Below are 57,671 nucleotides of genomic sequence, written 5' to 3'. Positions count from 1 at the left end.
GCTCAAGGAAAGCGTTAAGGCCTTGGGTGGTTCCATGCACCAGGAATTCGATATCGGAAAGGTCGGTAACAATCGATTCGAGGCCGGCGATGACGCCGGCGCTCAGGTTGCCCGGCGTGGTGGATGCTTTCGTCGCCTCGTAGGTCCCTGCGCTCTGGTCATACGCCACGATGTCCGTGAACGTTCCGCCGATATCCATCGACACCCTGTAGTTCGGCATGTGTATCTCCTTATGGTTCTGGTGGAACTTGGTGTGTGGAAAATCACGTTAGACAGGGGGCCTTCCGGAACGCGGTGCATCATGCACAATCTGGGGCACGGAGATAGGGCTCCCTGCCTAAGGAGGCCCATGGAAAGCCCATTCAGCAGGGGATCTTGGCACCCGAGAAATTGGGGAGTGGCTTTCTTGTTTGGGTGCTTGACGCGTTCATAGCGGCGCTCTTAGCCTTGTCCTGCCGCTGCGGGGGCGGCAGGACTGACCCGCGCGTAACCCGCTGACGGACTCCGTTAGGGTTGATGCGTGCGAGCCATCCTTCAGCGGGTCACCCGAGCCGAGGTCACCGTCGACGGCGAAACGGTGGGGTCCATTGACCGCCCGGGACTCGTTGTCCTGGCCGGCGCTACCCACACGGACACCTTGGACGATGCGGCGGCCCTCGCCGCCAAGATATGGACCCTGCGGATCCTTGAGGGTGAGAGGTCGTGTGCCGACCAGAACGGGCCCCTGCTGGTGGTCAGCCAGTTCACGCTGTACGCGGACACACGGCGGGGAAGGCGCCCCTCCTGGTCGGACGCGGCGCCTGCGAACACCGGCGAGCCCTTGATTGAACACCTGGTTGCTTCCCTGCGCGGCCTTGGGGCGGAGGTGTCCACCGGGCGGTTCGGGGCCATGATGCAAGTGTCCCTGGTCAATGACGGACCGTTTACGATCAGCCTCGACACCGCCGATTTTTCAGCTCCCCGCCGCGGCTGACCATCCGGAAGTTCTGGGCACCGCGGCCTTGAGGTCGGTGAATACGCTGTCCGAGAACCCGCTCAACTTCTCCTCCACAGGCACGGATCATCCCCAGCAACCAGACGTAAACTGACGTTCGCACCACCTCTCATCTGACTCCGCCAGGACAGAAACCTTTGGAGCCGCCATGCTCTGGAAACTGCTTGTTGAATACCTGCGGCCGCACCGGCAGCTGCTGGTCGCCGTCGTGGTTTTCCAGCTGGCGCAGTCCATTGCGTCCCTGTACCTGCCCACCCTGAACGCGGACATCATCGACGAAGGCGTGGCCAAGGGGGATACCGGCGTCATCCTCAGCCTGGGCGCCCTGATGCTGGGGATCACGCTTCTGCAGATCATCTGCGCCGTGATTGCCGTTTATTTCGGCGCGAAGGCCGCCATGGGCACAGGCAGGGACCTGCGCGCCGCCATCTTCAAACGCGTGGGAGAGTTCTCCGAGCAGGAAGTCACCAAGTTCGGCGCGCCCAGCCTGATCACCCGGTCCACCAACGACGTCCAGCAGGTACAGCAGTTGGTGCTGATGGGTGCCACCATGATGGTGGCCGCGCCCATGCTCGCCATCGGCGGGGTGATTATGGCGGTGCGTCAGGACGTGCAGCTGTCCTGGCTGATCGCCGTCGCGGTGCCGGCCCTGATGATCGGCGTGGGGCTGATCATCATCCGGATGGTGCCGTTGTTCCGGAAGATGCAGAAGCGGATCGACACCGTGAACCGGGTGCTCCGCGAGCAGCTCACCGGCATCCGGGTGGTGCGCGCGTTCGTCCGCGAGGACATCGAAACCGCCCGCTTCGCGCAGGCGAACGACGACGTCACGGACACCGCGCTGCGTGCCGGCCGGCTGATGGCACTCGCGTTCCCCGTGGTCATGCTGGTGCTGAATGTCTCGTCCGTGGCGGTGATCTGGTTCGGTTCGTTCCGGATCGAGGACGGCTCCATGCAGGTGGGCACCCTGATCGCGTTCCTGAGCTACCTGATGCAGATCCTGATGTCCGTCATGATGGCCACGTTCATGGCGGTGATGATCCCGCGCGCCGCAGTGTCCGCGGATCGGATCGGCGAGGTCTTGGGCACCGAATCCAGTGTCCGGCCGCCGAAGAAGCCCGTCAGCAGCGCGGTGCGCCGCGGCGAGCTGGAAATGGTCGACGCCGGATTCGCTTACCCGGGTGCCGACCAGCCCGTTCTCTCCGGGATCAGCTTCACCGCCAAAGCAGGGCAGACGACGGCGATTATCGGCAGCACGGGCGCGGGCAAGACCACCCTGGTGAACCTCATGCCGCGGCTGTTCGACGCCACTACCGGCGCGGTGCGGATCGACGGCGTGGACGTCCGCGAGCTGCATCCGGATTTGCTCTGGGGGCATATCGGCCTGGTGCCGCAGCGGCCCTACCTGTTCACCGGCACCGTCCGCAGCAACTTGCAATATGGCAAGCCGGACGCCACCGAGGACGAGCTCTGGTCCGCGCTGGAGATCGCGCAGGCCCGCGACTTCGTGGAAGAGATGGAGGGCGGGCTGGACGCGCCCATCTCCCAGGGCGGCACCAACGTCTCCGGCGGGCAGCGGCAGCGGTTGGCCATCGCCCGGGCCCTGGTGAAGCGTCCCGAGCTGTACATCTTTGACGACTCGTTCTCGTCCTTGGACACCGGCACCGACGCCCGGCTGCGGCAGGCGCTCAAGCGCAGCACCGCCGGCGCCACGCTGGTGATTATCGCCCAGCGGGTCTCCAGCATCGTGGACGCGGACCAGATTTTAGTGCTCGACGGCGGCAGGATCGTGGGGCGCGGAACGCACAGTGAGCTGCTGGAGACCTCGGAGACGTACCGCGAGATCGTCTCCTCCCAGCTGGCAGCGGAGGAGACGGTATGAGCTCGCCGCACCGGCCGCCGTCGGGCGCTTCCCCCTCAGGCGCCACCGGCGGAACCGCAGCCGCCGCACCAACCGGGACTGCCGGCGTCGGACGCATCCCGCGTCCCGCCCGCGGACCGGGCCAGGGCGGTCCGTTCGCGGGCATGAACGTGCCCGCGGAGAAGGCGATGAACTTCGGGCCGTCGGCCAAGCGGCTGCTGGGCACGCTGCGGCCGGAGCGGGCGTGGCTGCTGCTGGTGCTGGTGACGGGGATCGCGAGTGTGGCGCTCTCGGTGATCGGGCCGCGGCTGCTGGGCGAGGGCACCAACCTGATCTTCGCCGGGGTGGTGTCGCGGGAGTTGCCGGCCGGGGTGAGCAAGGCGGAGCTGATCGCGCAGTTGCGGGCCGCGGGGGAAAACCAGAAGGCGGACATGCTCACGCCCATGGCGCTGACGCCGGGGGCGGGGATCGACTTCGAGGCGCTGTCGAGTGTGCTGCTGTGGGCGCTGGTGCTGTACGTGCTGGCGTCGGCGTTTATGTGGGTGCAGGCGTATGTGCTGAACGGCGTGGTGCAGCGGACGGTGTTCGGGCTGCGCGAGGAGATCGAGGCGAAGATCCATCGGCTGCCCCTGCGGTATTTCGATTCGATCCAGCGCGGCGAGCTGCTGAGCCGGGTGACGAACGACGTCGACAACATCTCCCAGAGCCTGCAGCAGTCCATCAGCCAGGCGGTCACATCGGTGCTGACGGTGGTGGGGGTGCTGGTGATGATGTTCATCCTCTCGCCCGCGCTGGCGCTGATCGCGCTGGTGACCGTGCCGCTGACGCTGGGGGTCACGGCGCTGATCGCCAAGCGCTCGCAGAAGCTGTTTGTGGCGCAGTGGAAGAACACGGGCGAGCTGAACGGGCAGATCGAGGAGACGTACACCGGGCATGCGCTGGTGAAGGTTTTCGGCCGGCAGCGCGAGGTGGAGGAGCGGTTCCGGCAGAAGAACGTGGAGCTGTACGAGGCGAGTTTCGGGGCGCAGTTCATTTCCGGGTTGATCATGCCGGCGATGACGTTCATCGGGAACCTGGTGTATGTGGGGATCGCGGTGGTTGGCGGCTTGCAGGTGGCGTCCGGGGCAATGCAGTTGGGCGATGTGCAGGCCTTCATCCAGTACTCGCGGCAGTTCACCATGCCGCTGGCGCAGCTGGGGTCCATGGCTAACCTGCTGCAGTCCGGGGTGGCGAGCGCCGAGCGGGTGTTCTCGTTATTGGACGAGGAGGAGGAGTCTGCTGATCCTTCTTCGGGTGTTTCTGTTGATGGCGCGGGGCGGGGGCGGCTGGTGTTCTCGGATGTGTCCTTCTCGTACTCGCCGGATAAGCCTTTGATTTCCTCGCTTTCTTTGGTGGCGGAGCCGGGGCAGACGGTGGCGATTGTGGGCCCGACCGGTGCGGGGAAGACTACGCTGGTGAACCTGATGATGCGGTTCTACGAGCTGGATGCGGGGCGGATAACGCTCGACGGCGTGGACATCACTTCTGTGCCGCGGCGTGAGCTGCGCTCGCGGCTGGGCATGGTGCTGCAGGATACGTGGCTGTTCGGCGGGACCATCCGGGACAACATCGCGTACGGGCGGCCTTCTGCTACCGAGGACGAGATTTTGGAGGCCGCGCGGGCGACGTATGTGGACCGGTTCGTGCGGTCGCTGCCTGATGGTTACGACACAGTGCTGGAGGACGAGGGCTCCAACGTGTCCGCGGGGGAGAAGCAGCTACTGACGATCGCCCGGGCGTTCCTGGCGCGGCCCTCTGTTTTGATCCTGGACGAGGCCACTTCTTCGGTGGATACCCGGACCGAGGTGCTAGTGCAGAAGGCTATGCGGGCTTTGAGGAGCGACCGGACTTCCTTTGTGATCGCGCACCGCCTGTCCACCATCCGCGACGCCGACCTCATCCTGGTGATGGAGGCCGGCCAGATCGTGGAGCAGGGCACGCACGCCTCGTTGCTGGCTGCGGGCGGGGCGTATGCGCGGCTGTACGAGGCGCAGTTCGCGGCTCCTGTGGCGGAGGTTTAGGGCATCTTCGCTGGGCAGCAGCAGTCGAGGATCATTGCGGTTCTAGTTCAGTGGTTGGGGATTATCCCGCCCCGCTCATCTCATAGGCGACTCCGCCTTGCCGGGCTGCGATCGCCACGGTGCGTGGCGAAATTCCTTGCGACATGTGCCATCGCCAGCGTGGCGCTGTCGGCTGCACGAGCAGGTGTGAATTTATTTCTGTCTTGGGGGTTCTGGCGGCAACTGTCTGACGACTTCCAAGATGACCTGGACATAGCGGGTTGCCTGTTTCAGGTTTATGGAAGATTTCCGATGGACCGCCTCATTCCGCGCCCTTACCGCATTCGTTAGTTCTCCATATTTGGCTTTGTCCACGAGTCCTGCGTCTATCGCGCCAGTCAACCAAGCCGTCGGGTTCGACCGTGGAATGCTTGCCATCTTCGCGCGGTCCTGTCTGCCGCTTAATTCGGTTTCCAGTAGTGCGACGGCAGATATGAGCGCGCCATCAGGATCGTTCTGTTCCAGAAGTCTCTCTGCCTCGCTCCGCCGTGACTCCATGGCTTCGTCCCGGAATTCGTAGATCCAGTTCCTGAATGACTGATGAAATGCTTCCCCGTTCTTTTCGTCGCGGACAAGAATCGTGAGATTGGTGAGGGCATCGGGGACACGCTCAGCCGCACCTCTAACGAGGAGCACATTGTGGTTGTTTCTTCTCAATGCAGCTAGTGCGTACTGCGTTCCAGCTTCGCTGCTGATGTCCACGACCAGGATTGTCGCGCGCATGGCTAGTGCATCTTCTTTGGTCAGGTCGGTCCCCGGTGGGGTCTGCACATCGCTGGCCACTACCGGTGCGAATCCGGCCTCCTCGACCACGGGAAACACGGTCTCTTTGTACCAAGCAACAGAGCTAAGCGGGACTTCGAAAAAGCAGGTGACGCTGCTCTCAGCAGGAACTAATAGGTCCGCTTTGACCCGTTCGTCGGTACTTTGGCTTCGTTCAAGTAGTTTTGGGCGCCAGTATTCCCCGAGTTCAGTGAAGAATCTGCGCAGTTGCTCGTCATATGAAAGGCCGTGTCGGCGAGGAAGATTGATGACCCGCACGCCGCGGCGTTCGAACCGGGCTACTTCTTGAGGCGACGCAGCAATTTGCACGCACCAAGGTTGGCGACTGAGCCCACCCAGTCGTTCCTTTATCAAGGCCATTAACTGACGCGTATCCGGGTCGTCGAAGCTATACCCTATGAGTACCGGCGTGTGACTGATAAAAAGCGAAGTGACTGCTGTCGCCAGCAAAGGCCAACGGCTGAGGAACAGGTCGTAGTCCGACTCTGTCATGACGAGATGCTCGGGATGATGTACGTCACCGTGAATCTTATACAACTTTGGCCCGGCCGATCGCCTCAAGCCGGCGAGTTGCGACTCGCCGATAAGGGGAATGCATGGTCGCCCCGCCGCCTCATATCCACGTTCTAAAAGAAAGTCGAAGTTGGTCGTAATGACCGTTTCAAAGCCCAGCTCAGCGAATGCTTTGTGGGATTTCCCGGGGCGAGCATCATAGATTCGGGTAATTCGGCCGATCTTTTCTACAAGGGTGTTCCGTCCATAAGCGTGTTCATAAGCTGATACCACCTCTAGCGGCCCCACAGTACCGTCAAAATCGGGCAACTGTTCTGCGAGGGCCTTTCCAAGGTTTTTCCAATCCGGCGGTAGATCGCCTGTCTCCACCGTCGCATTACGGGAGAATCCGGCGCCGATGAGAGGCAACCACTGCCCCTCAACCAGGTGCTCGAGTAGAGGTGGTGGTACTTGATCTATGTAAGAAATGGACAACGATTCAGCTCTCCGGGACTTAATGAACTGGCCTTCCGGTCAGCATCGGATGTTTCGCTTCAATGTATAGGATCAAGCCCCGCTATCGGGTGACCTTTCTAGGCATCAAAGCCTGGCCTCTGTCATGAGAGGGCGAAGAGTGGCTGAATACGAGCCTGTAATTGGACCAATTTCGACGGTTTCCGATCAGCTACTGTCCCTCAGGGACCAGGCTGGCTAACAAATAAGTGGGTCATTATCGGCTTTAGAGAGTGCGACTTAAGGCTGCGTGTTCTAGTGAACCTACTGCCGCACTGAGAACGATAGCCCGTTCGTGGGTCAGATTTGGATCTAGGACTGCGCCAAGGGCTGTGCAGGAAGGCGTTTCTGGACCCGATCCTTAAGCACTTCCATTTCTGCCTTAGCCTTTAGACCGTCGGTTGTTGCATTGGTCGAAGTTAGGGGCCATGGCACGAGCTCAAAAGTGGGCGGCGCTGTTAGCCCGCCCCTCACACCCTCAACCAACAGGGCCCAAGTGGGATCGAGGGGCTGAATGCATCAGCCCCTCGATCTGCTTCATACCGATTCACTTCTGGTTCGCTCAGGATGTTCCAAGTCGGACGGCTGGCCCGTTCTCCACAAAACTTGGGTGGAACCAACCGATCACGAACGGGGCCACCACGATCAACGTAAGGATGCTTCCGAGCGTCCACAAGACCACTGACCTCCACTTGGACGTGCGAATCCGCGTCGTCATGGAGGAAGCAGCAACCAGAAGCGGCAACCCCGGAAAGAGTGGGAACGCCACGAACTCAAGAACCACGAACAAGGCGAAGATCCAGTCGATTCTTTGATACAGGCGGCCATCATGGTCCCTGCCCGCTTGGACGCGTGCGCTCATGGTTTTACTCTTTCAGGTTATCCGCCGACTTGCCACGCAGTGACGCCGCCAAGCCTGTCAGTCTGGTAGTGGAGTCCCACCTGAAGAGTGATGGGGCTGCCCTGGTAGGCGATGCTGGCATCAAAACGGTAATACGCGTCGGCAACTACCCCGGCGGCAGGGGCGGTACAGCTCAATACCGTAACGGACCACCCGACGGCGACCCCGCCCTCGGAATGGCACACGTGATAGCCAGGATCCGTTGCTGAAGCAATCCACGCGTGTGAGCCGTTCCAGTAGGTCCGCCCGGTGTGTTTTTCGACAAGCGAGCCGCCCCAGTATGTGTGGGTCCACAAACGGGTCCAGATGGAGCCCGTCGCTGTCGCAGTAACGAGAGATGCGGTCTCAGCCTCGCTGAGACCTTGCCTGACGGCCTCGGCCTTGACTTCCGCGACAGTTGCCCTAACAGGCGCGGTTTCCGTGATCGTCACCGTTGCTGAACACAACTCCGCGGCATCCTTCGCGGACTGTGTTGCGCTGGTTCCCGATTTGGCGGCAACCGCTTTGACCTGCGAAACGCACGATTCAGAGACAAAGCCGGACTTTGCCGAAACAGATATCTGGTTTGTAGGTGGACCGGACAACTGGACGACCCGGCTTGGGTCAATGCTTACCGGCCGATCTTCCATCTGTTGGGCCGAGCCTATTTGAATCGCGTAAGCCGGAGCGGCCATAGAGAGACACCCCGATAACAAGGCGAGGGATGCCAGGGCTGAGGCAAAAATATGTGGTCGTCGCACGTTAAGCTCCTCATCATATTGATGCCCCCCTGAGCTACGACTGTGTCGTGCCTCAGACCTTACGACTTTTAAACACTTACGGAAGAGATTCAGGGAAAACCCGTCGGCGGGGCGGGTGTTCTCGTTGCTGGACGAGGAGGAGCAGTCTGCTGATCCTTCTTCGGGTGTTTCTGTTGATGGCGCGGGGCGGGGGCGGCTGGTGTTCTCGGATGTGTCCTTCTCGTACTCGCTGGATAAGCTGCTGATCTCTTCTTTGTCTCTTGTGGCGGAGCCGGGGCAGACGGTGGCGATTGTGGGGCCGACCGGGGGCGGTAAGACGACGCTGGTGAACCTGATGATGCGGTTCTATGAGCTGGATGTGGGGCGGATAACGCTCGACGGCGTGGATGTCACTTCGGTGCCGCGGCGGGAGCTGCGCTCGCGGCTGGGGATGGTGCTGCAGGATACGTGGCTGTTCGGCGGGACCATCCGGGACAACATCGCCTACGGGCGGCCTGGGGCTACTGAATCCGAAATTTTGGAGGCGGCGCGGGCGACGTATGTGGACCGCGGCAGAGCTATGCGACCTCTTCGATCCACCAAGTCCCTTCGAGCCCTTCAGGACGGATCTTCTCAAAGGACGTTTCGTAGATTTCCAGAATTCGAAATACAACTCCATACGCTGCCCAATCATGGACGCCACCGTATTTATCCGAGTAGGAATCCCAGATTTCATCGCCCTCGGCCTTCGGCAGCTGAAATTGTGCTCCGAACGGCCCCCTCGAATCATGGGGAAAGCCGTCATAGAGAACCACAATGTTGCCATCGACCACTGAGATATCACCCGGCCTCAAGGTCCGGGCGAGTTCCGAATCAGCAAAAATCCTCCGAACCTCACCAAGGATCGAAGAATGCAGGTCCAGCGAATCAGTCATCTGATGATTATCCCGATTGCCACTCCTGCCACCAGTGGCATTGGCTGTCGTCGCCTACCGATGCGCTCATAGCAGATCATCAGAGCTGCTTAGTCACCGGTGGAGTTCAAATCAGCAACTCTTACGCTCAGACTGGATTGCCACCACGTATGAATAAGGACTCGACCCGTCGGACGTGCAACATTTGGCACGCCAAATGACGCTTCCTTTGCGTGTGTTAGCTTGATCACCGTCCTTCCGGCCTGAAGGCTTCGGAAGGCCCAAATTCACCGCAGCTACCTTTTCGGAGGCACCATGGGACTTGGCTCCCACACACAACGAAGTGACCGGGCTATTGCGGCCTATCTGCTCGACACGGCAGTCGCAGACGCCTGCACCGGTCGAGTCGCTATTGGCACCGGGAACCCGGCCCGGCCCGCAACCATATCCAAGGGAGGTGCTGCATGACACCATCGAACGGAACTCTCGCAGAAACCAAGCCCGATGGAACAGAGGCGTCTTCCCTTGCGATAGGGGCAGTTCACGCTTCCGGCGAATCCACCAACGAACTCAAGCGGGGGCTAAACCACCGCCACCTGCAGATGATCGCCATCGGCGGTGCGATCGGTACCGGGCTGTTTGTGGCCTCGGGCAGCACCATTTCCCAGGCGGGTCCCGGCGGTGCGTTGGCCGGCTACGCGTTGGTCGGGCTGATGGTGTTTCTGTTGATGCAGTCACTGGGCGAGATGTCGGCCAAAATTCCGGTTGCCGGTTCGTTCCAGTCCTTTGCCACGCGTTTCGTCTCCCCGTCCTTTGGTTTCGCGATCGGCTGGAACTACTGGTTCAACTGGGCCATCACGGTGGCCGCGGAGCTGGTCGCGGCCGGAATCATCATGGACTTCTGGTTCCCGGGGGTCCCGGGATGGGTGTGGGCCGGGATCTTCCTGCTGGTGCTGACCGGGCTCAATGCCCTCTCGGCCAAGTCCTTTGGAGAATCGGAGTTCTGGCTCTCGCTGATCAAGGTCAGCGCAGTGGTGCTCTTCCTGATCGCCGGCGTGCTGATGATTTTCGGCATCCTCGGGGATAACTCTCCGGGACTAAGCAACTGGGAAAACCGCGAAGACGTGTTCCACGGGGGTTGGGTCTCGATCATCTCGGTCTTCATGGTTGCCGGGTTCTCCTTCCAGGGCACCGAGCTCGTAGGAGTCGCCGCCGGCGAAGCGAAGAACCCGCGCCGCGAGGTGCCGAAGGCTATCCGCACTGTCTTCTGGCGCATCATGCTTTTCTACATTGGCGCCATCTTCATCATCGGCTGCCTCATCCCGTTCACGGATCCGAGCCTGCTGGCCTCCGGTGAGTCCGATATCGCATCATCGCCCTTTACCCTGGTCTTCGATCGTGCCGGAATCGCCTTCGCGGCGGCCTTGATGAACGCCGTGATCCTGACTGCAATCCTGTCCGCGGGCAACTCCGGACTATATGCCTCCACCCGGATGCTTTACGCCATGGCCCACGACGGCATGGCCCCGAAGATCTTCGGCCGAACCAATGCGCGTGGTGTGCCGATCGCGGCGCTGCTCGCGACGGCGGCCGTCGGACTCTTCGGGTTCCTCTCCGCGATCGTCGGGCAGGGTGCAGCCTACTCCTGGCTGCTGAACATGTCGGGCCTATGCGGCTTCATTGTCTGGGCGGGAATCGCGGTCTCCCACTACCGTTTCAGGCGCGGCTTCCTGGCCCAGGGAAACAAAGTCAGCGACCTGCCGTACAAAGCATCCCTGTTCCCCATCGGCCCACTGCTGGCCTTCGCCCTGCTCATATTGGTCATCGGGGGACAGAATTACGAGGCCGTGCTTGCAGGCCGGTCCGTGGAGGTGCTTTCCTCCTACATCGGGTTGCCGGTCTTCATCGTTCTATGGCTGGGTCACCGCTACATCACCAAGTCCAAAGTAGTGCCGCTGCTCGAAATGGATCTCACGGCACCCAAGGACGTTGAGGACGAACCTAGGGTCGCAGCCCAGTAACTGGGCCGAAAGAGGGAAGCCGGGTGAGAACAGCACCCGGCTTCGCTCTCTTCCCCGAGGTCAGTGACGGTCGACCGTTAATGACCCACGACTGGCAACCCTCCGGCCACCGTCACCCACGGCATCCGGCTCCCGTCTTCGTTGAGGTGACACTCGAGACCATTGGCATCATGCTTCACAGGGAGGTCTAGGATCCTCCGCTATGGAGCATCCCAAGACGGGCAAATTCAGGCAATATACTCGTCCGTTTGCGCGGCCCAGTGTCAGATTGGGATCTAAGGAGTGTCCACTAGGGCGTGCGGAAAACAGCTTTTTGGACCCTATTCTGACGGTGTTTCACGGGCTTCTGGACGTCAGGTTGGGGTGTAGCTCAGTCTGACGTGAATGGATGCTGAAGGACAGCGCTCCGTTACGATGGTTCGTCCACCGCCTCCACTCCGGCGGCTCCCGAGCCTCCCAGTGCAAGCAGTAGCTTGGGCGATATCTACTTGACTCTTGTCGGCGGCAATATCCCTACCATCCAGCGAGGTGAACTGCTGCATGGTAGTACCTGCTTGATTCTTTTCGGTGGAACCGTCACACCAGTGACCCAAACGGATAATGAGGTGCTTCTCACCTACGATTTCCGGTTCTCTCCAGGGATTGGTAATTGCCCAATCGATGCTCAATTCCGGCTAGCGGCTGGTGATTATGAGCTCATGAGACAAGACACTAAGCAAATCGACGAGGTTTTCATCCGCCAAGTCGAAAACTTTGACGCCGTAGACGGCAAGGATGCAGAGCGTTTCTTCATCTGTGGTGCCGGCCGCGCGGAGCCGCTTGTATCGCAGCTTGTCCTGCTGGCTGTGAGGGGCTGCCACCGATCCTAGACTATGGAAGAGCCGGTGGTGGGGACGCTGCTGGCACCGAATTCTGTCCACTTCTGATGGCATCCCATGGGGAAACCGGTAACCATGGCTTCCTCAGTGATGCCGATGGACGGCTGGTCACCGGCGGCGGCTGTGAAGGGAATTTGTTGTACTCCCATTTCTGGTACCAATTTTCAGCCTCCGAGGGAACAGATGCACCGATACTTAGCCGCTGCTGGAGCAGGGAGTAAATCTCGCGGCAATTGCGCCGAAGTGGCTCGACGGCCGTTAGATCCGACAGCATCGACGTGCTGGTGTGTTTTGTCGCCTGCCCCACGGCAACGGCCCAATCAAAGCTGCGATGGGGATCGTCCCATCGCGCACCTGCCACAGCGTGCATGTGTCGACAGTTCTGGCCACGAAGCAGAGTGATCCTGTCAGAAAGGTCAAAGGCATGTTGCCTACTTTGGCTCGGCACACTGATGACATCCGCTGCTCTCATCCAGCCGTAGTCCATACCGATCCGGATTAAGGCTGGCTCTACAACGATAGGATCGTGCAAATTAACTGTTGCCTCGATTGAGGTGACCTCAATCCCGTTTCCCCAGCCGTTCGGAGGGTCGATGTCATTGTCCGCAATTTCGTCGAACACGATATCAAATAGGCTTCTGGGTAACACATCCATAGCCGTTCGAGCGGGGTTGGTGCGTTGAAATGCCACAGGCGCCGATACCCGGATGGCATAAATCTTGCTGCATCCTAGCTCTCGGACGGCAGTGACTACTGGGACGACGTGACGGATCCCCCCATCGACACACATGTGATCCCCGAGACGCACGGGAGGGAAAACGCCTGGCATGGAGGCTGACGCGATGGCTCCGTCTCGAACGTCCGTGTCTGGGCGTGGTGACTCGGACTGCACAGGTGCAGTATTCGACAGCACAAAACCCTTCTCGTTTACCATGATGATCTCGCCCGTTTCGAGGCTGACCGAGAGCAGCCTGAGGGCGATGCCGCTATCTGCGACCCGCTGAGGGGAGACGAGCTGATTGATCAGTGAGCGTAGGGGGTTCAAGTTGAATAAGCCTCCTGTCATCTTTGGCAGGGTTTGATCGCGGATCCAGCCAAGCTGTCCGGCTGCGTACGGGGAAGCAAAAACCCAATCCCGTCCGAGAGACTCCGCGATGTTTCCAGCGACTTTCCGGAGCTCAGTCATCCATGGTTCATCGCGCCACATATCCGACTCGGTACGCATTCTTGTTAGCCAAATACCTGCCAGACGCCGGGCGGCACTCACGGTAGTGGGGCTATGATCATCCCCCATGGCGAGATCCAGAGCATTGATAGACCCTACCGACGTCGCTGCTATTGCATCAGGACGAAAGCCAATCTCGTCATAGAGATAGAGGAGCGCTCCAACTTGGAAGTCTCCACGCGTCCCACCTCCTCCGAGCGCTATCCCGCTACGCACTAGCATCGTGACATCGACGCTTCTCTCCTCAGTTCCACAATGGTTGGTGGCTTGAAGAACATACTGCGCGGTCCAAGATCTAGTTCCGGGCACAGGCAGGGTAACTTCCCCTCCGGTCGGCGAAAGCGTGCCATTGACGTCCGGGAGCTCGTTAGAGGCGCTTCCCAGTGCTCGGACGGCGATGCGAACGACACCCGCTCCGGATACCCTCCACCTGATGGTGATTTGTTGCCCTGGGACGAGCTGCTTCGGTGAAACGTCAAGCAATTCGATCACGGGGAGCCCACCGCGAAAAATGTTTGCTCCATCAGGTTGCGCTGCCGGGGCTTTTGCGCCCGGCCAAAGGGACTTGATCCTCGATTGCATGCGAGCCACGACGGTTGGGCCGAAGCATGCCAGAGACGATTCCACGAATGCATCGGATGCCCCTCGGGGGGCACTTGGCACAGATAAAATACCCACAGCTCCAGTGCGGGCACCCGCAGGGATGGTCACCACTATTGACGAGTCCGACCAGGAAACTATGTCAGATCCCTTAGCGGTATGAACACGCTTGTGCTCGTCGGTGAAAGCAATTGTGTAACCCGTGCCGGTTCCGAATCCCTTGCCACGGATCGTGAGCTGTTGGCCGCTGCAACCGTCCGCGGGATCAAAGCCGGTAATTGCTGCACTCGTCAAGTAGGTTGGGGTGGCGTCGTTCATTGCCTTGCCCCATTCGGAGAGTCCATGGATAAAGCCCGCCGCACACGATCCCACTAAGTACTTCCGTGCAGCCACAAGGAGGTCAGGTGGAATCGGCGGCATAGGTGCGGGGCCTGGCTCTGGACGTCCCGGAACCATAGGCCGTAGATTTCTCCACGTCTTCGGCAATGGGAAATTTGCGCGGAGCGCCTGACCAGCCGGTGTCGCTGACGCTGCTGTGCGAACAAGATCCTCGGGACGAGAACTGATGTCCTCACCGGCCTCAATAAGCGTCACCACGCCGTGGATCGTTGTGTTGAGGAACGATGCTTGCCATTCTTCAAGGGAAGATGAAGGCTGCGTGTCAAAGAAGTTCACAAGGACGTCGTTGCCTTTTGTCTCGACATCCAGAAGTTGTCCGACAAACTGCGCGGTGGTGGTCGTATGCTCAATTGCACCGTCGTTGCTTGTCGCTGCTGGAAGTCGGAAGCTTCCTCCGCTTCTCGAAGCTTGCCAAGACCTCGGAAGCGCCTCGGCTGGAGTAGCTCGCAGCAGCCGTTCCTGCAGACCTCGATCGACAGCCAATCTGATCAACACCCTTGATCGCGAAATAATTAGATACCACGTCCGCGCATCTTGCGTGATCGGAGATCCGCGGACGGCTGCATGCCCGGGGGCAGTATGAAAATCCTCATTCGACAAACCCGAAGGACCAAGTAGCCCTGATGCTTTAGATTCTTTTCTCCGCGACGTGGTGTCAATAGAAGGCAGCAAGTTCCATCTTCGGACTTTTTGTCGCGGTGCCTTTGAAGTAGCTGCCTATTGCCCCCACCTTCCTAGATGTCCCCGCAGCGAACCGGGCGCTGATTGAGCAGTTCCGACTTACGGAGTGTAGGGAGCGAACACCATGAAGTCGGCGGGTCAAACTCCGATAATTGTGATTCCGTCAACCTGGCGAGGATCGGACAAACTGCGCTGGGTGGCTCCTGCCCGTCCACAGTTGGGGTCAATTCGGGTTATCCACGGCCGGATATTGGGAACCCTTGGATTAGCTCCCGGAAGCAGGAGTAGCGGTGGATAACCGGCCCTTCGCAGATGAGCAAGAAATGGACCGGGCGCGGATTAACTAGAACGAAGTTACACTCACCAAGTTCCTCAGTCTATGATCACCGATGCGCGCTTACCACCTTCCGGCGGGGATGTAGTTAATCCTCCTGCCGGTGAACTGACCGCGCCAGTATGCGTGGTCGCCGGGGTGCCAGAACAACAGGTCCGTACCCGGAGAGTCCGTAAACTTCCCGATCCAAAACAGGGAACTACTCTCGGCCCCGCCGAAGCCTGCGGTATTGCCAGCCGGTCCTAGACTATAGTCAATCTTTTCTCCGAGAAACTGTCCGAGCCAGTAATTCTGATCGCCAGGATACCAGAACAACACCTCAGATTTACCTCCTCCTGAGAAGTCTGCGCACCAAGTCTTCGATACCTTTTCACCACCTTGGAAGCCGTTGGTGTTTCCCGCAGGTGTGTAGTGGATTTTGGGCTCCGCACCTTCGTCAAACCGGCCCAGCCAATAGTTCCGATCGCCCGGGTACCAGAACAGAAGCTGCGTCTTCCCGGACCCGGTGAAGTCTCCAGTCCAGATCAGGGAGACGCCCTCAGCTCCGTTGAAGCCGTTGGTGTTTCCCGCAGGTGTGTAGTGGATTTTGGGCTCCGCACCTTCGTCAAACCGGCCCAGCCAATAGTTCCGATCGCCTGGATACCAGAACAGAAGCTGCGTCTTCCCGGACCCGGTGAAGTCTCCTGTCCAGATCAGGGAGACGCCCTCAGCTCCCCCGAATCTCTTGGTGTCTCCTGCGTCGGAATAACGGAACTTGGGTTCGGTCAATTCGTCGTACCGCCCAAGCCAGTAGTGTGAGCCACCCGGGTACCAGAGTAATGTCTGAGTGCGCTCCAGCCCGGTGAAATTGCCCGTCCAGAAACGAGAAACGCTCTCGCTGCCCCCGAACCCTTTAGTGTTGCCAACGAGGTTGTACTTTAGGTCGTTGCCGGCGAATGTCCCGAGCCAGTAGTTCTGATTCTCGGGATCCCACTCGAGGATGCTGTCTCTGGAGTCGGCGAACCTCCCGACACGGCAGAACTGGGGTTTTATTGGTCGCGGCTTGTGGGCTTTTTCCCATACATTAACGTACCCTTCTGCTGAGTTCATTAGGGGTTCGATCTCCTGGTCGGACAACCCCATCTTCTTGAAATCGGCAATCAAATCGGGCAACATCCCTACATGAGCTAGTCCGTCAGTATTGAAGTCGAACTCCTTTTTTCCCACTTTGCTCTTGTCCATCTTTGCTCCGGTAAGGGGATTCTCGAATGGATAAGCCAGTATGCTTTCGGGGCCAGGAGGGCGGGCCCCTGGTCGGATACGACCAGCTTCACGCCCCCAGCGTGGCTTTATGGAGCCAGCCAGCCCGTTGAAGTCAGTCCCGAAGGCGACAGGCATACCTGGCATTTTTGATACCGCATACCTGTATGCCTGCAGCAAGGTGTTGGATGTTCCCTCAGAAGTATGCTCGATTGTGTCCGCACCGCCCCTCCAAGTTTCGATTTCGTCGTCATCTCCCTGATGGATGATGACCGAAAGCATTCCCCCGAGTTTGCGAAGGCGTTCGATTTCCGCCGGTAAGAGGTTTCCTTCGTGCCTCTTGTCGCCCTTTGATATTTCGACGAATCCGGTATGCCCGGAGACTAATGGATAGTTGTAATTCTCACAGATCGCAAAGGTGTCTTCCTTGGAGCGAGCAGACATATGGTCTATCTCGACCATCATGCCGCGCGCGATGGCCTCTCTAATGAGATCTTTGCCCAGCGAAGTCAGACCCTGAACGTTGCGCCATCCCCCGCCGTACTGATAGCCCAGATGGCGTGCAGGTTCAACAGTGAGCGGATAAGGCGCGAAAGGAATTGACACGGCACGTTGGAATTGTGTCGACTGCACCACTTTGTCGTAGGAGGCGCCCCCGAAGCCGTTGTTGTTGAAGTGAATAGGGAAAATATGGCGCACGCCCAGTTCGTAATACTGATCCATTTTGGCCCGTAGCTGGGCCAACGAGAGGTCTGACTCCTTTCGACAGCCAAAAAGGTAGTCCACCTCAATTCCTAGGACAACCGCCAGCTTGCCCTCGCTCATAGTCGCTCGGGCCTCCTCGGGGGTGCTCACCACTCGGTACCATCCGCGACCAGCTCCTCCATGTTTGCTGTCCACGTAGTCCTGCATGGCTCTTGCCTCCTGCAGTTGGAGGTCAACGGCCTCCATATCGCCGTCGGTTCGACCTTTCGCCTTAGTCACCTTCGACGTCAGGAACTCGTTGTTGACCGCCAGCATCACCATGAGCCTCAGGCCCCCTTGGACAGCCCTATGAAGCCAGGGTTCAAAAACACTCTGGTGGGTCAGACTGTCCCACCTAGGCCAACCGTCAAACTCCGGATACCCCCCGACCAGATGGCCAAGTGCACTGAGCGGGTCTCTTCTGAGGGTTACCGTTCTAAAGACGTTCCCCAAAACGTCTCCTACTCCTCCAGGGCCGTGGACCGATGCGCAATGGGGAAGTACAGCCTCGGAGTCCCCGAAGGCGCGGCCGAAGAACATCTTTCCACCAAAGGCAAGGTTGGCGAACTGATGATTGTGAATGTCTGCGAAACCTCGTACCACGGGGACCCCTTCAGGGAGCAAATGTCTTCACTGCTGCTATGGGAACAACGTTCTCGCTACGGCGTTACTCGTGCGTTATCAGTCACTGATGGTGGAATTTCGTAACCAGCGGGCTGATCTTCGGCCGACTGGCTGTTGTTCAGGGTCCGAGGCGGGCATGTATTTCTTTGTATCCGTAGTTCTCCCGTCGCGGCAGTAACGCAGCAGTAACGCGGGACGTCTTATTTTCGTGCGGAGAAGCCTGACTGAATGGAGCAGGCGTCCGCCACGAGCAGGGAGCGCACGATATGACTGATACGGCACAGCCCACAGTCAATCCGCCCGGGGACGTGTTGATCTTCGTTCCAGGTCTCGGGAAGTCGGAATCTGTGCAGCTGGCGCATGTCGCTGAATTGCTGTGCTGGGAACTCAATCAACAAGCCCCCGATCGAGCCGCGACCTTCGCGTCGGTGCCCACTTCAGTAGATGCCCAGGTGGTTCATAGAATCGAGCGAGCAGACGGCAAAGGTGCAGTTTCGGCTGTTCTCGATGTTTATATCTATGACGCAGTCGCAGAACTCGACAGGAACACCACCGCGGGCCAACAGGTAACTCGCGTGTTTACCCTCGGGCTGACCGCCGCGGCCGCTGTCGTCGCGTTGGTGGGAGTCATCTTGAATGTGCGGCGCCGCGCGAAATCTCGGGCTCAGCTCTGGCAGGCACTCGCCGTGGTGCTGATGGTGCTCTGCATCGTCGTCTATTTTGGCATCGCGGTCGTTGCGTTGGTAGAGGCGGTGGTGACGATCGTCCAAGGCGAGTCGAGCGAACCAGCACTACGCTGGCCGCAGTGGGTGGTGCTCATCGGCGCGGTCATCGGTGGGCTCTTGCCGACGGCGCGGGAGAAAATCAACGGGCTTGGCGAGCGTTCGGTGCAGATGGCTCGCTTCTGTTTCACGGGCGTTCTACGGAACCGTTTGAGTGGTGATCTGCAGGATCTGGTCGAACGGGTTTCCCGGCGGCCAGAAGTTGAACACATACATCTCCTGGGTTACAGCTTTGGATCGCTGGTGGCGGTAGATACCGTCTATCCACATGGTGCTAGTCCCGGCCAGAACCTCAAACTAGTAGACACGCTGATCACCATCGGTAGCCCATTCGACCTCGTTCGTATGGTGCGTCCGAACTACCCGGAAGGCAGAACGTTCGAGCAGGACATCAAACCGAGATGGGTCAATATCTACCAGCCAATCGATGTGCTCGGCTCCAATTTCCGAGACAACGAGGAGTCAGCCGAGGCCACAATCGGATTGGTGTCATCGACTGATAGTGCAGACCGGCGGGTTCCGGAAGAAAACCGGCAATGGAATCCGGACCTGAAGCTAAACCTCGTCAACATGTTGATGCTGAGAAGCCTGTCTGTGCACGCCGGCTACTGGGATGATAGCCGGACGGCGCGCAGTGCGCTGGGGCTAGCAGTAAAGAGTTTGTCGGCGCGGCGTCCCATCTTGCAATGAGGCGTAAATACTCTCGCGGGGCATCCCGCTCATATACACGACGCGCTCGGGTGGCGAGAAGGCGCAATGGAAATCTAGCCACACGTCGGACGACGACTTCATGGACCTGTACAGGGTATCGGTCCCAGGTCCCGTCCCCAGCCTGCCGTCGGGGAGAAAGTGGCCGGTTGGAATCTTTGAGTTGGTGAGTTTGTTGCTGTCAGGCCCGAGATGTGACTGTCGTGTTCCTCGCCGAGTGCGGAAAAAGCACGAGATCGTTGACCACGGTTAGTCCTGATAGTCAGAATTCCATATCGGTCGTAGCCCACTATTAGTCCAGAGGTGATTCCATGGCAAATGTTCTCCGTCCGCTGATTCTGGTGCGGGGGTTCGGTGGAGCCGATGTGTCCGACGATCAGACCAGCCCCTATCAGGGCTTCAATGACGGCACCGTGTACCCGACTCGGCGGGGCGAGAATTACATCTATGAGGGCTACCTGCTCCGCGCACTCAAGTCAACGACCTACGCATACCACGATGCCACGAACGTCGTGGGCTTCTACTCCGAAAGCGTCAGCGCGCCTCCGATCACGACCGATATCGACTCTGACTCGTTGGAGGGCACAGTCGTCCTTGACCCCGGGGTCGAGAGCAAGGTCTTGTCGAGCGGAACCGCCGGCACTATCTGGGTCTACCGCTATTACGACCTCCGCCCACGTGCGCTGAAGAACTACGGTAAGGGCTTGGCACGGCTCATCGAGTTGATCGAGCGCTCAGCGATCCGGCATGGCGAAGAGTACCGGGGCGTCGACATCGTCGCCCACAGCATGGGCGGGCTTGTTACGCGCGAGGGCGTTCTGGCAATGGAAGCCGACGAGAATGGCTCCGCCAAGCGAAAGGTCAATCGGATTGTCACACTGGGCACTCCACACCGCGGCATCGCCTTCCAACGCGCCCCGGCTTGGCTGCTTCGCATGCTGCCAAAGCTCAAGGATGCAAGCGACGAGTTTGAATCGTTCGATCCTGAATCGATGCGCTTCCTTGAATGGGAGGAGGCGTTTGACATGCGGAGAATCCTCACCGTCGTTGGTACCGACTTTCGGTCGTACAACGTCGGCGCCGCATCCGCACTGAATCGCTTGACCAGCCTGTTCGACGAGGGCAATTTGGCATACAACCGGACCGATGGGCTTGTGAAGCAGGCTTCCGCGCAGTTGCCAGGGGCGCCGCGCACCTTCGTGCATAAATGTCATGGAGGGCCGGACTCGCTCGTTACCTCGCGAGAAGCATACGAGATCTCAATGAGGTTTTTTCATGGGACACACAAAGTTTCGCTGTCCCTCGACGAGGCCGATATCACCCGCGGCTGCGACTGGTTCGGGAAGAGCGAGTTCTATTTCGGTGTGTCGATCAAGCCGCGGTTTGTAGACTTTGAATTGTTCCACCAAAGCGCTGCGGCCCAGAACTGTTACGGCCCGTTCCATGAGACGGAACTTACAGATCAACTCCCTGCGCTCGAGGACGAACTTAGGGAGCCGCTGGCGGCGTACGGCGACGGATCCATGGGCTGGGCCGGGCCCGATCGCCTCATCTGGGAGGGATGGGTGGACGCCCGAGTCAAGCCGGACGACGCACAGGGCCTTGTATTCCGCGCCGACTTTTATGTAGGGGAACGAGATACGTATGGCCTCGGCTTCTCGGATAACGTGGTCTTTCGGAAGCAGTATTACATTCAGGTGTTCCCCGGGGAATCGCCCGAGATCTTTATACATACCGGCGAGCGTTACCTGATAGGAGAATATGCGCTGACCGTCGATCAGCTTCAGACTCGGGCGACCCTGGGTAATGGATCCGAGATTCAGGCGGCGGGGGTCGTTCCAGGCATCCCATCATGTTGGTCCTTCGACATCGGCGGAACCGGCTTCTCGGCCCGGTTGCTAGTCCGCATCGCCTCGGACATGTGAGTCGCCAGTCGGTTCGAGCGACTTGGAACGCGTAATTCTCCAATTCCGCGACGCCCCTTGAGGCTGTTGAAGGATCGCTCGATGATGTTCTGGCGTCGAAGGCGCGGGGGTTGGAGACCGCGCGTCTGATCTCGCGGAGCCGGGTCCGCAGGGCACTGCTCTAGTCTTAGGCCCACCCGTTCAGCCCATGCGGTTTTCCAGCATGCCGTCCAGCGTCAGGAACCTGGGCTCCTTATCTTCATTGTCTAGGGGATTGACCCGGCCGTCGACCTGATCCCAGCGGCGCAACTGGCCGATGACGTACCGCCACGACTCGGCTGGCAGGCCGAAAACCGGGTCCTCATCCTCCGGCGGCAAGCCCACCCAACCCTGGTCAACCTGCGGGTGGCGGCGGGCCGAGGCCCAGCCAGTCTCCGGGACAGCCAGACCCTGTTTGGCAGTGGGCTCATCCGCCCTGGACCTGTCCACCGGGCGGTTCGTCGCCCCCGACTACGAGATATGGCAGGGGAGCGGGCTTCCCGCCGCAGAAGGTCCCCATCTCTACCAGATCGGCGACTACTGGCACCTAAGCCTTGCTGAGGGCGGCACCAAGCGCGGGCATTGCATCACCTGGGCCCGAAGTACTTCTCCACGGGGACCCTTCGAAGCGCACCCGGCCAACCCGATTTTCAGCCGGCGCAGTACGATGCATCCGGTTCAGATTGTGGGCCATGCCGACCTGGTCCAGACCCCGGAGGATGATTGGGCGGCGGTATATCTTGGGGTTCGGCCCCGTGGATCCACCCCTGGCTACCACGTCCTGGGGCGGGAAACATTTTTGGCCGGCATCGAATGGAAGGACGGCTGGCCCGTTTTTGTCGATGACCGCTTCGACGTCCCCGTCGTGTGCAACGACGACATCGCTGACGATTTTGCTGCGCCGAACCTGGATATGCGGTGGGTTGTTCCCGGAGGTGAACCGGCTGCCGTTGTTCAGCGGAGCGAAGGCGGCGGCATAACAGTCCTCCCGCCATCACCGATCAGTGCAGGGATGCTGTGCACACGCGTCCGGAACCTGCAGTGGAAAGCCGAGGCCGTCATCGTTGACTCGGGCCGTTTCCTTCTTCGGGTGGATGATCGGCACTGGTACGGACTCTCCCTTGATGCGGGCCGGGTGCTTGCCCAGGCGACGATCGGGGGAGTGGAACAGGTCCTCGCCGAAGTACATGCTCAAGGTCCCGTCACCTTGCGCATCGAGGCGGTGCCTCCTTCGACTCTTGCCGTTCCGGTGGGCGACGCGGGCCCAGACGTCCTCATCTCGCACCCAGATGCGACCTAACGGTGTTGCACCGAAGCTCTGGCTCCACAGGGTAATCCATCGGGACCAGTTGCAGCTGCCCTGCCTTCCGTCCTTGCCGGTTAGCTTTCAACCGGAGCGGATCAAATCCAGATGAAGCGCCATGACCTAACCTATGTTCCGTCAAGCTGAAGAAGCGCCACTCACTATGAATCCGCTCTCGGAACCGGCAGCCGTGCTGAACCGAAGTCGCGCCCGTTTCCCAAAATGTACGAAGTTACCCGACGCACGCCGCGCTGAGATTACATTCAACTCCAGCTAGATTCAGTCCTTGCCTTGAACTGTCTCGTATCTCACCTCGCCAACCGAATCAGTCCAGGAGACCCAAATTTCTTCCCCGACGTCCTCACCTAGCCCGTTGCGGAGGAAGTGAGCCAAAGTGACGCTATAACCAGGTTCCAATTTGTCTACCTCTATGGGATGGTCTGCTCCGTGTGCTCGGTACCTCACACGAACACTGTGCGCTGGTAACGTACCGCGGTACAGGAGTCGACCCATGCCATTGTGCCAACCCACATGCCATATTTGTGTCTCCGGCGATACAGCAAGATTCGAAGAAAACGTGCCGCTCTGCTTGGTGTCAAGCAAATCAAGTCGATCATTGACACTTACTCCTGCATTCGACAGCGCATCGACCAAGCTTCTGCGGCTTTCGTAGTCATTGCCAAGACTTATCCAATTGATGCCATCAATGTCGGAAACGCGACGAGGATGGCCTACTCGAACCAGTACCGTGCGCTCTGGCGCCATTGCCAAAGCCATGCCCGCCTCAAGAAGCACGTTCTGTCGCGGCTGACCGGTGAGCTCCCGCTCGTCCGGGCCGTCGTGAGGGGCCAAAAATTTGTCTTTCAGCTTCGCGTCGTCATCAGGGCTAAATAGAACCACCACCGCTTGAGCCATCATTAGACCACAGGTGACAATCTCCAATGTGGTGGGACTCGGGCGTCCCGTCTTGAACCTGGCTTCGGTCCAACTGATAGGCGATGTATCTACATATTTGAGAAACCTGACCAATTCGTCGCGCAGCGAAAGGTCGCGCCCATGCACCACAAAAATCTTCCTCTTGTCTCTTACCGCCTCCATAGGCATTGCAAACCTCCCATTGCGTGTGCGGTAATTCTTGCCCAGAAATGAGCTGACGAAAAGCAACCTGCTAGGGATGTTGAAGTCGGACCTTCACAGCTCACTCCGCCGCTGCCGGTAGCAAGACTCCCTAGGCGCTCAGCGTACTGAAGAAAGCTTTCAGTACCTGGCACTGCAGGAAGACGAGTTGGAACCAGCGCCTAGATAAATACACGCTAGGATGAGCCTTCTCTAAGTCTGGTAGGTCAGGACCGAACCCGATAGAGGATCTTCCATAAAGCGCGGCTCATCCCGGCGGGTGCCGCCCCGGCGGGGGAGGACCTCAGGAGCTGAATCTGGCGGAGAGCGGCGACTCCCACGCCGATGCAAGCATAGGAGAGAAGTTGAACCGGCGAGTAAAGGCTAAGTAGTTTCGCCGCTGAACATCATTGTGTCGCTCAAAAGCTCAAAGCGAGCCGGCGACCGCATCACCAATCCTTGGGGTGAAACCTCGACACGGCCTTGGACGATGACGGATCGGTGCTCCTTGAACCAGTCGTGGGCGCTAATCATCATTTGACGATTGATAAATACTTCGACCTGGCTGATTCTGCCATTCCGCGGCACTTCCATCGTAGCGATACCAAAGTTATCGCTTGCGCGGTCGGCCATCTTGTATATAGGTCCAGTGAGCGTCTCAGTCGTCGAGCGCCGGGAGTTTTTGAACAAAGGCAAAGCTTTTTCCAGTCGGTAGCCTGCCTCGGAAGGAATGACGAGGGACTCGGGTGCCTGGGAGGGTCCGGGCAAACGACCCGCCCAATCGACTTTCAGATCCAAGTTGGCCACTGAGGAGTGCTTGATAATGTCATTGATCGCAGTTATCAGCTCCCGGCTTACCCCCACCTGAACGAGGTCGGCCACGACTGATGGAGCTGGTTCCTTTTCAGGCTGGATAAGAGCAGCATTGACGGCGGTTAGGGCTTGCACCATCGTTCGCGTCGCGCGCCGAGCATCGGACTCGTGATAGACGGAGTTTCCCTGCGTGGTTAGCTTGAAGGTGCTGGCTTCCTCATCAAGAGGGCGGGGGAGAGGGACTAACAGCGGGAGGATGTACGAACCACGCTTAGTATGCGCAAATCGAGCATCATTAATCGCCTCATCCCCAACCTTGGACCAGTTGCCGGATATGTGCGCCTTGGGTGTCCTAGATGTTGTTGCGGCCGATCTTAGAAGCTTCCATACGTTCTTGAAGAGATCCGCCCCAGCTCTAGCCGGGATCGTGTCTTGAATATAGATATCTGACGAGGCGCGAAAAGAAAAAGCATCAACCCACAGACCGCGGATGATGTCGCTAAGTTCTTGAGACGACTGGCGAGTGTCGGCTGCCACTCGTTCCAACACAGAGTGCCAGTCAAGGGTTTCAGGGCTGATCTTATAGGGGATGCCGACTTGTCGGCCGGAGGGAGATTGCCAAAGGTCCCCTAGAGTTCCATGCGTTACCGCGGCCCATCCCGCGGACCCAAGATACGACAAGAGATCAGTACGCGCATCGACTTCCCGCCCCACAGGTAGATCCATGCTATCCACCGAAGCCACCTCCAAAAGACTGCGCGTGCCAATGGCGCAGCGTAGCCGCGGTCAATCTGTCCTCACGCCGGAGGGCTACACTCCATGGGCCAGTCTTTTTCTCGCGGTCAACCTCCGCCCAGTATGCGGCACTCCGGGCAAGGGTCTGGTCGTCAGTATCGAAATCTAGCCATGTGTCGTGATCTGCGGGCACAACCACGACAACCAAGTAGACGGGGTACGCGTTTCTACGCCACTTGGCGAACACGTTCTCGCCAATGTCATAGGACATAGTTCCAGTTGTGGGGGATAAGGTTCGGGAAGTGCACTTAATCTGGATCCGAATCGGGCACTGCGGGAATTCCAAAGTGCAATCCACGCCGAGGACGTCAGAGTCCTGAGCTGTCGGGGTCACCGGAACCCCGGCCTGAAAGCTAACTGTCTCCAGATAGGCCATGCCGTATCGAGCTTTGCGGCCCTTGGAATCCAACGCCTGATGGGGGAGGAGAGTTTCAGGCAAGATGCCACCTTGTTTAGTCATAGGGTCTGGATATTGAGTCTCTCACTTTCTCCGTGGTGGCTACGAAACGACCCGTCAAGTTAGCCACGTTGTTGAGGCCCAGGCGGACCGAAATTGAACGAAAGGATTACCTTTCACGTCAGGAACAGAGCCTGACTAAGGCCAAGGCACTGGAATCACGGCGACGTCGCGGCGAATCAGCTGCACCAGACGAAGACTAGGGCTCTCGAGCAGCCCCTTCGTTTTGGACCCCAGGGGATCAACCCCACACCTGCATCCCTTCACTCGCACGATATGGGCAGATCATTTATCGGCGTCCGTGACGTGAGGAACCGCGCCTATTGGGAAGGTATCTGATCCCGGTGCCAGCATTTCGTCCAGGCCGCGACTGACGTCTAAAGCGGTAGACGCGTATTCTCGAACACTTTCGACGGGGATGGAGAAGTCCTCCGCGTGGGCAGCCTCGTTGCGAAGTCGACTAAGCCCTGCCGCTGCCGTTACTAAGTAGTGAGGCACCGCATCGACACCGTGGAGCATGGAGTGAATCGGGCCTCGCCGTACTTGTGGGGCATACTCGGCTACAACCTTTGCGGCCGCTGTCTCGACTCTCAGGTACGCTTCCAGAACTGCTGCCCGTGGAGAAATTTTAGCCAGGGCGTCGATCCTTCTCAGAAAGGAGATGGCTGACCCCGGGCTGTCGCCGCCCGTATCCATATCTTGATTCTTAGTGGCTGTCTCATGAACCTCGGGGGGAAGGCCACCTTTCACTTCCTTGAGCTCTTGCTCAAACTTCAGAGCAATGTTTCCCGGGCCGGTGATCTCTGAGACCGTTGGGATCCTTCCAGCGATGTTTCCCAGCAACCTGCTCAGTTGGATGCGGAACAAGAGCATCATGGCGACGATCACGATGACCCTATCCAACGCTTCGCAACCCACAGGTCTCTGAGTACCGGACCATGCCGGCGTGTCTGACCAGGAGTCAGCGCGCCGCGGTCCGGGCATGCGACGTCCGCCCAGGTGTCACCGGTGTGAGGCGCAGGGTGGTCCCAGGGGCGGAGGAGAGATACGCTAAATAAAAGGCGAGCTTTGGTCCTGTCAAACTGACAACCTTACATAACATAGGTTAGAGGTCTTCCTGACGCGTGAGCTCGCAGGCGCCGCCCGCCAGTCCTGGGAAGGTGCCCGTCGTAACCACCCCCCCGCCGTAGCACACAGAAATACGAAGCAATGTTTCGGCGTGTCGCACGTAACCTGTTTAGATGCCCCGTTTTGCTCTTGATATTGAGTCCGTCCCCCGCCCTGTCCGCGCCCAGGAGCTGCTGGACGCCGTGAACCAGCGGGTCGTCATTGCCGACGGCGCCATGGGCACCATGCTGCAGGGCCGGGAACTCTCGCTCGAAGACGACTTCCTGGGCCTCGAAGGCTGCAACGAGATCCTCAACGACACGCGTCCCGATGTCCTCGCAGACATCCATGACGCGTACTTCGCCACGGGCATCGACGCCGTCGAAACCAACACCTTCGGCGCCAACTGGTCCAACCTCTCGGACTATGGCATCGATGACCGCATTGAAGAGCTCGCCCGCAAGGGCGCGGAAATCGCCCGCGACCGAGCCGAAGCGGCAGAAAAAACAGACGGACGCATGCGCTGGGTCCTAGGCTCCATGGGGCCCGGCACCAAGCTCCCCAGCCTCGGCCACACCACCTACGACTACCTCAAGCAGACCTTCGCGCTGCAGGCCGAGGGCCTCATCGACGGGGGAGCGGACGCCTTCCTCATCGAAACCAGCCAGGACCTCCTGCAGACCAAGGCCGCAGTTAACGGCTGCAAGCAGGCCATCGTGTCCCGCGGCATCCGGCTCCCCATCTTCGTCGAGGTCACGGTCGAAACCACCGGCACCATGCTCATGGGCTCCGAAATCGGCGCTGCCCTCACCGCCCTCGAACCGCTCGGCGTCGACGCCATCGGCCTGAACTGCGCCACCGGCCCGGACGAGATGAGCGAGCACCTGCGCCACCTCTCCAAGCAGTCCTCCGTGGCCATCGCCTGCATGCCCAACGCCGGCCTGCCCGTCCTCGGCCCCAACGGCGCGCACTACCCGCTCTCACCCACTGAACTCGCCACCGCGCACGAGCAGTTCGTGCGCGAATTCGGCCTCGGCCTGGTGGGCGGCTGCTGCGGTACGACGCCGGAACACATGGCCGCCGTCGTCGAACGTCTTGCGCCCTTCCGCACCACTGCCGCGGTCACTAGCGGCGGGCGGGGTGCCGACGGCTCCCGCGTTCCCACCGAGCGTGAAGCAGGCATCGCCTCCCTCTACCACCACGTGAATTTCGACCAGGAGTCCGCCTACCTCGCCATTGGCGAGCGCACCAACGCGAACGGTTCGAAGGCCTTCCGCCAGGCGATGCTCGAAGAGCGCTGGGACGACTGCGTGGACATCGCCCGCGAGCAGGTCCGCGTCGGCGCGCACCTGCTGGACGTCTGCATCGACTATGTAGGGCGCGACGGCGTGGCGGACATCAAGGAGGTCGTCTCACGTTTCGCGTCGGCCTCCACCCTCCCGCTCGTCATCGACTCCACCGAACCTCCCGTGCTGCAGGCGGGGCTCGAACACATCGGCGGACGCCCGGTGGTCAACTCCGTCAACTACGAGGACGGCGACGGCCCGGACAGCCGCTTCGCGCGCATCATGCCGCTCGTGAAGGAACACGGCACGGCCGTGATCGCCCTGACCATCGACGAACAGGGCCAGGCTCGCACCACCGAGGGCAAGGTGGCCATCGCCTCCCGCCTCGTCGACGCCCTGGTGGGCGACTGGGGGATGCGCGTCGAGGACATCATCGTGGACGCGCTGACTTTCCCCGTCGCCACCGGCCAGGAGGAAACCCGCCGCGACGGCATCGAAACCATCGAGGCCATCCGCCAGATCACCACGAAATACCCCGGAATCAACACCACGCTCGGCGTCTCCAACGTCTCCTTCGGGCTGAACCCGGCAGCGCGCATGGTGCTGAACTCCGTGTTCCTGCACGAAGCCGTCCAGGCCGGCCTGACCAGCGGCATCATCGACGCTGCCAAGATCGTGCCGCTCGCCTCCCTCCCGGAAGACCAGCGCAAGGTCGCCTTGGACCTCGTCTATGACCGCCGCGAATACGACGCCGACGGCAACCTCACGTACGATCCCCTGGCCAGCATGCTGGACCTGTTCGCCGGCGTCGACACCGCAGCGCTGAAGGACCAGCGCGCCGCGGAACTCGCGGCGCTGCCCACCGGCGAGCGCCTGGAGCGGCGCATCATCGACGGCGAAGGCAAGGGCCTCGAAGAGGACCTCGACCTGGCCCGCAGCGAGGGCATGACCCCGCTCGGCATCATCAACGACAACCTGCTCGAGGGCATGAAGGTGGTGGGCGAGCGCTTCGGCGCCGGCGAGATGCAGCTGCCGTTCGTGCTGCAGTCCGCCGAGGTGATGAAGAACGCCGTGGCCCTGCTCGAGCCGCACATGGAGAAGTCCGACTCCTCGGGCAAGGGCACCATGGTGATCGCCACCGTGCGCGGCGACGTCCACGACATCGGCAAGAACCTGGTGGACATCATCCTCACCAACAACGGCTACAAAGTCATCAACATCGGCATCAAGCAGGGCATCGCCGAGATCATGGCCGCGGCCGAGGAGCACAACGCGGACGTCATCGGCATGTCCGGGCTGCTCGTGAAATCCACCGTGGTGATGAAGGAGAACCTCGCCGAACTCCAGTCCCGGGGCCTCGCGAAGAAGTGGCCCATCATCCTCGGCGGCGCCGCCCTCACCCGCGCCTACGTGGAGCAGGACCTGGCGGAGCAGTTTGACGGCGTGGTCAGGTACGCCAAGGACGCCTTCGAGGGCCTTGCCCTCATGGAACCGCTGGTCCGCGTGGCCCGCGGCGAGTCACCGGACGACGTCGGCCTTCCGCCGCTGAAGAAGCGGATCCACAAGGGAGGCGCGAAGTTCACGGTAACCGAGCCTGAGGCCATGCCCGGCCGTTCCGACGTCGCCGCCGACAACGCCGTGCCCGCGCCGCCTTTCTGGGGCACCCGCATCGTGCGCGGCGTCGCCCTCCACGACTACTCGGCATTCCTCGACGAGCGCGCCACGTTCATGGGTCAGTGGGGGCTCAAGCCCGGCCGCGGCGAGGACGGCGCCTCCTACGAGGAACTGGTGGAACGCGAGGGCCGGCCTCGCCTGCGCTACTGGCTGGACCGCATTCTCGGCGAGGGAATGCTGGACGCGTCCGTCGCCTACGGCTACTTCCCGGTGGTCTCCGAGGGGGAGCAGGTGGTGGTGCTGCACCACGGGGAGGATCGCGACGGCGTCCTCGGCACCGCGGGTCTGCTCGCCCCCGACGGCGGTTCAGGCGGTCCGATCGGCACCGACCGGCTGCGCTTCAACTTCCCGCGCCAGCGCCGCGACCGGCACCTGTGCCTGGCCGACTTCGTGCGTTCGCGCGAATCGGGGCAGGTGGACGTCCTGCCGGTGCAGCTGGTCACCGCCGGTTCGAAGATCGAAGAGTTCACGTCCAAGATGTTCGCCGCCAACCAGTACCGCGACTACTACGAACTCAACGGCCTGGTCATGCAGCTCACCGAGGCGCTGGCGGAGTTCTGGCACGCACGCATCCGCAAGGAACTGGGCTTCGCTGCCGAGGAGCCGAAGGACACGGCAGGATATTTCAAGCTCGACTACCGCGGTGCCCGGTTCTCGCTCGGCTACCCCGCGTGCCCGGACATGGAGGACCGCCGCAAGGTGACGGAACTGCTGAAGCCCGAGCGGATGGGCGTGATCCTCAGCGATGAGCTGATGCTGCACCCCGAACAGTCCACCGACGCGTTCGTGTTCCACCACCCGGAGGCGAAGTACTTCAAGGTGTGAGTTGGTGCTGGTCCCTGGCCTGGGCGTCGTGAGCCTGCCCGGCTTGCCTGTCAAGGCTGGAGACCGGCTTCACCCGCCGGAGCGCGGCGAGGATGGCCCGCCCCACCACTGCGATTCCCACCACCGTGGTGATGCCGCGCAGGGTGTCCCAACCCGCCGTCGACGTCACCAGCGAGTACAGCAGGAAGCTGCTGAGGTTGGTGCCCAGCGGCGCACCGGGCGCGTACGAGATGCCGGTGCCGGCGCCCACCGCGAACGGCCAGAACCACAGGTTGGTCAACAGGCCGAAAACATACGACGCCACGATGCCGTAGCCGCCCAGCATCCACAGTTCGGCTTTGCCCCGCACCCGCCGGGGGAGCAGGCCGGCACCCGCGCCCACCCACGCGCAGGCGAAGATCTGGAACGGTGTCCATGGCCCGATGCCGCCCCACAAAGCACTTGAGAGGGCGATCGTGGCGGCGCCGAGGAGCATGCCGAAACGGGCACCGTACGCCCGGCCGGCCAGGATCAGCAGGATAAAGACTGCCTCCACGCCCCCGACGCCGGTGCTCGCCACGCGCACCGCGGAACCGACGGCGGCCAGGACGCCGAGCAACGCCACCGTGTGTGCGGAGCGCACCGAACCGTCCAGGGACACCACGACGGCGACGGCGGCCAGCGGCGCAATAGCCAGCGCCGCGTAGGGGAGGGCAGCGGCAGCGTCCTCCGGGAAGGCCGCGGCGAGCAGCGGCCAGCAGAACGCTGCGAGAGCCAGAACGTTTGCGGCTGCGAGGACGGCGAGCTCGACGCCGCGGGGCATCCGGATGCGGCACTGCCTTGCCGCGCCCTGGGTACCTGTTGGCTCGCTGACCCGTGGCCTCGGTCCGGCACCCGCCTGCCGGGAGAGCGGGAGGAGCGGTTCGGGCTCGTTGGCCGGTACGGATGAGGGCACGACGCCGTCACTCATCGGCAGGATCCGGGCACCGAGGCCATGGGCAAAGTCGAGGTCGTGCGTGGCGATCAGGACCGCGGCACCTGACTCCGCTGCCGCCCGCAGCGCTGCCGCCACTGCCGTGCGCGCCGCAGGATCGAGTCCGCGCGTGGGCTCATCGATCAGGAGTACCTGGGGATCGTCCATGGTCTGCAGCGCAATCGCAAGGATCCTCCGCTCTCCTGCTGAGAGGTCCCGGGGATGCTCATCCCCAATGGGAATCCGGACGTCACCGCGCAAGCGGGCCAGGCGTGACGCCGCTGGCAGTGGGGAAAGCTGGTCACTGCTCCGGCTTGGGTTGCTTCGGCCCGGGTGACGCCGAGCCTGCCGCGCAGCGCGCACTTGGCGCCGCTCGGCCGCGCGGAGCTCTCCTGCCACCGTATCCCTGGTGAAGAGGTCGTCCGAGGCATCCGGGACGAGGGCGACCCGGCCGCCGTCGACCGTCCCGCCGTCGACCGTTGTTCCACCAACTGTCCCTTCACCGAGGGCGAGAGCCACCAGAAGGGATGACTTGCCGGCACCGTTCGGCCCCACGAGGGCCACCACTTCACCGCGGTGCAGGGTCAGGGACGCGTCGAGGACCAGCGGCTTGCCCTTGCGGTGCACCGCGAGGTTTGCCGCCGTCAGCACCGGCGCGTGCTCCGCTGGCTGTACCGGCGTTGGACGGGCGGCAGTGGCCGACGGCGGCGCTGGCGCAACGCCCGGCACCAGGGCGCCGTCGTCGATGGTCCACCAGGAGTCGGCAACCGGTACGAGCTGCTGCGCCCGGTGCTCTGCCACGATGACACAGACACCGTCGTCGCGGGCGAGGGCGTTGAGTACTGTGATGACGCGCCGGCGTGCTGTGGTGTCGAGGTCGGCCAGGGGCTCATCAACCAGGAGCAGGGCCGGATGCTGCACCACCGCGGCGGCGATGGCTACGAGCGTTGCCTCACCCGCCGAGAGGGTGCTGACATTCCGTTCCAGCAGTGCCGACACCCCGATTCGCTCCGCGACTTCCAGCACCCGTGCCTTGGCGGTAGCGGAGGCCATGCCGCGCAGCTCAAGGGCGAGGGAGATTTCGTCCCGGACCCTGGTGGAGGCGAAGGCGGCGCGGGGATTCTGCAGGACGACGCCGATGAGCCGTGCGGTATCGCGCGGCGGCGTGCTGGCGCGGTCCGTACCCGCGACGCGCACGGTGCCGGAAATTTCCCCGCCGTCAACGTGTGAGACAAGGCCTGCGATACCCCGCAGGATGGTGGATTTGCCTGAGCCTGTCGGCCCGGTAATGACCGAAATTGACCCGCTCGACGGCGCAAACCCCGCCACGCGCACCCGCGCGTCACCAATGCGGAACTGGGCGTCGCGCACCAGAAGCGGGCCGCCGTCGTCGTGCCCGGGTTGGTGTGCTGCCCTACTCCCGAAGCCGCGCAGCTCCAGGGCCGCGGCCACCCGGCCTGCGTGCTCAAGGGTGCGCTCGAGCACGGGGACCAGGGCCCGGGCTCCGAAGCGTTCACCCCGCAATCGGAAGGCCAGGCGTACGGAAGTGACGGCGTCGGCCAGCGCCGGGAGCGCCGCCCAGGCCACCACCAGGGTCCGGGCCAAGCCCTGCAGGGGGCCGCCGCGGGCCAGTCGGACGAAGCCGCGGGCTATGTCCACCCAGGCGTTGAGGATGCCGAAACCGAGGATGATCCCGGCGATCGGCAGGGCGGACAGGACCGCCGCCCAAAGCCCATGTCCCGTTAGCGGGCCGAGGAGGACCACATGGGCGTACGGGGCTGGCAGACGCACCGGCGGCAGGTCGAGCAGAACCGGCTCACCGATGCCCGCCCCGTTGAAGAGAATGCGGTAGATGACCCGCGCCGCGATGAAGACGACGGCGAGAGCCGCCGCTGCACGTAGCGGCGCGGGTCGAAAGGTCATGCCTTCGGGGCGGCCGGTTCGCCGTCGACGGTGTAGAGCAGTTCGAGGCTCTCTCCGGGGCTGACCTGCAGGGTGGCGAGGCCTTCCTGGGCGTAGGCCCAGTCACCGGTGGCGGGCTTCACCCAGAGGGACCAGTAGGCAAAGGCGGCGGGCATGCCGCTGCATTCTTCCTTGTACGTGCCGCCCTTGTGGACAATTTCGAGGTCTGCGGCGGGCACACCATTCACGCGGCACACCAGTTCGTTGGGGTACTGCGTGGTGCCTACAGTCTTCACGTCTGCCTCTTCGAGCACCTTGGAGGCGGGGGTCTTCGCGTCCACGGGCACGCACACGGACTTGTCAGCGGCTGCCTGCTTCAGGGATCCCGAGTCGACGATGACCTTCACGCCGGTGCAGGGCCCGTCGGCGGCGGAGGAGGCCGCTGCCGTGGAGGCCGGGGCAGAGGTGGTTGGCTGGGTGGCGGCCGGGGTGGAGCAGGCGGCGAGGGTAAGCAGGAGACCTGCGGCGGCGAGGGAGGTCGCGGCGGCGGTACGAATCTTAGTCAAAGTCACGTGTCAAGGGTAGGACGTTGCTGGTCAGGAGCGGGATGCCGTCGCGTTGTGTGACGTTAGTTCTCACTAAATCCAGGAATGACGCCAGCATCAGCAGGCGTCGTTCCCTTTGGACGGGCGGCCACACCGCAACCACGCACCGGACAACATCGCCCAGCCGGAGGTTTTCCAATGAGCCAGTTCGCAACCTTGTCTCCGCCGACGACGAGGCTTACCGTAATCCCATGGCTCGGCGAATTCGCGGAGATGCGACGGCGGCGGCCGTCATGGTGGCGGGATCGGCAACGTTCCTGGCCGGGGCCTTTATGCCAGTCTCGCGCGTGTATGTCGAAAAAGACCCGCAGCGCAAACTGGCCATTCTGCTGGCGGACCCTGGGCAGTGGAGTACCCAGCAAATGCTCTTGGCCGCAGGCACTGCTGCGTTGCCCGTTGGCGTGGTGATGCTCGCCCGCCAGTGGGATACGGGAAGCGATCGGGGCAAACAGGAACCCTTGGCGGGGCAGCGGCTTGCCCAAGGCGCCGCACTTGCGTGGGTCGCGGGAGCTGGCCTGTTCCTGGGTCACCTGAAGGCGCGATACAGGGATCCGGAGGCCTTCGCATTGGGGAATATGCCCTTCTGGCCCTTTCAGGGGTACATGGGGCTGAGCCTTGCCGGCATGGCTGCCCTGGGTGGCGGGCTGTTAGCACGGGCGCGTGCTCACGCCAATTCCGGCGCCCTGCCACAGGACCCGCGCTGGCCGGGCTGGCTCAATGTGGGCGGGGCCGGAGTCTTCGCCGCCGTCCTGGTGGCTACCGGTGACCTGCCGCCCCTGCTGGTCTACGTCGTGGAGCTGTCGACTGGGGCTGCGCTGCTACGGCAGCTCCGCCGGAGCGCCGACGCGGGGAAGCCAGCCTAACTCGCGGACCCCTCAGCGATTGTGAACTTGTACACACCCCTATTCACAGGGGCCGTCGCCGTGCAGGAGTAAAATAGTCCTCGGCTAGAACTGGGTAGTGCCGCGCAACTTCCGAGGGCGGCCGTCCGGGTCTACCACCAGGCGGTACGCAGGGTCCGCCCAGAGACGCTGGAGGGGCGTCACCGGTTCTGTGGTGTGGTGCCGCACATGTCCCCTGGGGCGGGGTGGGCGGGCGCCGGTCTTGTGCCAATGGTCCAGGGCATCGGCGGCGGCGTTCCACAGGCCTAGGCCGTCCGCCGGATCGAGCAGCCGGGGATCACTCTGGTCCAGGCCCAGGTGTTCGGCCCACAGTTGGAGCCGGAGCCCTTGGGCCAAGGGACGGGAAGCCCCGGAACCATTGCGTGCCTCGGGTGCTTCCTCCTGGCTATCAGAGGTGTCGATGACCGCGCAGGTCAGCTCGCTGTCCGTGGTCCAGGACCGCCGGTTGAAATTGTCCGAACCGCACGTAAACCAGGTGTCGTCGATAATGCAGATCTTGGCATGGACATAGATCGGAGTCCCGGCCCTGTTCTCCAGGTTGAACACGCCGAATCTGTCGGGAGCAGCGCGGCGCATTCTATCGATGGCGCGCAGTTGCCCGAGCCGCTTGGGTGGCCCTCCCAGCGCACCGTCGGAATCCGGGTAGCGGGGTACCACGGCGATCACGTTCAAACCGGGGTTCTGTTCGAGGGCCGCCGCGATTCCCTCTGCCACCTCAGCCGACCACAGGTACTGGTCCTCGATGTAGATCAACGAACGGGCCAGACCGAAAGCCTTGGTGTAGGCCCGGGCAACGCTCCGCTCACCATGGGGTGCGAACGGGAACGGCGGATGCTTCACGCCGTAGGTGCGCAGCAGTTGCACGGCGTGGGGGCCAGCCGGCGGCGGGGGCGGCGCGGTCTCCGGCAGGGGTTCGGGGTGCCGGGGCATATCAGCCAGGCGTTGCAGCAGCATCCGGTATGGAGTGCGACGGTCCAGGGGATGGGGGTCATCCCACCTTTCCGCGAACAGCTTCAGAACATCCGCCACCACCGGGCCGCGCAGTTCCAGGGCGGCATCGTGCCATGGCGGCTGTTTCCCGTACCGGGGATCCATGTCCACAGCCTGCGGGTCTCCCATGTGGTCGGCGTCGTCCCGGCGGCTGTGGGAAAGGTCGATCCCGCCAACGAATGCGACGTCCCGCGAAGGGTCCTGACGATTGCGGATGACGAACAGTTTCTGGTGATGGCAGCCGAAGAGGCGCACCCGTTGATCCAGCAGCACCTCGCCGCCGGCGTCGTTGATCTGGCGGCTGAGGTGCTCGTTGGACAAGTTGCTCATGGGGGCAGACACGCGCTCTCCGTGGGACCTCCAGACAAGTCCGCGCACCTCCACTCCGGCCCGGGCCAGCCGCGCCAGCACCTCGCCGACCGCCGGCCCGTCGGGCGTCAGCCGTTCGTCGCCGTCGCCACGCCAGTCGGTGAACCACACCCGGTCTCCCGCCTCAAGCGCGGACAGTTCCTCGTGCAGCCGGGCGAAATAGGTGGCACCGTGAATCAGGGGCCGCACGAGGTTCCCCTCCGACCACGACTGCGATTCCCCGCTGCCTGTGTGCACGTCGGTGGCGGCATTGCCCCACTCGGCGGCACTCAAGAACCAGTAACCAGCACTTCTGTCCACTCGTCGTTCCCTTCGGGACCCGGGGCCCGTCATTGGGCGTCCGGCCTACTCAGTAGCCTACGACTGCGCCGGTCAATGTCATCCGGTGGCGCCGTCGTCCCGTCAATTCCGGAGGTCTGGACACACGGAGCCGCCGGACTTATCGTGCAGATGTGGCGGCTGCCTGACTGGCAGGATTGCCAGTGCTGCCGGTCTGTTGTTGCGGCCGTCCGTCATGACAGGAGGAAGCAGATGGAACACGTAGAAGAGACCGTTGACGTCGCAGTACCGGTGCGGACCGCGTACAACCAGTGGACCCAGTTCGAATCCTTTCCACAGTTCATGTCCGGTGTGGAGTCCGTAACCCAACTGACCGCCACCACCAATCACTGGGTTACCAAGGTGGGGGGTGTCCAGCGCGAATTCGACACCGAAATAGTTGACCAGGAGCCTGACGGCCGGATCGCCTGGCGCAGCACCGACGGCAAATCCCATGCCGGCATCATCAGGTTCACGCCGCTGGACGCCAATCACACGAAGGTCAAAGTCCATTTCGAATGGGCGCCGGAAACCGTCACTGAAAAGGCAGGCGCGGCACTGAAGATCGACGAGATGCAGGTCAAGGCGGACATGCGTAAGTTCAAGGACTTCATTGAATCGCGCGGCACCGAAACCGGCGCCTGGCGCGGTGAAGTCAAGGACAGCGGCCCGGCCGGGCAGTTCTAAAACCGGAGGGTTCGCCCAGTTCGCGGGAAGGGCGCGGGATCGCTGGATCGCTCCAGCGATCCCGTGCCCTTTCCCGCGAGCTCGGCGGCGGGGGCTGCGTTGTGCCCTCGCCGCAGCTGGAAAAACGTCCGCAGCCAGTCCCTGCGCCCAGTCCAAGGGACTCAAATGTACTTGTATAGATGTATACAAGTATGCTTAATGCGGAGGTCACCACATGGCAGATTCACCGTCCCGGAACACCGGGGCACACGTTGTCTACGCGGAGCTGAAGCGGCAGATCCTGAGCCTTGAGCTGAAGCCCGGGGCGCGCATCTACGAACCGGCAATGGCCGAGGCGCTGCAAGTGAGCCGTACGCCGCTCCGGGAGGCCATCCGCCGGCTCATTTCGGAGAACCTGCTGGAACAGCAACCAACCGGTGGTGTTCTGGTGCCGGCCCTGGATGAGGCGGCAATTTCCGAGCTGTACGAGGTGCGCGCGGCCATGGAATCGCTCATGGCGCGGCAGGCGTGCGTGAAGGCCACCACGGCGGACATCGAAGCCCTCCACAGCATTCTTGAGCGCAATGCGGCCATGGTGCAGTTTGCCGATGAAGCCATGAAGCTGGGCATGTCGCTGCACGCAAAGATCGCCGATATAGCGGGGAACTCGTGGGCCCGGCGGTTTCATGACCAGATCTCCAGCCAGATGGAGCGATACCGCCATTTCACCAACAGTACGCAGGAACGGCGGGACCAGGCGCTGGCACAGCATCGAATCCTGGTGGATGCGGTGGCCGCCGGCAAACCCGACAAAGCCGCCAAGCTAGCCTTCGACCACGTCATGGGAGCCAGGGATGCGGCGGTGCGTGCCCTCACAGGCAGCAGCCTCGCCGTCTCATGATCGGCGAACTCGGACGCCGCTCGGCCACAGCCCTCCTCACGCATTCCGCCCTGATCCAGGCTGTCACCTTTTTGGTCCGTCCGGCCGCCACCTACCGGGCGCTCGAGCTGGAGGTTCCTGGTTTCGCGCTGGGTCTCCTCGCCGCCAGCTATGCCGTCTTTCCCCTGTTGCTCGCCGTCCCCACGGGCGGACTGGTGGACCGCCTGGGTGAGCGCCGGCTGATGGCGATCGGATCCGCCGTCGTTCTTGCCTGCTCTGCCTTCCTGCTGCTGTGGGGATCGTCCATCGTGACGCTGGTCATCGGAACCGCGTTCCTCGGTGCCGGCCAACTTGCCTGCGTAGTGGGGCAGCAGGCCGTGGTGGCCAACAACGCCGCCTCGTCCAGGATGGACTCCGCCTTCGGCTATCTGACGTTCGCGGCATCGCTGGGACAAGCCTTGGGGCCGTTGGCGATTTCCCTGGTGGGAGGCGCCTCGGTGCGGCCCGATACGCAGGCGATCTTTTTCCTCTCCGCCTGCATGAGCCTGGTGCTTTTCGTGACCACCTTCGGCGTTTCGGCCAAAGTCAGCGGAGGCAAAAGGAAGGCAGTGGTGGGCGATGGTGGCGGCGGCAAAGGCAGTGTTGTTGCGCTGCTGAGGACACCCGGCGTCGCACGCGCTCTGGCCACCAGCGCCACCGTCCTGGCCGTGGTGGACCTGACCATGGTCTACCTCCCGGCGCTCGGATCCGAACGCGGGCTCTCAGCGGCAACGGTGGGCCTGATGCTGACCACCCGGGCCGTGTTCTCCATGGTTTCCCGGCTCCTGCTGGGCCAGATGGCACGGAAGCTGGGGCGCATGCGGTTGTTGGTGTTCAGCCTGGCGTTGTCCACTCTCGCGCTTTCCGCGGCCGCAATTCCCATGCCGGTATGGCTGCTGTTTGTGATCATGGCTGTGCTGGGGTTGGGCCTCGGCATCGGCCAGCCCCTCACCATGTCCTGGCTTTCAGCCCAGGCTCCGGCGGGGCAGCGCGGCCGGGCGCTGGCCCTTCGGCTTGCCGGCAACAGGGTAGGCCAGGTGGTGCTGCCCAGCGCCATCGGCGTAGTGGCGGCCGGACTTGGCGCAGGAGGCGTCTTCCTGGCGTCAGCAGTGGTGGGGGGCGGGACGCTCCTGCTGCTGCGCGGCGTGCGCCTGGACGATTAGACTCGTCCGCTCAGGATGGCGAACGGGTGTCGAACGCCCCAGCCGATTCCCGTAGAAGGCGTGCGACGGTGTCCACCGGCGTACTCGGTGACCGTCGCCGGTCGAACCGGCGCAGGACGATCCGTCGCGTTCCGAGCCCGGGGACGTCCAGGACGTCGACCCCGTCGTGGGCGACGCCACTCAACGCCAAGGTGGGCACGATCGCAATACCTTCGCCCGCAGCGACGAGCGCGAGTGCGGTGAGCGTTTCCTGGTATTGATGCACGGTTTCCATCTGGGCGCCCGTTGACTGGCGGAGTCGACCGAGCACTGCAGAGTTGGCGGTTGTGGGTTCCACGCCGAGCCACGGAAGTGGCAGCCGGGCAAGGTCGATGTTCTCGGTGCTGAGCAGGGCGCCGGCTGGAACCACCAGCTTCCATGGCTCATCCAGCAGGGGCTCCTCGGTCATTCCGGCGGAAAGCGAACGCTGTTCGGCCGTCGTCGAATCGAGCTCCACCACGACGGCGTCGAGCTGGCGCTGGCGGAGCAGCCGCATCAGGGCAGGGAAGTCGTCCTCGATGATCCGGATCTGTAATTGCGGGTACTGGGAGCGCCACTCGGGCAGGCGTGGGATCACCACCGTCCGAACGAAGCTGGTGAATCCGCCCACGCGCACGACCCCTGCGATCTGGGCCCCGCCTTCGATGCGGGCGCGGGCGACGCTGAGTGCGCGTTCAATCTCCTCGCCGGCTTCCGCGACTGCCAGGCCGGCGGGTGTCAAAACTGAACCTTTGGGCGTGCGCACCACCATCGCGTGCCCCGTCTCGTCCTCCAACTTGTTGAGCTGCTGTGAGACGGCCGAGGCCGTGATTCCCAGCTCGTCAGCCGCGGCGAGCACCCCACCCGTACGGGCAACCGCAAGAAGAACGCGCAGCCTGCGCGGATCGATATCCATGTTAAGTAGTTCTAAACCACACCTTCAGTGAAATGCAATTGCCCTAAAGGCATTTCAAACTCATAATTGCTGTTAAAACCGGATGGGCCCGCGGAAAAATCCAGGCAACACTCTCTTCCCGGGCATCACCTCTGAAAGGACATCATGGAACTGCTGTGGGAAATCGCAGGTTGGTCGGGGGCAGTTCTGATCCTGTCGGCATACCTGTCTGTTTCCATGGGTTGGTTGAAGGCCGGCAAACGCTTCCAGATGGCCAACCTCATCGGTGCATGTGCCTTCATCGTCAATGGTGCGGTCCACGAAGCGTGGCCCTCAGTAGTCACGAACGTTGCCTGGTGCCTCATTTCCGCCGTCGCGATTCTTCGTATGCGTGCCACACGCGAGTCGACGGTTGCTGCAGTTGAGGCCCCGCAGGTGCAGTTTCCCGGCGTCCCTGACACCACCGGCCAGATTGCTGTTGTCGAGGCAATTACGTCTGCCGTTCACGGCGACGCCGCGGGACGGGTGGCTGAGTGCCAGGCCAGCCGGCGTGACGCGCGGGCAGCAATGCCCACTGCGTGGACGTCCTGAGTTCACCGAGTTCGCGGAGTTCGCGGAGTTCGCGGGAAGCGTGCGGGATCGTGGGATCGTTCCCGCGATCTCGCACCTTTCCCGCGCGTTCGACGGCGGGGCAGGTGTGTCACGGGTGCTCATGCCGGGGGTTCTCCCTTAGAGGCGGAGTTCCATAAAGACGCTGTTCGGATCCAGGACGTAATCGGCGAAAGGAGGGCACTCGGTGAAACCGTTACGCGTATACAGGCGCCGCGCCGGAGCAAAGTAGTCCTCGGTTCCGGTCTCAAGGTAGAGGCGCTCAAGATTTCGGGCACGGGCGTCGTCGAGGATGTGCCGGAGCATGAGCGTGGCCACGCCCCGCCCCCGCGCGTTCGCAGTGGTGCGCATGGACTTGATCTCGCCGTGTCCCGCGGACCCGGGCGGGGAATCCAGCAGCTTGAGTGCGCCGCACCCCAGTAGGCCGCCGGCCTCGCGGGCTGTCCAAAACGTGATGGACGGCGCGGTCAGCGCCGAGTGGTCCAATGCGTGGACGCTTTCAGCCGGCGAGGTGGCGAACATGTCCGCCAAGTGTTCGCTCAGGAGCTGATGGACATCGTGGCGTGCGGGGTCATCCCGGTCAATGGAAATCACAGCTTCAAAGTTACCGGTTCCGCCGTCGTCCGCTCGCCGGGTTCTCGTTTAGGAGCTGAGATCCCAGTGCACCCGGATGGCCTCGGCAATGGGGTCGGCGGTGACATCGACGCGGAACGCGACAGGCGCTGTCCCCGTCTCCTCGATCACCGAGTCACGGTACACGCGGCCGCAGGAGGGGCACAGGGTGTAGAGGTCCTCATCGGCAGGCCATTCCGCCAACCCGGCAGGGACCGGCGTGTCGTCGACGTTGTGGACGGGGACGCCTTCTGAGTTGGCCTGGATCAGCCCGTCCTTGCTGACGGTGTTGCCGCACACGCAGGTGATGGTGGTGACATCATGACCGGTCACGTCGGCGGTTTCCGCGTCCATGGTGACCTCCCCGGTGATGGAAGAGATGTTGTGTAAACAGCTTATGCCTGCTGATCCGTGGCGTCGCCGTGCTTGTAAATTCCCGTTGTGGTGGGCGCCCAACAGGGCCACCATGATGCTATGAACGCTGAAACATCGAAGGCGTCGGAGCTGAACCTCCCCCAGGCCTTCCTCCTTCTGGCAACGAACGACACCACCGGCAAACCAGACATTCCGGTGTTCGCACTCAGGACCACGTTGGCCGGGGCAATATTGGCCGAACTGGACCTGATCGACGCGATCGAACTGCAGGGCAAGCACGTCAAAGCTACGGGCACCTCCCCGAAAACGGATCTCCAGCACGAACTGGAACTCATCCGTGGCAAATCCCGGCCCCACACCCCCAAGAGGTGGGTCTCCATGCTCGAGGGCCGCGCCGAAGTCCAGCGTATCTATGAAGGGATGGCTTCACGGGGCATCGTGGAACACGTGGGCGAACGGCATCTGGGCCTGTTCCGGGCCGTGCGCTACCCGGAGAAGGACCATGCCCCGGAGGCGGCGCTTCTGGAAAGGATCCGCGCCGCACTCAACGGCCCGCCGTCGAATCTTGAGGTGCCGGACACTTCCACCGACGCCGGCACGGCCGCTGCGGGCACGGCCGACGCCGGAACATCCGACGCCGGGCCCGCTGACGCAAGAATGGCCGACGCCGGCACGGCTGAGGCTGCGGCGACCGAGTCCACGAAGCCCGGGGACGGTACCCCTGGTGCCAAACCTGGCTCCGAAGCGCCCGATGCCAGGACCACGGCACTGATCGCCCTGCTTCAGGCTTCCGGGCTGCTCGTCAAGCTCTTTCCGGAAGCGGACCTGACGCGGGCGAATGAGCTGTCGTGGGACTACTGGCCGACCCGCGCGGTGGAGGACGAGCTCCGGATGATCCGCATTGCGGAACAGGAAGCCGCCAACTTGTGATGCCGCTGCGCCGGGCCTGATCAGATGAGGCCGAGCTCGGCGAAAGCGGCAACGAGCCCTTCCTCCCGGGGAGGCGCGGCGGTGCGATCGGCGAGTGCCACAAGCTCCGGGAGTGATCCTTCGATGGCGACGCCGACCCCTGCGTAGGCGATCATCTCCAGGTCGTTGGCGCCGTCGCCGATCGCTACCGTGTCTTCCCGGGCAATGCCCAGATGGGCGATAACGGCTGCGACGCCGTCGGCCTTGCTGATCCCGCGCTGGTACAGTTCCCCCGCGTGCCGGCCGTCGTCGGCCACCGAATTGGCGACTACCGCGATGGCCCCGCCGATTTCACCAACCAGGTGCTCCATGGCAACGGGGGAGTCAAACACGGAGACCTTGGCGAAAGGTACGGCGGCCAGGTCCGAGGTGGGCCGCACGGCCCGCAGGATGTCGGACGAACCCACGGGGCCCTCGGGTGACTGCTCGAAGTGGGCGTCCAGGATCACCTGCAAGCGTTGCATTGCCGCCGGTGGTGCGTGCAGCGCCTCCTGCGCTTCCAGGACATACACGGCGTCGTGCGCGTCGAGCGCACGGACGGTGCGGGCCGCAAGATCAGCCGGAAACAGCCTGTCCAGGAGTACAGTCCCGCCTACCTCGGCGTAGGCACCGGCGCTGGCTACCACGCCGTCGAAACCGGCGGCGAGAATGCTCTTGGGCAACATTGACACTGGACGCCCTGTGCATAAAAAGACCCGATGACCGGCCTTCCGTGCCGCCCGGACTGCACGCACGTGCCCCTCGGGAACCACGCCATAGTCCGCATAAGTGCCGTCAACATCAAGGAAGACAGCCCGGACAGTTCCAGTGGTGCTCGGCGTTACGCTCATGATTCCGGATCATACACACCGGCAACATTCCCCTCGTAACAGTCGCCCTCGGCCGGGTTAGACTCGCCTCCATGGGGGAACACAGCACATCAGGGGAACGCAAGGAAAAGTCAGCCCGGGTCTCGGCGGCCGTCCTGCCCGTGGCGGGCCTCGTCGCGTTGGTGGTGGGTTGCCTCGTCGCCTGGAGCAACGCGAGTGTCAGCTTCGGCTGGTTCGCTTACGCGCCGCTGAGTGACCAGCTCTTCGTGGGGAGCGGTGTGGCCATCGTTAGCCAAGGGACACAGATCGGCCTCGCGGTAGCAGCCACCGGCCTGCTCATCCTGGCGTTCTGGGCCGGGTACAGAATCGGCAGAAGAGCTAGCCCAAAAAGCCGCTAACTTGATCGAACGGGAGCGCCGGCGTCTGCTTCCGTCCGCAATCGATGCCGCCTGTTCACCGTCCGGAAACCGTTGAGGCCATGCCCGTTCGCCGGTTGCAGGAAGTCTTTTCACAGACCACCGCCCCGCAACAGAGATGGGAAGACCTCCATGCCTTCAAAGACCCTGAAAACGACGACGGCGGCAGCCGCCCTGGCGCTCGGCCTCCTTGCGCCGCTGCCCGCCAACGCGTCCAACCACACCTCCGACAACGAAGCGTTCACCTTTGGCGTCATCGGCGATATCCCTTACGGCGACGCCGAAATCGCCAAGTTCCCGTCCCGCATCCAGGACATCAACGCCGACAGCGGGCTGAAGTTCGTCACCCACGTGGGCGATATCAAGAACGGCTCCTCGGTATGCTCCGACGAGTACTTCGCCAGCATCCGCTCCCAGTTCGATACCTTTGAGCACCCGTTGGTCTTCACCCCGGGCGACAACGAGTGGGTGGACTGTCACCGCACCAACAACGGCGCCTACAACCCGCTGGAACGGCTGAGCAAGCTTCGTGAGGTCTTCTTCGACGAGCCCGGCAAGACCCTCGGCGCAACGATGCCGGTCCAGACCCAGGAGAACCTGGGTCTGCCGGAAAACGTCCGCTTCGTCCAGAACCGAGTGGCCTTCTCCGTGCTGAACATCCAGGGCAGCAACAACTCGCTGCTGCCGTGGAGCGGCCTGGGCGAAACCGCGCCGACTCCGGAGCAGCTGGCCGAAGTTGAGCACCGGACGGATGCCGTCCTGGACCAGATACACAGCACCTTCGCCGACGCCGATCGCCGCAACGACCGAGCCGTTGTCCTCATGACCCAGGCCGACATGTTCGATCCCGCCCAGCTCGCCGCGGCCTCTGCCAACCCCGAAACGGTGTCCGGGTTCCGCGAAATTGTGGCGGCTGTCATCGACGAAACCAATCGCTTCGACCGCCCGGTCTACCTCATCAACGGCGACAGCCACGTCTTCGCCGAGAACCAGCCGCTGGCGGATGGCTCGCCGTGGCTCGACATCTACGGCCAGCCCGCCGCGGATGACCTCCAGCGCATCACCGTGGACGGATCGGCCAACGCCACCAACTACGTCAGGTTCACGGTGGGCGGCAACAGCGGCGAGGACGGCAGCGTCCTGAACTGGGAGAAGGTCCCCTTCCGCCAGTAGGCACCCAACCGAAGCGAACGACGGCGGGAACCTCCCGCCGTCGTTCCCTTGCGTGAGTGCTCTGAAAGGTTCAGCATGAGAGCATCCTGCGCCGCCCGCCATGCGGCCGGCTACGCGCAGAGCCAGCGCCACACCGGAAGCCGCGGCGAAGGAGACACGGATGAGCAACTCACGAATAGCCGAAGCGATCTCGTCAGCCAAGGCGTACCTGGCTGCACACCCTGACGAGGCGCGTTATCGCGACTCTGTAGCCTCCGCCGTCGTGGAGGACGGCCTTCGGGTTCGCGTCACCGGCGCCGATGGTGCATCCCTTGTCACAGACATGGTGGCCGGGGTCGGCGGAACTGCATCAGCGCCCTCACCCGGCTGGCTCTTCCGTGCCGCGTACGCTTCCTGCGCAGCCACACTGATCGCGATGCGCGCTGCCGAGCAAGGGGTGGTCTTGTCTTCCTTGGAGGTGGAGGTGGACGGCGAATCCGATGACCGGGGCATTCTAGGCATCGCGGAGGACGTGCCGGCCGGCCCGGTCAGCATGAAGGTCGCCATCCGAGCGGTATCGCCCCAAGACGAAGGAACGGTGCGGGAAGTCATCGCGTGGGGGCTGGACCATTGCCCCGTAGATGATGCAGTCCGGCGGCCCGTCCCGGTAGAGCTCGACGTCCACGTAGCCAGACCATGACCGGGCGATGGCATTCTTTTGGGAAACCGGTATCAATGCATCTGGAATTGGCCGCCTAGACCACGATTTTTGTTGTAAATTTTAGCAATGGAATTGAAACGTAATGGCACCGCTACCCTGATGGACGTGGCCCGGGTGGCAGGGGTCTCGCGTTCCACTGCGGCACGTGCCTTGGGGGGATATGGGGCAGTGAGCCCGGAACTCCAAGCGATGGTGTCCGCGGCGGCCGAAGCCCTTGGTTACCGGAGCAATGCGCTGGCCAGGAGTGTCAGTTCCGGCCGTTCGCACACCATTGGGGTTGTGGTGAGCGATATCGAAAATCCACATTTTGCCCGGGCCGTGAGGGGCATGACCGATGCTGCGAAGGCGGCAGGCTTCGATGTCATCCTCGCCAACACGGATGAGAATATCGACGCAGAACGCGCGGCAGTCCAGGTGTTCCTGGACAAGCGCGTGGACGGCCTGATCGTGGCGTCGACCAGCCGGAGCGATTCCGGGCACCTGCTGGATGTTGTGGGCATGGGGCGGCCTTTGGTGCTCTTCGACCGGCGTCCCGACAACGTGGACTCCGATTGGGTGGGGACTGACTGCTACGGGGACGCCAAGACCGTCATGGAATACCTGATCAGCAAGGGGCACCGGAACATTGCCTTCCTTTCTGCCACCACGAAGACTCCAGAGGAGCTGGAAGCGGGACATCCCCTCCCTATCTCAACCATTGCGGACAGGGTCCGCGCAGTGCGGGAGTCTGCCAGGGCCGCGGGCGTGCGCTATGAGTTCATTTCCGATGCCATGTCACCGCAAAAAACCCACGTGATTGTTGCCTCCTTGCTCAACCGCCGGGACAGGCCCAGTGCCATCATCGCTTCCTACAGCAAGCTGGCACTCCCGGCCTTCCAGGCAATTCGCGCGGCGGGGTTGACCGTTCCGGAGGACATTTCGCTCGTATGCCTTGACGATGCGGACTGGATGACGGTCAGTTGCCCGGAAGTCCACGCCATTTCCAATCCTGCCTATGAGATGGGAATGAAGGCCGCGGAGGTACTGCTGGGCCGTATCGACGGTTCGGGCCCGGAGTTCAAGGACCACCTGCTCCCGGCAACGTTCACTCAGCGCGCTTCCGTTGCCGACCTCGCAGGAGTGGCGGTCACGCCCATCACGTAGCCCGTCCAGCGTGCCTCTTCAGGGCCCGAGACCTTTGGTTTCGGGCCCTTTCTTGCGTTGAGTCCCTGGCATCGGGCGGGCGCCGGCGGCGCAAGGCGATCCGGCCTTAAAGAAAAACAATTGCTGGAGATACCGGTGTCTCATAGCATAGACGAATTACGGGAGACCGGTGTCCCACCTTGGACTGCGCTATACGTAATCTGAGCGAAACAACATTGAAACCATTGACAATTACTGTTTACTTCAGAAATACTTTCGTTGCATGAAGTGATACGGATCACTCATCGGCGCAGACTTTTTCCAGGCAGGAGCTGTACGAATGAATGAACAGACAAAGTTGTGGGGCGGTCGTTTCGAGGGCACGTCCAGCCCGGAACTCGCCCGCTTTTCGCGGGCTGATCCCCGGTACTTCCGCATGGCACCGTACGATCTGCACGGTTCACGGGCCCATGTCCGGGAGCTCAACCGCTCCGGCCTCATCGGTGATGCTGAGCTGGGGAAGTTCCTGGACACGATTGATGACCTGGCAAGGGACATCGAGCGTGACCGCGTTCGCCCCCAGGAAGCGGACGAAGACGTCCACACCTTCCTTGAACGCCTCCTCATCGAGCGCATGGGACCGGTGGGCGGCAAGATCCGCGCCGGACGCTCACGCAACGACCAGGCTGCCAACGACCTCAGGCTCTACATGCGGGACAAAGCTCGGCGGGTCAGTGAACTGCTGATCGAACTGGCGGAGTCCCTGGCCGGGCAGGCCGACCAGCACCTGAACACGCCCGTCCCCGGCTTTACGCATCTTCAGTCCGCACAGCCGGTGGTCTTTGGCCACCAGATCCTGGCTCACGCACAGCCCCTGATCCGGGACCTTGAGCGCTTCCAGGACTGGGACCGCAGGGCAGCTGTTTCGCCCCTTGGAGCCGCGGCCCTGGCTGGTTCAACCTTTGCCCTTAACCCCGAAATCGCGGCAAGGGAGCAAGGCTACGAAACCAGTGCAGAAAACTCGATCGACGCCGTAGGAAGCCGCGACGCCGCCATTGAATTCCTCTTCGTCTGTTCCCTGACGCTGATCGACATTTCGCGTTTGTGCGAGGAGATCATCTCTTGGGCCTCCCAGCAGTTCCGCTGGATCACCATGGATGACGCCTACTGCACGGGCAGCTCCATCATGCCGCAAAAGAAGAACCCGGACATCGCCGAGTTGGCCCGCGGCAAGGCAGGGCGCGTCCTTGGGGACCTCATGGGACTTATGGCAACCGTCAAATCCCTGCCGTTGGCCTACAACCGGGACCTCGCGGAGGACAAGAACGCCGTCATCGACGCCGTTGACACCCTGGAAGTTGCGCTTCCGGCACTGTCGGGCCTGGTCCGGACCTTCACCGTCAATGTCCAGGAAGTCCGCCGGCAGGCGACAGCCGGCTACACGCTCGCCACCGAAGTTGCCGACTGGCTCGCCAGACAGGGGATCCCCTTCAGCGAGGCACACGAAGTTTCCGGCTCCCTTGTGCGCTTCTGCGAAAGCCGGGGACTGGACTACGACGACCTCAGCGATGAGCAACTGGCCTCGGTCGATCGCCGCCTGACCCCCGATATCAGGAACGTCCTGACTCTCGAAGCGGCACTCGATGCCCATTCAGGGTTTGGTGGAACGTCACCCAAGCGAGTGGCCGAACAACTGACGCGGCTGCGGGCAAGGCTGGACCAGATGAAGACCTGGGCTGCCGACTACAACGGCCTGCGGGTCAGGCCGGACCACGAGGGCTGAACCATGGGCCCTATCAGCGCAGATGCACGCGGCGCAGCAGATACCCTCCACGATCAGGAAAAAGCCATGAACACTCAAACTGAGCCCAGCGTCACCGACGCTGCTTCGGTCGACTTGAAAATTGTCCCCCGGCGGCACGTGGGGCGGTGGGTTGGCGCCGCAGCGGTGGTGCTCCTCCTCGTATGGGTGGGAGTCTCCTTCTCCCGCGCCAAGATCGACTGGCCCACGGTCCAGGAATACCTGACAGTCCCCGTGCTGATCCAAGGCATCGGGGTGGCCCTTCTCCTCACCGCAGTGGCGATGGCCCTTGGCCTGATCCTGGGCGTGGTCACCGCCGTGATGCGCCTGTCCAAGAATCCTGTGGTCTCCGGTGTGGCCTGGCTGTATATCTGGGTCTTCCGCGGCACCCCGGTCTACCTGCAGCTCCTCATGTGGTTCAACCTTGCGCTGATCTTCCCGGTGATCGGCATCCCGGGACTTTACTCGGGCCGCATGATTGATGTGCTCACACCCTTTGTCGCAGCGTCCATCGGCCTCGGTTTGAACCAGGGCGCCTACACCTCCGAAGTGGTCCGCGGCGGCATCCTCTCCGTTGACGAGGGCCAGACGGAAGCAGCCCAGGCCGTGGGCATGACACGCCTGCAGGCTATGCGCCGCATCGTGCTGCCCCAGGCGATGCGGGTCATCATCCCGCCCGTGGGCAACGAAGTGATCGGCATGCTGAAGACCACCTCGCTGGCCTCCGCCATCGGCGTGAGCGAAATCCTCTCCGAGGCCCAGCACATCTACTACGTCAACAACCGGATCATGGAACTGCTCATCGTCTGTGCCGTCTGGTACTTGGGCGCGGTATCCATCCTCAGCATCGGCCAGTACTACCTTGAACGATTCTTCGCCAAGGGTTCCTCCAGCCGGCAATTGCCGTTGACTCCCTTCCAGCATCTGAAAAGCATCTTCGGCACCAACAGGAAGGCACTCTCATGACCACGAACGTTCTGGTCCGCGCCGAAAACGTCCACAAGAGCTTCGGCCTGAATGAAGTGCTGAAGGGCATCAACCTTGACGTCAACGCCGGAGAAGTGGTCTGCCTCCTGGGAGCCTCCGGTTCCGGAAAGAGCACATTCCTCCGCTGCATCAACCACCTTGAGACGCTCTCCAACGGGCGCATCTGGGTGGGCGAGAAAGTGGTGGGGTACCGCCAGGACGGTAACCGGCTCTATGAACTTTCAGACAAAGAGGCGGCCAGGCAGCGGCGGTCCATCGGCATGGTTTTCCAGCGGTTCAACCTCTTCCCCCACATGACCGTGCTGGAGAACATCATCGAAGGGCCGGTGCTCGTCAACAAGGTCAAGCCCGCAGAGGCCAAGCGGCATGCTTCGGAACTCCTTGCCCGGGTGGGCTTGGAAGGGCGCGAGTCGTCCTACCCCCGTCAGTTGTCAGGCGGACAGCAGCAGCGCGTTGCCATCGCGAGGGCGTTGGCCATGAAGCCGGAACTGATCCTCTTTGACGAGCCGACGTCGGCGCTGGACCCCGAACTGGTGGGTGAGGTGCTGGACGTGATGAAGGACCTCGCTAAATCTGGCCTCACCATGATCGTGGTCACCCACGAGATCGGATTCGCCAAAGAAGTGGCGGACCGTGTCGCCTTTATGCACGGTGGCGAAATCGTAGAGCTCGGTCCGCCCGCCGACGTCCTTGGAAATCCCCAGCACGAGCGGACCAAAGCCTTCCTTTCCCGCGTTTTCTAGGTTCACCATCCCCAAGATTTTCTTGACTCACCATCCCCAACGAACTGGAGCCATCATGAAGCACTTCACCAATGCCGCACGCATCGCGGCTCTGACCGCCGTCACGGCCTTTGGCCTCACAGCATGCGTGGGCGGCGCAGAGACTGCTACCGAGGCAGCCGCAGGCACGACCGGCCTGCCCCAGGCAATCAAAGACGCCGGAAAGATCCGGATCGGCCTGTCTCCCGACTTCCCGCCCATGGAGTTCCGGGACAGCGACAAGAAACTCTCCGGCGTCGACATCGAACTGCAGCAGAAGCTTGGCGAGGTCCTCGGTGTCGAGATCGAAGTGGTCGAGTCGCCTTTCGACCAACTGATCAACTCCGTCCAGACAGGCCGCGTTGACCTGGTGATGTCCGGCATCTCCGACACCCTGGAACGGCAGAAGACCGCCGACTTCGTGGACTACTTCAAATCCCAGGGCCGCCTCTACACCTCCGGCGCCCGTGCGGGAGAGTTCACTCAGCAAACGGATATTTGCGGCAAGAAGCTGGCAGTCAGTGGCAAGACCGATTACTTTGAGCAGGTCAAGACCCTCAGCAAGACCGTCTGCACGGACAAGGGCCTTCCTGAGCTGAGTATCCTCCCCACGGACTCCGGAGCTGCAGCCCGCCTCCAGATCGAGCAGGGCCGAGTGGACCTTGCAGCGCAGGGCGGCGAAAACCTGGCCTACTTTGCCAAGACTGAACCCGGAAAATACGCTTCCGTCCTGGACCCGCTGCCGGCCAAGCCGTTCGGCGTCCTCATGAAGAAGGGCGACACCCAACTGGCCAACGCCGTGAAAGACGCGTTCACCGAGATCGTTGACAATGGCGAGTACCAGAAGATCCTCGACAAGTGGGGCCTGGGCTACGGTGCCATGACCCCCGAGGTCAACGGCGTCAAGTGAACCGAGACGCAGCAGTGAAGGCTGGGGCGGCGGTGTGGCCGGAAGGCAAACGCAGCGCCGTCGCCCTGGCCTTCGACCTTGACGGTCCCACCGGCGATGCCATGCTCAAAGGCACTATCTGGGACCGGCCGGAGTACTTCAGCCAGGGCGCCTACGGGCCGTGGCGGGCCGTGGACAGGATCCTCGGGCTATTGAAAACGCACGAAATAGCAGCGACTTTCTTCACTCCTGCCTGGGTGGTGGAGACGTGGCCGGAGCAGTGCCGGCGCATCGTTGAGCAGGGCCACGAAATGGCCCACCACGGCTACAAGCACGAAAAGTATTGGGACCTCAGCCTGGTGGAGCAGCGGCACGTCATCGAAACCAGCCAACGCATCTTCCAGGATATCCTGGGCACCACGGCGGTCGGCTTCCGGACACCATCGGGGGACTGGCGCCCCGAGACCCCGGCCTTGCTCGAGGAGATGGGTTTCCTCTACTCCAGTTCCATGCGCGGAGACGACCGCCCGTACTTCCACACCGGCGGGAAGCTCGTTGAGATTCCTGCCCGGTCCGACATGGACGACTACGCCTCGCTTGCTTACACCACCAACCCGGACTGGCCCTCGGGCGGTGATCGGATAGCCAGCTACGACCTCACGCTGGACAACTGGACCAGGGAGTTCGACGGCTATCACGCCGAAGGCCTGTGCCTGTCCACCATCTTCCACCCCAAAGTGGTGGGCAAACCCGGCCGGGCAGTACTGCTGGACCGCTGGATCCAGCACGCGAAAGATGCCGACGACGTCTGGTTCAGCACATGCGCCGACATCGCCACGTGGTGGCAGCAGACCAAGGAGCCCCAGACGTGACTATCACTCAGGAAACCCAGGGACGGTGGCCCGAGGGTAAAAAGTGCGCCTTCGTAGTCACGGTCGGGTTTGAGGCGGAACTGTCCGTACTCGCTGCGGCGCCTGACGCTGTCGACCGCGCCAAGAGCCTGTCGGTGGGACAGTATGGGGGAACGCGGGGAGTGGACCGCCTGCTGGCTGAACTGGACCGCACAGGCACCAAAGCGAGCTGGTTCGTTCCCGGCGCCAACCTCGCGAGCTACCCCCGGCAGATGGAAGCAGTCGCCGGGGCAGGGCACGAGTTCGGCAACATGGGCTGGCAGCTCGAAGACATGGGCAGCCAATCACTCGCCGAACAGGTGGACAGTATCGGTCGCGCCCAGGACGCCTTCCAGTCCCGCCTCGGGCTGCGTCCGGTGGGGTTCCGCGCAGGACGCGGGTCCTACGCGCCCGGGCTGACTGACGAACTGGTTACCCAGCGATTCACGTGGTCCTCGTCCTGGCACGGCGACGACCTGCCCCACTTCCACGCAGGATCCGCGGCCGCATTGGTGGAAGTGCCCCGCCACCACGAACTGGACGACTACCACTACTTCGTCTTCAACCTGGACCCACCCATCCCCGCGGGAAGTCCACGGATTGCCTCCAGCCGGGAAGTGCTGCGGAACTGGATCCTGGAATTCGACGCCTACCGTGCAGAAGGGTTGTGCTTCGTCCTGACCCTCCACCCGGAAATCATCGCCACACCCGGGCGGATCGGAATGCTGCGCGAGTTCATGGACCATGTAGCCGCCCACGACGACATATGGCACGCCACCGGCGGCGATGTGGCCCAGTGGTGGCGGCAGAGCGCCAAACCCAATCCTGCAGACCACCCCGCCGAGATATTCCACGCACTTACCCGCGAAGGCAGGCCAACATGACCAACGACCCCACAGCTTCAGAGCGGATCGCCGGTTTCCTCACGGCGCTGCGGCCAGAGGACATCCCCGCCGATGTCCGGCACAGGGCCAAGATCCACATCCTTGACACTCTTGGTGCCGGAATTGCAGGGGCCTCCTCACAGGAAGTGGACATCAGCCGAACAGCGCTCGGAGCTGTCTATGGGACTCCCGCCCCCGGCTCAGGGGCACCGCTTTGGGGGACACCCGCCGAACTGCCCGCGCTCGGGGCGGCGTTCGTCAACGGCATCGCCTGCCACGCCTTCGAACTGGACGACTCCGGCGGGTGCGACCATTCCGGTGCTGTTGTGCTGCCCGCGGCGCTTGCGGCAGCGTCGCTGCCCATGGCCGGTTCCCGCGGGGGAGCAACCGACGGCGGAACAGCCGACGGCGGACCGCACGTTGGCGGCGCCAGTCTCCTCCACGCCGTCATCGGTGGATATGAAGTGGCCCGCCGCGTCCAGGACGCGCTGGGCGGCTACGACTCCGTCAACAATGCGGGCTGGCATTCCACCGGCGTGTGCGGAACATTCGGAGCCGCAGTGGCGTCCGGCGTGATCCTTGGCCTGGACACCGAACAGATGGTTTCTGCCATTGGGCTGGCCGGGTCCTTCACTGGCGGCACCTGGTCATTCATCGGTGACGGTGCAATGTCCAAGCGCATGCACGTGGGCCGCGCTGCCGAAGCAGGCCTGAACAGCGCACTTCTCGCCAGGTCCGGGTTCACCGGACCGCGGGACCTGTTCGCCGCCCCGTGGGGCAGCTTCCTGCGCCTCTACGGACGGCACAAGGACATAGACCAATCCCGCCTGTTCGAAACACTCGGTGAGGAATGGCAGATTGAACGGGCATCCATCAAGCCCTACGCCACCTGCCGCAGCACCCACGCCGCCATCGATGTCATCCTGGATCTGCGCGAGCAGCCCGGCATCTCTGCTGAGTCGGTCCGCACCATCACCGTCCACACCAGCGCGCTCATCGCCGACATGTGCGGCAAGGCCGACGTGAGCTCCTTGGTTTCGGCTCAGTTGAGCATGCAGTTCGCCCTCGCCACGGCCCTCCTGCACGGGGGAGTCGGCCTGGCTGAAGTGGCCGAACAGGGCAGGACTGACCCCCGGATCCTCGAACTCATGGAACGGATCCACTTGGTGGTGGACCCCCAGCAGCAGGGAGGTTCGGCGGAACCGCGGATCGAGGTGCAGACGGAGTCCGGCACCATCATTGTCCAGGCCGTCCGGGCTAAGGGTGCCTCCACTAACAGGCTCAGCGACGACGAAACCATAAGTAAGTTCATGGGCCTCGCCACCACCAGGCTGCCGGAGGAGGCGGCACTCAGCGTGGTGGAGAACGTCATGGAACTCGAATCCAGCAACGACATAGCCCCGCTCCTTCGGCTGCTCGCCGTGAATTCCGAACCGGCACTCCTGAGGTGATAGGGAAAACGGAAACCCAGGGTCCCGCGCAATCAGGTCAGCCGGTTGGCACCAGACGGAAGGGTACGACGGCGGCAACCTCCCGCCGTCGTCCGCTCGCCCGGGTGACTCTCGGCTCAGTCCGTTTCCGGCCCTTCGCAGAAGTGGCAGCCGTCTTCACAGCCCTCCTGTGCTGACACTTGGCTAGAAGCTGTCAATGGAGGCTCCCGCGGCAGAGAGGACATACTGGGGCTTTCGGGACCCGAACTGGCTCGCCACCAAGGTCCACGTCACCAACTCGCCCCTGCTCGGCGGCATGATGCTCCCCTCGGCGAGGAGTTGCGCATCTGCCTCCTGGCCGGCCGGCGCCCACCATCCGTTCAGCGGGCAATGTTCGCCGGTCCGCGCCTCGCGGCCTTTCCGGGAACTCTTGCTGTGGAACTGCCGGTGCGGGATACGTTTCTTCATCGCTGCTTCTTCGCTTTGCGGGATTCTTACTGGGCTGACACGGGACGGGTAAATGTGGTGTGGATCCCAGTATCTAACTGCCTAGCGTGAAGAAAAAGCGATGTTATCCGCACAATATTCATCGCAATTAGTGAGGAATGGTTTTACGTCTCCGGGCGTCCCGCGTCGGCAGGTTCGGTCCGGAACTTGATCAGCTTGTGGGTCCCGTCGCAGTACGGTTTGATCGCTGAGGCTCCGCAGCGGCAGAGCGCCACCGTCCGGCGCTGCCTGGGGACGCGTTCCCCTGTTGGTGTGAGAATCTCGAAGTCACCGCGGACCAGCAGCGGTCCGTCCGGGCAGACGACGATGGACCCTTCTGCAGGTTCGTGGTTCATGTTCTCCTGGTCTTCTGTAGTCATGCCGCAGCGGGCAGCTTGGTGCGCAGCGATGACCGGCCGTTTTCCCAAGCGTCCAGAACGTGGTGGGTGAGCAACGTGTCCACGGCGATGGCCGCCGTCGCGCCGAACAGGACGTCGGGGAGCAGGTCCGGTTCCGCTTCCACCAGGCCTCCGGCCAGGTCCCGCCCGGCAATCTGCTCGTGGACGGCATCTGCTTCGACGTGCTCATCGAAGTACGCTGTCGCTGCGGCATCGAAGTTGTGCCGGCGGAAACCGTTGCCGTAGAGCTGGTTGGGCCGGGAGGACGTCATCTCATAGATCGCCAGGTGACCGGCGATGGCACCGCGGAGCCGGCGGTTCAGCCCGAAGAGGGACATCATGTTCACTGATGCCAGGGCAAGGGCCGGAACCGTGTTGACGTAGGCGCCGTAGCGGTCATCGAGCCCGAGGGCACGCATGGTCCTGGCAAAGAGGGCGCTGTGCATCCGGTCCGCGCGGCCGCCGCCGTATTCGTCCGCCTGGATTTCCACCAGGGCCGCCTTGGCACGGCCGGCGAGGCGGGGAATGGCCCACGTGTGCGGGTCCGCTTCCTTGAGCTGGTAGATGGATTTCTGAATGAGGAATTCCTTGAGCTGGGAAAACGTGGCCCTCTTTGCCACATACTTCGACATGCTGGGTCCCGTGTCCGACGCCGCGAGGGTAAACAGGACCGTGGCCACGCCGTCGCTGATCGGACCCGCCTGGGGAACCTGCGCAATGTCGGGAACCGCAGCCTTGGCTGCAGTCCTCAGTCCCTGTTCGAACGGCTTCTCCAGAAGCCGGCGGACGGCGATTATGCCGGGATGCCATTCCCAACCGTCATCCACGCCGTCCAGCCCGCCGTAGTGCAGATCGTACAGGCAGAACAAGGCCAGCTGGATGTCGTCGTCCTCGATAACGTCTTCAGCCTCGGCCAGTCGTGAGGTCACAAGTGCTTGGAGGTCGGCCAGGCCGGCGGGGGTATCCGTGGGCTGGCTGGCGAGGAGCGCGAGCAGGGCGGCGCTGATCGGCCCCCGCTGTTCGGGGATGTGCATGGTACTCCTATGGAATCTTCGGCCCGGGGCGGGCCCTCTAAGGACGTTTTTAGGATCAGAACCGGTTGCGGCTGCGGGGATTCGCGGCCGGGTTCTGCTTGGCCCGGCGGGCGCGCATGATGCGGCTGATGATGGTGGGGAGCAGGGCAAGCAGAAGCTTCTTCATGGAGTTTCCTTCGTCGAACGGGGGAGATGTGGAAAGCAGACAGGCCGGCGCCGCCGGGGGAGGCGGGTTGCCGGCCTGTCTGCTGGGTGGTGGTTAGGGGTTTTGGACGTGGTCCTTGGCCTCTGTTGCTTTGTCTTTGACGTCGGCGGCGGCGTATTGGCCTTCGGTTTTGACGTGTTCGGCGGCGTCGGTGGCGGTGGCCTTGACGTTTTCCATGGCTTCCTGGGCGGGTTCCTTCAGGCCCTGGGCCATGTCTTTGGCGGCGTCGGTGAGTTCGGTGGTGAGTGGTTCGGCGGCGGTTTTGAGGGCGTCGGCTGCTTCGCGTTCCTTCTCACTGGCCGGGATCAGGGAGGAGAGCAGCATGCCGGCGCCGAACGCGATCAGGCCGGCGGCCAGGGGGTTGCCCTGGGTTTTGGTTTTGACCTGGGCCGGGGCATCGCTGATTGCCTGGCCGGCGTCTCCGAGGGTGGAGCCGACGGTGTCGCCGGCGTGGCCCAGGGCGTTGCCGGTGTGCCCGGCTTTGGTGTGGAGGGTGGTGGTGGCGTCGTCCGCGGCTCCCATGATTTTCTCCTTCACTCCGAACACGGCATCTTTTACCTTGTCGGTTTGGCGGTGGACGATGTTGGACGGG

Annotated in this window: 49 protein-coding genes and 1 pseudogene (1 of these 50 running past the window's edge); 27 read left to right on the top strand and 23 right to left on the bottom strand. The window is 62.4% G+C overall.

Going from position 1 to position 57,671, the window contains the following annotated elements:
• A protein-coding gene (locus ACLKOZ_RS19830; RefSeq protein ID WP_436477649.1) for a hydantoinase/oxoprolinase family protein crosses the window boundary here: on the bottom strand, nucleotides 1–220 show its beginning. It extends 1,832 nt beyond the left edge of the window; 220 of the gene's 2,052 nt are visible here — the first part of the coding sequence; its start codon is at nucleotides 218–220; its stop codon lies beyond the left edge, outside the window.
• A 300-nt stretch (nucleotides 221–520) separates the two neighbouring features.
• Between ACLKOZ_RS19830 and dtd the strand changes: the two genes are divergently transcribed.
• The 3 genes from dtd to ACLKOZ_RS19815 all read left to right on the top strand — a co-directional run bounded on the left by dtd (nucleotide 521) and on the right by ACLKOZ_RS19815 (nucleotide 4,915).
• Entirely contained in the window at nucleotides 521–973 is a 453-nt protein-coding gene (gene dtd, locus ACLKOZ_RS19825) for a D-aminoacyl-tRNA deacylase (protein ID WP_376047743.1), read from the top strand.
• A gap of 169 nt (nucleotides 974–1,142) precedes the next feature.
• On the top strand, nucleotides 1,143–2,876 hold the full coding sequence (locus tag ACLKOZ_RS19820) for an ABC transporter ATP-binding protein (RefSeq protein WP_436477647.1): 1,734 nt from the start codon (nucleotides 1,143–1,145) through the stop codon (nucleotides 2,874–2,876).
• On the top strand, nucleotides 2,873–4,915 hold the full coding sequence (locus ACLKOZ_RS19815) for an ABC transporter ATP-binding protein (protein WP_436477645.1): 2,043 nt from the start codon (nucleotides 2,873–2,875) through the stop codon (nucleotides 4,913–4,915). The genes ACLKOZ_RS19820 and ACLKOZ_RS19815 overlap by 4 nt, the downstream gene beginning before the upstream one ends.
• A 192-nt stretch (nucleotides 4,916–5,107) precedes the next feature.
• Here ACLKOZ_RS19815 and ACLKOZ_RS19810 read toward each other — a convergent pair whose 3' ends face one another.
• From ACLKOZ_RS19810 to ACLKOZ_RS19800, 3 genes are all read right to left on the bottom strand, one after another.
• The gene (locus tag ACLKOZ_RS19810; protein WP_436477643.1) at nucleotides 5,108–6,658 is read right to left on the bottom strand and encodes an SIR2 family NAD-dependent protein deacylase; all 1,551 of its coding nucleotides are present in this window, start codon (nucleotides 6,656–6,658) and stop codon (nucleotides 5,108–5,110) included.
• A gap of 646 nt (nucleotides 6,659–7,304) precedes the next feature.
• The gene (locus ACLKOZ_RS19805) at nucleotides 7,305–7,604 is read right to left on the bottom strand and encodes a hypothetical protein (RefSeq protein WP_436477641.1); all 300 of its coding nucleotides are present in this window, start codon (nucleotides 7,602–7,604) and stop codon (nucleotides 7,305–7,307) included.
• A gap of 17 nt (nucleotides 7,605–7,621) precedes the next feature.
• Nucleotides 7,622–8,074: a hypothetical protein gene (locus ACLKOZ_RS19800; RefSeq protein ID WP_436477639.1), complete on the bottom strand. Its 453-nt coding sequence runs from the start codon at nucleotides 8,072–8,074 to the stop codon at nucleotides 7,622–7,624.
• 412 nt (nucleotides 8,075–8,486) lie between these two features.
• Here ACLKOZ_RS19800 and ACLKOZ_RS19795 point away from each other — a divergent pair.
• Nucleotides 8,487–8,933, top strand: a pseudogene (locus ACLKOZ_RS19795) (ATP-binding cassette domain-containing protein); the annotation flags it as partial.
• A gap of 7 nt (nucleotides 8,934–8,940) precedes the next feature.
• Here the strand turns inward: ACLKOZ_RS19795 and ACLKOZ_RS19790 are convergent.
• Nucleotides 8,941–9,297: a hypothetical protein gene (locus tag ACLKOZ_RS19790; protein ID WP_436477638.1), complete on the bottom strand. Its 357-nt coding sequence runs from the start codon at nucleotides 9,295–9,297 to the stop codon at nucleotides 8,941–8,943.
• A gap of 443 nt (nucleotides 9,298–9,740) precedes the next feature.
• Here ACLKOZ_RS19790 and ACLKOZ_RS19785 point away from each other — a divergent pair, with 443 nt between their 5' ends.
• On the top strand, nucleotides 9,741–11,297 hold the full coding sequence (locus ACLKOZ_RS19785; protein ID WP_436477636.1) for an amino acid permease: 1,557 nt from the start codon (nucleotides 9,741–9,743) through the stop codon (nucleotides 11,295–11,297).
• A 473-nt stretch (nucleotides 11,298–11,770) separates the two neighbouring features.
• Complete coding sequence (locus ACLKOZ_RS19780; protein ID WP_436477634.1) at nucleotides 11,771–12,166, top strand: hypothetical protein; 396 nt, start codon at nucleotides 11,771–11,773, stop codon at nucleotides 12,164–12,166.
• A gap of 1 nt (nucleotide 12,167) precedes the next feature.
• On the opposite strand, the gene ACLKOZ_RS19775 is transcribed toward ACLKOZ_RS19780, so the two are convergent.
• On the bottom strand, nucleotides 12,168–14,318 hold the full coding sequence (locus ACLKOZ_RS19775) for a patatin-like phospholipase family protein (protein WP_436477708.1): 2,151 nt from the start codon (nucleotides 14,316–14,318) through the stop codon (nucleotides 12,168–12,170).
• Between the two features lie 1,159 nt (nucleotides 14,319–15,477).
• A complete protein-coding gene (locus ACLKOZ_RS19770; RefSeq protein ID WP_436477632.1) occupies nucleotides 15,478–18,000 on the bottom strand; it encodes a membrane dipeptidase in 2,523 nt (840 codons plus the stop codon).
• A gap of 287 nt (nucleotides 18,001–18,287) precedes the next feature.
• On the opposite strand from ACLKOZ_RS19770, the gene ACLKOZ_RS19765 reads away from it, so the two are divergent.
• Entirely contained in the window at nucleotides 18,288–19,493 is a 1,206-nt protein-coding gene (locus ACLKOZ_RS19765) for a hypothetical protein (RefSeq protein WP_436477630.1), read from the top strand.
• A 329-nt stretch (nucleotides 19,494–19,822) separates the two neighbouring features.
• Nucleotides 19,823–21,436, top strand: coding sequence for an esterase/lipase family protein (locus ACLKOZ_RS19760; protein WP_436477628.1), 1,614 nt, complete (start codon nucleotides 19,823–19,825; stop codon nucleotides 21,434–21,436).
• A 180-nt stretch (nucleotides 21,437–21,616) separates the two neighbouring features.
• On the opposite strand, the gene ACLKOZ_RS19755 is transcribed toward ACLKOZ_RS19760, so the two are convergent.
• On the bottom strand, nucleotides 21,617–21,904 hold the full coding sequence (locus ACLKOZ_RS19755; RefSeq protein WP_436477626.1) for a hypothetical protein: 288 nt from the start codon (nucleotides 21,902–21,904) through the stop codon (nucleotides 21,617–21,619).
• On the opposite strand from ACLKOZ_RS19755, the gene ACLKOZ_RS19750 reads away from it, so the two are divergent.
• The gene (locus ACLKOZ_RS19750; RefSeq protein ID WP_436477624.1) at nucleotides 21,876–22,754 is read left to right on the top strand and encodes a family 43 glycosylhydrolase; all 879 of its coding nucleotides are present in this window, start codon (nucleotides 21,876–21,878) and stop codon (nucleotides 22,752–22,754) included. The two genes, ACLKOZ_RS19755 and ACLKOZ_RS19750, sit on opposite strands and share 29 nt — an antisense overlap.
• Nucleotides 22,755–23,036: 282 nt before the next feature.
• Here ACLKOZ_RS19750 and ACLKOZ_RS19745 read toward each other — a convergent pair whose 3' ends face one another.
• From ACLKOZ_RS19745 to ACLKOZ_RS19730, 4 genes are all read right to left on the bottom strand, one after another.
• Nucleotides 23,037–23,861, bottom strand: a complete 825-nt coding sequence (locus ACLKOZ_RS19745; protein WP_436477622.1) for a TIR domain-containing protein — start codon at nucleotides 23,859–23,861, stop codon at nucleotides 23,037–23,039.
• A gap of 396 nt (nucleotides 23,862–24,257) precedes the next feature.
• Nucleotides 24,258–25,223, bottom strand: coding sequence for a hypothetical protein (locus ACLKOZ_RS19740; protein WP_436477620.1), 966 nt, complete (start codon nucleotides 25,221–25,223; stop codon nucleotides 24,258–24,260).
• A 190-nt stretch (nucleotides 25,224–25,413) separates the two neighbouring features.
• Nucleotides 25,414–25,857 (bottom strand): DUF4365 domain-containing protein, encoded by a 444-nt coding sequence (locus ACLKOZ_RS19735; protein ID WP_436477706.1) that lies wholly within the window; start codon nucleotides 25,855–25,857, stop codon nucleotides 25,414–25,416.
• 366 nt (nucleotides 25,858–26,223) lie between these two features.
• Nucleotides 26,224–26,826, bottom strand: a complete 603-nt coding sequence (locus ACLKOZ_RS19730; protein WP_436477618.1) for a hypothetical protein — start codon at nucleotides 26,824–26,826, stop codon at nucleotides 26,224–26,226.
• Nucleotides 26,827–27,179: 353 nt separating this feature from the next.
• Here ACLKOZ_RS19730 and metH point away from each other — a divergent pair, with 353 nt between their 5' ends.
• Nucleotides 27,180–30,830, top strand: a complete 3,651-nt coding sequence (metH, locus tag ACLKOZ_RS19725; protein ID WP_436477617.1) for a methionine synthase — start codon at nucleotides 27,180–27,182, stop codon at nucleotides 30,828–30,830.
• On the opposite strand, the gene ACLKOZ_RS19720 is transcribed toward metH, so the two are convergent.
• Nucleotides 30,820–33,705, bottom strand: a complete 2,886-nt coding sequence (locus ACLKOZ_RS19720) for an ATP-binding cassette domain-containing protein (RefSeq protein ID WP_436477615.1) — start codon at nucleotides 33,703–33,705, stop codon at nucleotides 30,820–30,822. The genes metH and ACLKOZ_RS19720 overlap by 11 nt on opposite strands.
• Entirely contained in the window at nucleotides 33,702–34,256 is a 555-nt protein-coding gene (locus tag ACLKOZ_RS19715) for a hypothetical protein (RefSeq protein ID WP_436477613.1), read from the bottom strand. The genes ACLKOZ_RS19720 and ACLKOZ_RS19715 overlap by 4 nt, the downstream gene beginning before the upstream one ends.
• A gap of 224 nt (nucleotides 34,257–34,480) precedes the next feature.
• Between ACLKOZ_RS19715 and ACLKOZ_RS19710 the strand changes: the two genes are divergently transcribed.
• On the top strand, nucleotides 34,481–35,152 hold the full coding sequence (locus ACLKOZ_RS19710) for a hypothetical protein (protein WP_436477611.1): 672 nt from the start codon (nucleotides 34,481–34,483) through the stop codon (nucleotides 35,150–35,152).
• 84 nt (nucleotides 35,153–35,236) lie between these two features.
• Here the strand turns inward: ACLKOZ_RS19710 and ACLKOZ_RS19705 are convergent, their stop codons facing one another.
• Nucleotides 35,237–36,850 (bottom strand): phospholipase D family protein, encoded by a 1,614-nt coding sequence (locus ACLKOZ_RS19705; protein WP_436477609.1) that lies wholly within the window; start codon nucleotides 36,848–36,850, stop codon nucleotides 35,237–35,239.
• 231 nt (nucleotides 36,851–37,081) lie between these two features.
• Between ACLKOZ_RS19705 and ACLKOZ_RS19700 the strand changes: the two genes are divergently transcribed.
• The 3 genes from ACLKOZ_RS19700 (at nucleotide 37,082) to ACLKOZ_RS19690 (ending at nucleotide 39,616) form a co-directional block, all read left to right on the top strand.
• Nucleotides 37,082–37,555 carry an SRPBCC family protein gene (locus ACLKOZ_RS19700; RefSeq protein WP_436477607.1) on the top strand — a complete coding sequence of 158 codons (474 nt, stop codon included), beginning with the start codon at nucleotides 37,082–37,084 and terminating at the stop codon, nucleotides 37,553–37,555.
• A 214-nt stretch (nucleotides 37,556–37,769) separates the two neighbouring features.
• Complete coding sequence (locus tag ACLKOZ_RS19695; protein ID WP_436477605.1) at nucleotides 37,770–38,435, top strand: GntR family transcriptional regulator; 666 nt, start codon at nucleotides 37,770–37,772, stop codon at nucleotides 38,433–38,435.
• Nucleotides 38,432–39,616: an MFS transporter gene (locus ACLKOZ_RS19690; protein WP_436477603.1), complete on the top strand. Its 1,185-nt coding sequence runs from the start codon at nucleotides 38,432–38,434 to the stop codon at nucleotides 39,614–39,616. Before ACLKOZ_RS19695 ends, ACLKOZ_RS19690 begins: the two co-directional genes overlap by 4 nt.
• A gap of 10 nt (nucleotides 39,617–39,626) precedes the next feature.
• On the opposite strand, the gene ACLKOZ_RS19685 is transcribed toward ACLKOZ_RS19690, so the two are convergent.
• Complete coding sequence (locus ACLKOZ_RS19685) at nucleotides 39,627–40,550, bottom strand: LysR family transcriptional regulator (protein ID WP_436477601.1); 924 nt, start codon at nucleotides 40,548–40,550, stop codon at nucleotides 39,627–39,629.
• A gap of 144 nt (nucleotides 40,551–40,694) precedes the next feature.
• Here ACLKOZ_RS19685 and ACLKOZ_RS19680 point away from each other — a divergent pair, with 144 nt between their 5' ends.
• Nucleotides 40,695–41,120 (top strand): CBU_0592 family membrane protein, encoded by a 426-nt coding sequence (locus ACLKOZ_RS19680; RefSeq protein WP_436477599.1) that lies wholly within the window; start codon nucleotides 40,695–40,697, stop codon nucleotides 41,118–41,120.
• Between the two features lie 138 nt (nucleotides 41,121–41,258).
• Here ACLKOZ_RS19680 and ACLKOZ_RS19675 read toward each other — a convergent pair whose 3' ends face one another.
• Nucleotides 41,259–41,732, bottom strand: coding sequence for a GNAT family N-acetyltransferase (locus ACLKOZ_RS19675; RefSeq protein WP_436477597.1), 474 nt, complete (start codon nucleotides 41,730–41,732; stop codon nucleotides 41,259–41,261).
• 48 nt (nucleotides 41,733–41,780) lie between these two features.
• Nucleotides 41,781–42,104: a hypothetical protein gene (locus ACLKOZ_RS19670; protein WP_436477595.1), complete on the bottom strand. Its 324-nt coding sequence runs from the start codon at nucleotides 42,102–42,104 to the stop codon at nucleotides 41,781–41,783.
• A gap of 120 nt (nucleotides 42,105–42,224) precedes the next feature.
• Between ACLKOZ_RS19670 and ACLKOZ_RS19665 the strand changes: the two genes are divergently transcribed.
• Nucleotides 42,225–43,055, top strand: a complete 831-nt coding sequence (locus ACLKOZ_RS19665; protein ID WP_436477593.1) for a GOLPH3/VPS74 family protein — start codon at nucleotides 42,225–42,227, stop codon at nucleotides 43,053–43,055.
• Nucleotides 43,056–43,075: 20 nt separating this feature from the next.
• Here ACLKOZ_RS19665 and ACLKOZ_RS19660 read toward each other — a convergent pair whose 3' ends face one another.
• On the bottom strand, nucleotides 43,076–43,924 hold the full coding sequence (locus tag ACLKOZ_RS19660) for an HAD hydrolase family protein (protein ID WP_436477592.1): 849 nt from the start codon (nucleotides 43,922–43,924) through the stop codon (nucleotides 43,076–43,078).
• Between the two features lie 71 nt (nucleotides 43,925–43,995).
• Here ACLKOZ_RS19660 and ACLKOZ_RS19655 point away from each other — a divergent pair, with 71 nt between their 5' ends.
• From ACLKOZ_RS19655 to ACLKOZ_RS19605, 11 genes are all read left to right on the top strand, one after another.
• On the top strand, nucleotides 43,996–44,301 hold the full coding sequence (locus tag ACLKOZ_RS19655) for a hypothetical protein (RefSeq protein ID WP_436477590.1): 306 nt from the start codon (nucleotides 43,996–43,998) through the stop codon (nucleotides 44,299–44,301).
• Between the two features lie 150 nt (nucleotides 44,302–44,451).
• Nucleotides 44,452–45,492: a hypothetical protein gene (locus ACLKOZ_RS19650; RefSeq protein ID WP_436477588.1), complete on the top strand. Its 1,041-nt coding sequence runs from the start codon at nucleotides 44,452–44,454 to the stop codon at nucleotides 45,490–45,492.
• A gap of 160 nt (nucleotides 45,493–45,652) precedes the next feature.
• Nucleotides 45,653–46,171 carry an OsmC family protein gene (locus tag ACLKOZ_RS19645; RefSeq protein ID WP_436477586.1) on the top strand — a complete coding sequence of 173 codons (519 nt, stop codon included), beginning with the start codon at nucleotides 45,653–45,655 and terminating at the stop codon, nucleotides 46,169–46,171.
• Between the two features lie 87 nt (nucleotides 46,172–46,258).
• Nucleotides 46,259–47,335, top strand: a complete 1,077-nt coding sequence (locus tag ACLKOZ_RS19640; protein WP_436477584.1) for a LacI family DNA-binding transcriptional regulator — start codon at nucleotides 46,259–46,261, stop codon at nucleotides 47,333–47,335.
• A 319-nt stretch (nucleotides 47,336–47,654) separates the two neighbouring features.
• Nucleotides 47,655–49,097, top strand: a complete 1,443-nt coding sequence (argH, locus tag ACLKOZ_RS19635) for an argininosuccinate lyase (protein ID WP_436477583.1) — start codon at nucleotides 47,655–47,657, stop codon at nucleotides 49,095–49,097.
• Between the two features lie 66 nt (nucleotides 49,098–49,163).
• A complete protein-coding gene (locus ACLKOZ_RS19630) occupies nucleotides 49,164–50,081 on the top strand; it encodes an amino acid ABC transporter permease (protein WP_436477581.1) in 918 nt (305 codons plus the stop codon).
• The gene (locus ACLKOZ_RS19625) at nucleotides 50,078–50,845 is read left to right on the top strand and encodes an amino acid ABC transporter ATP-binding protein (protein WP_337348798.1); all 768 of its coding nucleotides are present in this window, start codon (nucleotides 50,078–50,080) and stop codon (nucleotides 50,843–50,845) included. Before ACLKOZ_RS19630 ends, ACLKOZ_RS19625 begins: the two co-directional genes overlap by 4 nt.
• A 55-nt stretch (nucleotides 50,846–50,900) precedes the next feature.
• Nucleotides 50,901–51,773 (top strand): ABC transporter substrate-binding protein, encoded by an 873-nt coding sequence (locus ACLKOZ_RS19620; RefSeq protein ID WP_337348799.1) that lies wholly within the window; start codon nucleotides 50,901–50,903, stop codon nucleotides 51,771–51,773.
• The gene (locus tag ACLKOZ_RS19615; RefSeq protein ID WP_436477576.1) at nucleotides 51,770–52,624 is read left to right on the top strand and encodes a polysaccharide deacetylase family protein; all 855 of its coding nucleotides are present in this window, start codon (nucleotides 51,770–51,772) and stop codon (nucleotides 52,622–52,624) included. The genes ACLKOZ_RS19620 and ACLKOZ_RS19615 overlap by 4 nt, the downstream gene beginning before the upstream one ends.
• Nucleotides 52,621–53,526 (top strand): polysaccharide deacetylase family protein, encoded by a 906-nt coding sequence (locus ACLKOZ_RS19610; protein ID WP_436477575.1) that lies wholly within the window; start codon nucleotides 52,621–52,623, stop codon nucleotides 53,524–53,526. The genes ACLKOZ_RS19615 and ACLKOZ_RS19610 overlap by 4 nt, the downstream gene beginning before the upstream one ends.
• On the top strand, nucleotides 53,523–54,977 hold the full coding sequence (locus ACLKOZ_RS19605) for an MmgE/PrpD family protein (protein ID WP_436477573.1): 1,455 nt from the start codon (nucleotides 53,523–53,525) through the stop codon (nucleotides 54,975–54,977). The genes ACLKOZ_RS19610 and ACLKOZ_RS19605 overlap by 4 nt, the downstream gene beginning before the upstream one ends.
• 183 nt (nucleotides 54,978–55,160) lie before the next feature.
• Here the strand turns inward: ACLKOZ_RS19605 and ACLKOZ_RS19600 are convergent, their stop codons facing one another.
• The 4 genes from ACLKOZ_RS19600 to ACLKOZ_RS19585 form a co-directional block, all read right to left on the bottom strand.
• On the bottom strand, nucleotides 55,161–55,424 hold the full coding sequence (locus ACLKOZ_RS19600) for a hypothetical protein (RefSeq protein ID WP_436477571.1): 264 nt from the start codon (nucleotides 55,422–55,424) through the stop codon (nucleotides 55,161–55,163).
• 143 nt (nucleotides 55,425–55,567) lie between these two features.
• Nucleotides 55,568–55,798: a CDGSH iron-sulfur domain-containing protein gene (locus tag ACLKOZ_RS19595; protein ID WP_436477704.1), complete on the bottom strand. Its 231-nt coding sequence runs from the start codon at nucleotides 55,796–55,798 to the stop codon at nucleotides 55,568–55,570.
• 20 nt (nucleotides 55,799–55,818) lie between these two features.
• Nucleotides 55,819–56,874, bottom strand: coding sequence for an iron-containing redox enzyme family protein (locus ACLKOZ_RS19590; RefSeq protein ID WP_436477569.1), 1,056 nt, complete (start codon nucleotides 56,872–56,874; stop codon nucleotides 55,819–55,821).
• 259 nt (nucleotides 56,875–57,133) lie between these two features.
• A partial coding sequence (locus tag ACLKOZ_RS19585; RefSeq protein ID WP_436477567.1) for a DUF3618 domain-containing protein occupies nucleotides 57,134–57,671 on the bottom strand: 538 nt, incomplete at its 5' end.

Origin of the sequence: Arthrobacter sp. R4 (assembly GCF_051365025.1) — a bacterium.
GTDB lineage: Bacteria > Actinomycetota > Actinomycetes > Actinomycetales > Micrococcaceae > Arthrobacter.
The sequence above is the reverse complement of the archived record's forward strand: the minus strand, read 5'-3'. Positions and strand labels throughout refer to the sequence as shown.

Bases quoted from the DNA above. Each gene is read 5' to 3' on its own strand.
- ACLKOZ_RS19820 (WP_436477647.1), top strand. From the start codon at position 1,143: ATGCTCTGGAAACTGCTTGTTGAATACCTGCGGCCGCACCGGCAGCTG.
- ACLKOZ_RS19815 (WP_436477645.1), top strand. From the start codon at position 2,873: ATGAGCTCGCCGCACCGGCCGCCGTCGGGCGCTTCCCCCTCAGGCGCC.
- ACLKOZ_RS19805 (WP_436477641.1), bottom strand. From the start codon at position 7,604: ATGAGCGCACGCGTCCAAGCGGGCAGGGACCATGATGGCCGCCTGTAT.
- ACLKOZ_RS19790 (WP_436477638.1), bottom strand. From the start codon at position 9,297: ATGACTGATTCGCTGGACCTGCATTCTTCGATCCTTGGTGAGGTTCGG.
- ACLKOZ_RS19785 (WP_436477636.1), top strand. From the start codon at position 9,741: ATGACACCATCGAACGGAACTCTCGCAGAAACCAAGCCCGATGGAACA.
- ACLKOZ_RS19775 (WP_436477708.1), bottom strand. From the start codon at position 14,318: ATGAACGACGCCACCCCAACCTACTTGACGAGTGCAGCAATTACCGGC.
- ACLKOZ_RS19765 (WP_436477630.1), top strand. From the start codon at position 18,288: ATGACTGATACGGCACAGCCCACAGTCAATCCGCCCGGGGACGTGTTG.
- ACLKOZ_RS19760 (WP_436477628.1), top strand. From the start codon at position 19,823: ATGGCAAATGTTCTCCGTCCGCTGATTCTGGTGCGGGGGTTCGGTGGA.
- ACLKOZ_RS19745 (WP_436477622.1), bottom strand. From the start codon at position 23,861: ATGCCTATGGAGGCGGTAAGAGACAAGAGGAAGATTTTTGTGGTGCAT.
- ACLKOZ_RS19735 (WP_436477706.1), bottom strand. From the start codon at position 25,857: ATGGCCTATCTGGAGACAGTTAGCTTTCAGGCCGGGGTTCCGGTGACC.
- metH (WP_436477617.1), top strand. From the start codon at position 27,180: ATGCCCCGTTTTGCTCTTGATATTGAGTCCGTCCCCCGCCCTGTCCGC.
- ACLKOZ_RS19720 (WP_436477615.1), bottom strand. From the start codon at position 33,705: ATGACCTTTCGACCCGCGCCGCTACGTGCAGCGGCGGCTCTCGCCGTC.
- ACLKOZ_RS19710 (WP_436477611.1), top strand. From the start codon at position 34,481: ATGGCTCGGCGAATTCGCGGAGATGCGACGGCGGCGGCCGTCATGGTG.
- ACLKOZ_RS19700 (WP_436477607.1), top strand. From the start codon at position 37,082: ATGGAACACGTAGAAGAGACCGTTGACGTCGCAGTACCGGTGCGGACC.
- ACLKOZ_RS19695 (WP_436477605.1), top strand. From the start codon at position 37,770: ATGGCAGATTCACCGTCCCGGAACACCGGGGCACACGTTGTCTACGCG.
- ACLKOZ_RS19690 (WP_436477603.1), top strand. From the start codon at position 38,432: ATGATCGGCGAACTCGGACGCCGCTCGGCCACAGCCCTCCTCACGCAT.
- ACLKOZ_RS19685 (WP_436477601.1), bottom strand. From the start codon at position 40,550: ATGGATATCGATCCGCGCAGGCTGCGCGTTCTTCTTGCGGTTGCCCGT.
- ACLKOZ_RS19680 (WP_436477599.1), top strand. From the start codon at position 40,695: ATGGAACTGCTGTGGGAAATCGCAGGTTGGTCGGGGGCAGTTCTGATC.
- ACLKOZ_RS19670 (WP_436477595.1), bottom strand. From the start codon at position 42,104: ATGGACGCGGAAACCGCCGACGTGACCGGTCATGATGTCACCACCATC.
- ACLKOZ_RS19665 (WP_436477593.1), top strand. From the start codon at position 42,225: ATGAACGCTGAAACATCGAAGGCGTCGGAGCTGAACCTCCCCCAGGCC.
- ACLKOZ_RS19660 (WP_436477592.1), bottom strand. From the start codon at position 43,924: ATGAGCGTAACGCCGAGCACCACTGGAACTGTCCGGGCTGTCTTCCTT.
- ACLKOZ_RS19655 (WP_436477590.1), top strand. From the start codon at position 43,996: ATGGGGGAACACAGCACATCAGGGGAACGCAAGGAAAAGTCAGCCCGG.
- ACLKOZ_RS19650 (WP_436477588.1), top strand. From the start codon at position 44,452: ATGCCTTCAAAGACCCTGAAAACGACGACGGCGGCAGCCGCCCTGGCG.
- ACLKOZ_RS19645 (WP_436477586.1), top strand. From the start codon at position 45,653: ATGAGCAACTCACGAATAGCCGAAGCGATCTCGTCAGCCAAGGCGTAC.
- ACLKOZ_RS19640 (WP_436477584.1), top strand. From the start codon at position 46,259: ATGGAATTGAAACGTAATGGCACCGCTACCCTGATGGACGTGGCCCGG.
- argH (WP_436477583.1), top strand. From the start codon at position 47,655: ATGAATGAACAGACAAAGTTGTGGGGCGGTCGTTTCGAGGGCACGTCC.
- ACLKOZ_RS19630 (WP_436477581.1), top strand. From the start codon at position 49,164: ATGAACACTCAAACTGAGCCCAGCGTCACCGACGCTGCTTCGGTCGAC.
- ACLKOZ_RS19625 (WP_337348798.1), top strand. From the start codon at position 50,078: ATGACCACGAACGTTCTGGTCCGCGCCGAAAACGTCCACAAGAGCTTC.
- ACLKOZ_RS19620 (WP_337348799.1), top strand. From the start codon at position 50,901: ATGAAGCACTTCACCAATGCCGCACGCATCGCGGCTCTGACCGCCGTC.
- ACLKOZ_RS19605 (WP_436477573.1), top strand. From the start codon at position 53,523: ATGACCAACGACCCCACAGCTTCAGAGCGGATCGCCGGTTTCCTCACG.
- ACLKOZ_RS19600 (WP_436477571.1), bottom strand. From the start codon at position 55,424: ATGAAGAAACGTATCCCGCACCGGCAGTTCCACAGCAAGAGTTCCCGG.
- ACLKOZ_RS19595 (WP_436477704.1), bottom strand. From the start codon at position 55,798: ATGAACCACGAACCTGCAGAAGGGTCCATCGTCGTCTGCCCGGACGGA.
- ACLKOZ_RS19590 (WP_436477569.1), bottom strand. From the start codon at position 56,874: ATGCACATCCCCGAACAGCGGGGGCCGATCAGCGCCGCCCTGCTCGCG.